Source organism: Bacillota bacterium, assembly GCA_040757205.1.
Taxonomy (GTDB): domain Bacteria; phylum Bacillota; class Desulfotomaculia; order Desulfotomaculales; family Desulforudaceae; genus Desulforudis.
On sequence record JBFLXL010000005.1, the window covers coordinates 57,672 to 114,185 of the forward strand.

The 56,514-nt window shown below is 62.2% G+C and carries 59 protein-coding genes, 1 other RNA gene and 2 pseudogenes (1 of these 62 cut by a window edge); 21 read left to right on the forward strand and 41 right to left on the reverse strand.

Annotated features, from left to right (window positions below):
* Positions 1-13: 13 nt before the first annotated feature.
* From AB1402_05600 to AB1402_05640, 9 genes are all read right to left on the reverse strand, one after another.
* On the reverse strand, positions 14-859 hold the full coding sequence (locus AB1402_05600; protein MEW6541071.1) for an FAD/NAD(P)-binding protein: 846 nt from the start codon (positions 857-859) through the stop codon (positions 14-16).
* Complete coding sequence (locus AB1402_05605) at positions 860-1,888, reverse strand: 4Fe-4S dicluster domain-containing protein (protein ID MEW6541072.1); 1,029 nt, start codon at positions 1,886-1,888, stop codon at positions 860-862. It abuts the gene before it with no gap.
* A gap of 116 nt (positions 1,889-2,004) precedes the next feature.
* A complete protein-coding gene (locus AB1402_05610; GenBank protein MEW6541073.1) occupies positions 2,005-3,024 on the reverse strand; it encodes a 4Fe-4S dicluster domain-containing protein in 1,020 nt (339 codons plus the stop codon).
* Complete coding sequence (locus AB1402_05615) at positions 3,021-3,455, reverse strand: hydrogenase iron-sulfur subunit (GenBank protein MEW6541074.1); 435 nt, start codon at positions 3,453-3,455, stop codon at positions 3,021-3,023. The genes AB1402_05610 and AB1402_05615 overlap by 4 nt, the downstream gene beginning before the upstream one ends.
* Positions 3,446-5,431: a CoB--CoM heterodisulfide reductase iron-sulfur subunit A family protein gene (locus AB1402_05620; GenBank protein MEW6541075.1), complete on the reverse strand. Its 1,986-nt coding sequence runs from the start codon at positions 5,429-5,431 to the stop codon at positions 3,446-3,448. The genes AB1402_05615 and AB1402_05620 overlap by 10 nt, the downstream gene beginning before the upstream one ends.
* A 25-nt stretch (positions 5,432-5,456) precedes the next feature.
* Entirely contained in the window at positions 5,457-6,302 is an 846-nt protein-coding gene (locus AB1402_05625; GenBank protein ID MEW6541076.1) for a CoB--CoM heterodisulfide reductase iron-sulfur subunit B family protein, read from the reverse strand.
* 73 nt (positions 6,303-6,375) lie between these two features.
* A complete protein-coding gene (locus tag AB1402_05630) occupies positions 6,376-6,975 on the reverse strand; it encodes a 4Fe-4S dicluster domain-containing protein (GenBank protein MEW6541077.1) in 600 nt (199 codons plus the stop codon).
* Between the two features lie 429 nt (positions 6,976-7,404).
* On the reverse strand, positions 7,405-10,170 hold the full coding sequence (locus AB1402_05635) for a helicase C-terminal domain-containing protein (GenBank protein MEW6541078.1): 2,766 nt from the start codon (positions 10,168-10,170) through the stop codon (positions 7,405-7,407).
* A gap of 39 nt (positions 10,171-10,209) precedes the next feature.
* Complete coding sequence (locus tag AB1402_05640; protein MEW6541079.1) at positions 10,210-10,557, reverse strand: LapA family protein; 348 nt, start codon at positions 10,555-10,557, stop codon at positions 10,210-10,212.
* A 133-nt stretch (positions 10,558-10,690) separates the two neighbouring features.
* Here AB1402_05640 and AB1402_05645 point away from each other — a divergent pair, with 133 nt between their 5' ends.
* Entirely contained in the window at positions 10,691-11,500 is an 810-nt protein-coding gene (locus AB1402_05645; protein ID MEW6541080.1) for a carbon-nitrogen hydrolase family protein, read from the forward strand.
* A gap of 272 nt (positions 11,501-11,772) precedes the next feature.
* Here AB1402_05645 and AB1402_05650 read toward each other — a convergent pair whose 3' ends face one another.
* The 7 genes from AB1402_05650 to mutS all read right to left on the reverse strand — a co-directional run bounded on the left by AB1402_05650 (position 11,773) and on the right by mutS (position 20,653).
* Positions 11,773-12,687, reverse strand: coding sequence for an FAD-dependent oxidoreductase (locus tag AB1402_05650; GenBank protein ID MEW6541081.1), 915 nt, complete (start codon positions 12,685-12,687; stop codon positions 11,773-11,775).
* A gap of 20 nt (positions 12,688-12,707) precedes the next feature.
* Entirely contained in the window at positions 12,708-13,952 is a 1,245-nt protein-coding gene (locus tag AB1402_05655) for a methionine gamma-lyase family protein (protein MEW6541082.1), read from the reverse strand.
* A gap of 154 nt (positions 13,953-14,106) precedes the next feature.
* Positions 14,107-14,358, reverse strand: a complete 252-nt coding sequence (gene hfq, locus AB1402_05660; protein ID MEW6541083.1) for an RNA chaperone Hfq — start codon at positions 14,356-14,358, stop codon at positions 14,107-14,109.
* Between the two features lie 25 nt (positions 14,359-14,383).
* Positions 14,384-15,343 carry a tRNA (adenosine(37)-N6)-dimethylallyltransferase MiaA gene (gene miaA, locus AB1402_05665; GenBank protein ID MEW6541084.1) on the reverse strand — a complete coding sequence of 320 codons (960 nt, stop codon included), beginning with the start codon at positions 15,341-15,343 and terminating at the stop codon, positions 14,384-14,386.
* On the reverse strand, positions 15,340-16,143 hold the full coding sequence (locus tag AB1402_05670) for a class I SAM-dependent methyltransferase (protein MEW6541085.1): 804 nt from the start codon (positions 16,141-16,143) through the stop codon (positions 15,340-15,342). Before AB1402_05670 ends, miaA begins: the two co-directional genes overlap by 4 nt.
* Positions 16,140-17,837, reverse strand: coding sequence for a DNA mismatch repair endonuclease MutL (gene mutL / locus AB1402_05675; GenBank protein MEW6541086.1), 1,698 nt, complete (start codon positions 17,835-17,837; stop codon positions 16,140-16,142). The genes AB1402_05670 and mutL overlap by 4 nt, the downstream gene beginning before the upstream one ends.
* 188 nt (positions 17,838-18,025) lie before the next feature.
* A complete protein-coding gene (mutS, locus tag AB1402_05680; protein ID MEW6541087.1) occupies positions 18,026-20,653 on the reverse strand; it encodes a DNA mismatch repair protein MutS in 2,628 nt (875 codons plus the stop codon).
* Positions 20,654-20,828: 175 nt separating this feature from the next.
* Here mutS and AB1402_05685 point away from each other — a divergent pair, with 175 nt between their 5' ends.
* The 4 genes from AB1402_05685 (at position 20,829) to AB1402_05700 (ending at position 24,115) form a co-directional block, all read left to right on the forward strand.
* A complete protein-coding gene (locus AB1402_05685; protein MEW6541088.1) occupies positions 20,829-21,479 on the forward strand; it encodes an accessory gene regulator B family protein in 651 nt (216 codons plus the stop codon).
* Positions 21,480-21,498: 19 nt separating this feature from the next.
* Positions 21,499-21,621 (forward strand): AgrD family cyclic lactone autoinducer peptide, encoded by a 123-nt coding sequence (locus AB1402_05690; protein ID MEW6541089.1) that lies wholly within the window; start codon positions 21,499-21,501, stop codon positions 21,619-21,621.
* Between the two features lie 80 nt (positions 21,622-21,701).
* The gene (locus AB1402_05695; protein MEW6541090.1) at positions 21,702-22,169 is read left to right on the forward strand and encodes a hypothetical protein; all 468 of its coding nucleotides are present in this window, start codon (positions 21,702-21,704) and stop codon (positions 22,167-22,169) included.
* The gene (locus AB1402_05700) at positions 22,169-24,115 is read left to right on the forward strand and encodes an ATP-binding protein (protein MEW6541091.1); all 1,947 of its coding nucleotides are present in this window, start codon (positions 22,169-22,171) and stop codon (positions 24,113-24,115) included. Before AB1402_05695 ends, AB1402_05700 begins: the two co-directional genes overlap by 1 nt.
* 272 nt (positions 24,116-24,387) lie before the next feature.
* Here AB1402_05700 and AB1402_05705 read toward each other — a convergent pair whose 3' ends face one another.
* From AB1402_05705 to miaB, 4 genes are all read right to left on the reverse strand, one after another.
* Positions 24,388-24,735: a YlbF family regulator gene (locus AB1402_05705; GenBank protein MEW6541092.1), complete on the reverse strand. Its 348-nt coding sequence runs from the start codon at positions 24,733-24,735 to the stop codon at positions 24,388-24,390.
* A 142-nt stretch (positions 24,736-24,877) separates the two neighbouring features.
* On the reverse strand, positions 24,878-26,323 hold the full coding sequence (gene gltA, locus AB1402_05710) for an NADPH-dependent glutamate synthase (protein MEW6541093.1): 1,446 nt from the start codon (positions 26,321-26,323) through the stop codon (positions 24,878-24,880).
* Positions 26,317-27,156: a sulfide/dihydroorotate dehydrogenase-like FAD/NAD-binding protein gene (locus tag AB1402_05715; GenBank protein ID MEW6541094.1), complete on the reverse strand. Its 840-nt coding sequence runs from the start codon at positions 27,154-27,156 to the stop codon at positions 26,317-26,319. Before AB1402_05715 ends, gltA begins: the two co-directional genes overlap by 7 nt.
* A 304-nt stretch (positions 27,157-27,460) precedes the next feature.
* On the reverse strand, positions 27,461-28,798 hold the full coding sequence (gene miaB / locus AB1402_05720; GenBank protein ID MEW6541095.1) for a tRNA (N6-isopentenyl adenosine(37)-C2)-methylthiotransferase MiaB: 1,338 nt from the start codon (positions 28,796-28,798) through the stop codon (positions 27,461-27,463).
* Between the two features lie 224 nt (positions 28,799-29,022).
* On the opposite strand from miaB, the gene AB1402_05725 reads away from it, so the two are divergent.
* On the forward strand, positions 29,023-29,187 hold the full coding sequence (locus AB1402_05725) for a hypothetical protein (GenBank protein MEW6541096.1): 165 nt from the start codon (positions 29,023-29,025) through the stop codon (positions 29,185-29,187).
* A 15-nt stretch (positions 29,188-29,202) separates the two neighbouring features.
* The gene (locus AB1402_05730) at positions 29,203-29,352 is read left to right on the forward strand and encodes a hypothetical protein (protein MEW6541097.1); all 150 of its coding nucleotides are present in this window, start codon (positions 29,203-29,205) and stop codon (positions 29,350-29,352) included.
* Positions 29,353-29,530: 178 nt separating this feature from the next.
* Here the strand turns inward: AB1402_05730 and AB1402_05735 are convergent, their stop codons facing one another.
* From AB1402_05735 to AB1402_05765, 7 genes are read right to left on the reverse strand one after another with little or no spacing between them, the layout of a single operon-like run.
* The gene (locus AB1402_05735) at positions 29,531-30,241 is read right to left on the reverse strand and encodes an ABC transporter ATP-binding protein (protein MEW6541098.1); all 711 of its coding nucleotides are present in this window, start codon (positions 30,239-30,241) and stop codon (positions 29,531-29,533) included.
* A 6-nt stretch (positions 30,242-30,247) separates the two neighbouring features.
* Positions 30,248-31,024 carry an ABC transporter permease subunit gene (locus AB1402_05740; GenBank protein ID MEW6541099.1) on the reverse strand — a complete coding sequence of 259 codons (777 nt, stop codon included), beginning with the start codon at positions 31,022-31,024 and terminating at the stop codon, positions 30,248-30,250.
* Positions 31,021-31,812, reverse strand: coding sequence for an ABC transporter permease subunit (locus AB1402_05745; protein MEW6541100.1), 792 nt, complete (start codon positions 31,810-31,812; stop codon positions 31,021-31,023). Before AB1402_05745 ends, AB1402_05740 begins: the two co-directional genes overlap by 4 nt.
* The gene (locus AB1402_05750; GenBank protein MEW6541101.1) at positions 31,784-33,139 is read right to left on the reverse strand and encodes an MqnA/MqnD/SBP family protein; all 1,356 of its coding nucleotides are present in this window, start codon (positions 33,137-33,139) and stop codon (positions 31,784-31,786) included. The genes AB1402_05745 and AB1402_05750 overlap by 29 nt, the downstream gene beginning before the upstream one ends.
* A gap of 6 nt (positions 33,140-33,145) precedes the next feature.
* Positions 33,146-34,045 (reverse strand): ABC transporter substrate-binding protein, encoded by a 900-nt coding sequence (locus AB1402_05755; GenBank protein ID MEW6541102.1) that lies wholly within the window; start codon positions 34,043-34,045, stop codon positions 33,146-33,148.
* A complete protein-coding gene (locus AB1402_05760; GenBank protein ID MEW6541103.1) occupies positions 34,023-34,829 on the reverse strand; it encodes an ATP-binding cassette domain-containing protein in 807 nt (268 codons plus the stop codon). The genes AB1402_05755 and AB1402_05760 overlap by 23 nt, the downstream gene beginning before the upstream one ends.
* A complete protein-coding gene (locus AB1402_05765) occupies positions 34,822-35,523 on the reverse strand; it encodes a GTP-binding protein (GenBank protein MEW6541104.1) in 702 nt (233 codons plus the stop codon). The genes AB1402_05760 and AB1402_05765 overlap by 8 nt, the downstream gene beginning before the upstream one ends.
* Positions 35,524-35,711: 188 nt before the next feature.
* On the opposite strand from AB1402_05765, the gene AB1402_05770 reads away from it, so the two are divergent.
* From AB1402_05770 to AB1402_05785, 4 genes are all read left to right on the forward strand, one after another.
* Entirely contained in the window at positions 35,712-36,392 is a 681-nt protein-coding gene (locus AB1402_05770; GenBank protein MEW6541105.1) for a Crp/Fnr family transcriptional regulator, read from the forward strand.
* Between the two features lie 165 nt (positions 36,393-36,557).
* Positions 36,558-36,827 carry a type I secretion C-terminal target domain-containing protein gene (locus tag AB1402_05775; protein ID MEW6541106.1) on the forward strand — a complete coding sequence of 90 codons (270 nt, stop codon included), beginning with the start codon at positions 36,558-36,560 and terminating at the stop codon, positions 36,825-36,827.
* A 42-nt stretch (positions 36,828-36,869) separates the two neighbouring features.
* On the forward strand, positions 36,870-37,184 hold the full coding sequence (locus AB1402_05780; GenBank protein ID MEW6541107.1) for a spore coat protein: 315 nt from the start codon (positions 36,870-36,872) through the stop codon (positions 37,182-37,184).
* Positions 37,185-37,341: 157 nt separating this feature from the next.
* Positions 37,342-38,652 (forward strand): TrkH family potassium uptake protein, encoded by a 1,311-nt coding sequence (locus tag AB1402_05785; GenBank protein MEW6541108.1) that lies wholly within the window; start codon positions 37,342-37,344, stop codon positions 38,650-38,652.
* Between the two features lie 20 nt (positions 38,653-38,672).
* On the opposite strand, the gene AB1402_05790 is transcribed toward AB1402_05785, so the two are convergent.
* The 5 genes from AB1402_05790 to AB1402_05810 form a co-directional block, all read right to left on the reverse strand.
* Positions 38,673-39,155, reverse strand: coding sequence for a GyrI-like domain-containing protein (locus tag AB1402_05790; GenBank protein MEW6541109.1), 483 nt, complete (start codon positions 39,153-39,155; stop codon positions 38,673-38,675).
* 212 nt (positions 39,156-39,367) lie between these two features.
* Positions 39,368-39,904, reverse strand: a complete 537-nt coding sequence (gene rbr, locus AB1402_05795) for a rubrerythrin (protein MEW6541110.1) — start codon at positions 39,902-39,904, stop codon at positions 39,368-39,370.
* Positions 39,905-40,018: 114 nt separating this feature from the next.
* The gene (locus tag AB1402_05800) at positions 40,019-40,237 is read right to left on the reverse strand and encodes a Uxx-star family glutaredoxin-like (seleno)protein (protein ID MEW6541111.1); all 219 of its coding nucleotides are present in this window, start codon (positions 40,235-40,237) and stop codon (positions 40,019-40,021) included.
* Between the two features lie 87 nt (positions 40,238-40,324).
* Positions 40,325-41,566 carry a stage II sporulation protein P gene (gene spoIIP, locus AB1402_05805; GenBank protein ID MEW6541112.1) on the reverse strand — a complete coding sequence of 414 codons (1,242 nt, stop codon included), beginning with the start codon at positions 41,564-41,566 and terminating at the stop codon, positions 40,325-40,327.
* 1 nt (position 41,567) lies between these two features.
* Complete coding sequence (locus tag AB1402_05810) at positions 41,568-42,200, reverse strand: DUF1614 domain-containing protein (GenBank protein MEW6541113.1); 633 nt, start codon at positions 42,198-42,200, stop codon at positions 41,568-41,570.
* A 390-nt stretch (positions 42,201-42,590) separates the two neighbouring features.
* Here AB1402_05810 and AB1402_05815 point away from each other — a divergent pair, with 390 nt between their 5' ends.
* Both AB1402_05815 and AB1402_05820 read left to right on the forward strand, forming a co-directional pair.
* Positions 42,591-42,941: a nucleotidyltransferase domain-containing protein gene (locus AB1402_05815; GenBank protein ID MEW6541114.1), complete on the forward strand. Its 351-nt coding sequence runs from the start codon at positions 42,591-42,593 to the stop codon at positions 42,939-42,941.
* Entirely contained in the window at positions 42,925-43,347 is a 423-nt protein-coding gene (locus AB1402_05820) for a HEPN domain-containing protein (protein MEW6541115.1), read from the forward strand. Before AB1402_05815 ends, AB1402_05820 begins: the two co-directional genes overlap by 17 nt.
* Positions 43,348-43,460: 113 nt before the next feature.
* Here the strand turns inward: AB1402_05820 and rlmD are convergent, their stop codons facing one another.
* The 3 genes and pseudogenes from rlmD to AB1402_05835 all read right to left on the reverse strand — a co-directional run bounded on the left by rlmD (position 43,461) and on the right by AB1402_05835 (position 45,485).
* Positions 43,461-44,858, reverse strand: coding sequence for a 23S rRNA (uracil(1939)-C(5))-methyltransferase RlmD (gene rlmD, locus AB1402_05825; protein MEW6541116.1), 1,398 nt, complete (start codon positions 44,856-44,858; stop codon positions 43,461-43,463).
* Between the two features lie 101 nt (positions 44,859-44,959).
* Positions 44,960-45,151 (reverse strand): annotated as a pseudogene (locus AB1402_05830) (ABC transporter permease).
* Between the two features lie 58 nt (positions 45,152-45,209).
* Positions 45,210-45,485, reverse strand: a pseudogene (locus AB1402_05835) (ATP-binding cassette domain-containing protein).
* Positions 45,486-45,740: 255 nt separating this feature from the next.
* On the opposite strand from AB1402_05835, the gene AB1402_05840 reads away from it, so the two are divergent.
* The 3 genes from AB1402_05840 (at position 45,741) to AB1402_05850 (ending at position 48,412) form a co-directional block, all read left to right on the forward strand.
* Positions 45,741-45,920: a hypothetical protein gene (locus tag AB1402_05840; GenBank protein ID MEW6541117.1), complete on the forward strand. Its 180-nt coding sequence runs from the start codon at positions 45,741-45,743 to the stop codon at positions 45,918-45,920.
* Between the two features lie 268 nt (positions 45,921-46,188).
* A complete protein-coding gene (locus AB1402_05845) occupies positions 46,189-47,718 on the forward strand; it encodes a PAS domain S-box protein (protein ID MEW6541118.1) in 1,530 nt (509 codons plus the stop codon).
* Between the two features lie 499 nt (positions 47,719-48,217).
* A complete protein-coding gene (locus AB1402_05850) occupies positions 48,218-48,412 on the forward strand; it encodes a hypothetical protein (GenBank protein ID MEW6541119.1) in 195 nt (64 codons plus the stop codon).
* Between the two features lie 184 nt (positions 48,413-48,596).
* Here the strand turns inward: AB1402_05850 and htpX are convergent, their stop codons facing one another.
* Positions 48,597-49,484: a protease HtpX gene (htpX, locus tag AB1402_05855; GenBank protein MEW6541120.1), complete on the reverse strand. Its 888-nt coding sequence runs from the start codon at positions 49,482-49,484 to the stop codon at positions 48,597-48,599.
* Positions 49,485-49,758: 274 nt separating this feature from the next.
* On the opposite strand from htpX, the gene AB1402_05860 reads away from it, so the two are divergent.
* On the forward strand, positions 49,759-50,430 hold the full coding sequence (locus tag AB1402_05860) for a YkgJ family cysteine cluster protein (protein ID MEW6541121.1): 672 nt from the start codon (positions 49,759-49,761) through the stop codon (positions 50,428-50,430).
* A complete protein-coding gene (locus tag AB1402_05865) occupies positions 50,427-51,065 on the forward strand; it encodes an HAD family hydrolase (GenBank protein MEW6541122.1) in 639 nt (212 codons plus the stop codon). Before AB1402_05860 ends, AB1402_05865 begins: the two co-directional genes overlap by 4 nt.
* 140 nt (positions 51,066-51,205) lie before the next feature.
* Here the strand turns inward: AB1402_05865 and AB1402_05870 are convergent, their stop codons facing one another.
* A complete protein-coding gene (locus tag AB1402_05870) occupies positions 51,206-51,373 on the reverse strand; it encodes a hypothetical protein (protein ID MEW6541123.1) in 168 nt (55 codons plus the stop codon).
* Between the two features lie 389 nt (positions 51,374-51,762).
* On the opposite strand from AB1402_05870, the gene AB1402_05875 reads away from it, so the two are divergent.
* Complete coding sequence (locus tag AB1402_05875) at positions 51,763-52,563, forward strand: aldo/keto reductase (GenBank protein MEW6541124.1); 801 nt, start codon at positions 51,763-51,765, stop codon at positions 52,561-52,563.
* 95 nt (positions 52,564-52,658) lie between these two features.
* Here the strand turns inward: AB1402_05875 and rnpB are convergent.
* From rnpB to AB1402_05890, 3 genes are all read right to left on the reverse strand, one after another.
* Positions 52,659-53,068, reverse strand: an RNA gene (rnpB, locus tag AB1402_05880) — RNase P RNA component class A.
* A gap of 79 nt (positions 53,069-53,147) precedes the next feature.
* Positions 53,148-53,936 (reverse strand): Nif3-like dinuclear metal center hexameric protein, encoded by a 789-nt coding sequence (locus tag AB1402_05885; protein MEW6541125.1) that lies wholly within the window; start codon positions 53,934-53,936, stop codon positions 53,148-53,150.
* Positions 53,927-54,634, reverse strand: coding sequence for a class I SAM-dependent methyltransferase (locus AB1402_05890; protein ID MEW6541126.1), 708 nt, complete (start codon positions 54,632-54,634; stop codon positions 53,927-53,929). The genes AB1402_05885 and AB1402_05890 overlap by 10 nt, the downstream gene beginning before the upstream one ends.
* A 293-nt stretch (positions 54,635-54,927) precedes the next feature.
* Here AB1402_05890 and AB1402_05895 point away from each other — a divergent pair, with 293 nt between their 5' ends.
* Both AB1402_05895 and AB1402_05900 read left to right on the forward strand, forming a co-directional pair.
* Positions 54,928-55,413 carry a rubredoxin-like domain-containing protein gene (locus tag AB1402_05895; protein ID MEW6541127.1) on the forward strand — a complete coding sequence of 162 codons (486 nt, stop codon included), beginning with the start codon at positions 54,928-54,930 and terminating at the stop codon, positions 55,411-55,413.
* Positions 55,414-55,461: 48 nt separating this feature from the next.
* Positions 55,462-56,130 (forward strand): hypothetical protein, encoded by a 669-nt coding sequence (locus tag AB1402_05900; GenBank protein MEW6541128.1) that lies wholly within the window; start codon positions 55,462-55,464, stop codon positions 56,128-56,130.
* Between the two features lie 102 nt (positions 56,131-56,232).
* Here the strand turns inward: AB1402_05900 and AB1402_05905 are convergent, their stop codons facing one another.
* Positions 56,233-56,514: the 3' portion of a hypothetical protein gene (locus tag AB1402_05905; protein MEW6541129.1), read on the reverse strand. It continues 54 nt past the right edge of the window; only the last 282 of its 336 coding nucleotides appear in the window; the start codon falls outside the window, past its right edge; the stop codon is at positions 56,233-56,235.

A 56,514-nucleotide genomic window follows, 5' to 3' on the forward strand; every position in this document is an offset into this window, starting at 1 on the left:
CACCGGTGTTGTTCTAGAACTCGGGCGGCAACTCGGCGATCTCGGCCATGCTGAACACCGGGCCGTCCAGGCACACGAACTTGGCGCCGATGTTGCAGCGGCCGCACTTGCCCACGCCGCACTTCATCCGCAGCTCGAGCGTCGAGTAAATCTGGTCGTCCGCAAAACCGAGCTTTTTCAGGGCCGCCAACACGAACCTGATCATCACCGGCGGGCCGCACAATACGGCGCACTTGTGCTCCGGGCGCGGGGCGACCTTTTCCAGGTAGGCCGGCACGAAGCCGACGTGCCCGGTCCACCGCGCCTCCGCCCGGTCGATGGTGCTGTACACCACCGTGTCGGGTTTCTTGTGCCAGCCGTCCAGCAACTGGGCTTTGAAGCAGAGGTCGTCGTACGACCGCGCTCCGTAGAGGATTTCCACCCGGCCGTACCGGGGTCGGTTTTCCGCCGCCAGGACGAAGTCGATCAGCGAGCGCAGGGGCGCCATTCCGATCCCGCCGCCCACGAACAGGAGGTCTTTGCCCTGGAACTTTTCGTACGGGAAGTGGTTCCCGTAGGGCCCGCGCACTCCGATCCGGCCCCCGGCCTCCATTTCGTGCAGCGCCCGGGTGAGCTTCCCCATCCGCTTGATGCTGAACTCCAGGGAGTCGCGCCGGGTGGGCGCCGAGCTGATCGAGAACATCGCCTCGCCTGCGCCGAACACGGAGAGCATGGCCAACTGTCCAGGCTCGTGGCGCCAGCCGGCCGCCGCCTGCGAGTTGTCCAGGGTGATCCGGAAGGTCTTCACGTCGCCTGTTTCCGGAATAATCTCCCGGATGGTGGCCCGGTAGGGCAAAAGCGGGTTGCGCTCGCCGCTCACCTATCCCACCTCCTTGATCTCGGCGATCACCCTGGTGATGTCGATGTTCACCGGGCAGGCGGCGATGCAGCGCCCGCAGCCGACGCACCCGGGCAGGCCGTAGCGGTCCAGGTGGTAGGAGAGCTTGTGCAGGAAGCGGTTGCGCACCCGCTCCATTTTCGAACCCCGCGGGTTGTGGCCGCTGGTGTGCAGGGTGAAGTCCCGGAACATGCAGGAGTCCCAGCAGCGCCAACGGGTGCCGGTCCGGTCGCCGCGGTCCTCGTCGACGATGTCGAAGCAGTGGCAGGTCGGGCAAAGGTAGGTGCAGATCCCGCAGCCCAGGCAGCGGTGGGCCGGTTTTCCCCAGTAGGAACTCTCAAAAAGCGCGTCCGCCTTCTCCTTCACGCCCGCCAGGTCCACCCGGCGGTTGAACCGGGCCTCCAGCTCGCGGCCCAGGGCGGCCTTCGCCCGCACCGCCTCTTCGGCGCCCTCGGGCGGGAAGAACTCAGCGCAGCGCCGGACCAACTGCTCCCCCTTCGGGGTCAGGACTTCGGCCAGGTAGGACTCACCAACCCGGGTGAGCATTAGGTCCGCTCCCTGCCCGTCCACCGGGGAACCGCCGTACGCCGCGCAGAAACACTCCGGCCGGACCGTGGTGCAGCCCAAGCCCACGACGGTGGTGTACTCGCGTTTGTCCCGGTAGTATACGTCCGCAAAGCGCCCGCCGAACACCGGGTCCAGGGCCGCGAAACCCCGCAGGTCGCAGGGGCGCACCCCGAAGAGCACGCTCGCCGTAATCCCGGGCGGCTCTTTCAGTTCCAGGCCGTCCGCCGCGTTGTAGCTGAAAAGCCGCTCGGTCTGGGGGAAAAAGTGCGCCTTCGGCGGGACCAGCGGCAGGCCGAAGTCCAGGCACACCTCCCGGCCCCCGTCCACCCGGCGGTAAAGGACCACGCCGTCCTCCTGCACGGGGGCCGTCAGGCGATATTTCTGCGCGATCCGGTCCAGGAGCGGGACCATCCGCCCGCCGGCCAGAACCCTGGCTGCAGTCAACAGTTTTACACCTCTTTGAGAAACCCTACCCTGAAAATCCCCTCTCCCTCTGGGAGAGGGCCGGGGTGAGGGGTATTTTCATCCTTCCGATGGTGCCGCTAGAGCGGCATGGGTGTCTATTTGAACTCGTCGGGGTCGGCCTCTTGATACCCGCTCAAAAGCGGCGTTTCTTCCGGGCTCACCCCGGCGGCGGCCGCGCCGAACAGTTCCTGCGCGTCCTTTTGCACCTTGCGGTACAACTCGCGCAGGGGGATGTTCACCGGACACACCCGGCCGCATTCATCGCAATCGACGCAGCGGCCGGCGACATGCATCATCCGGCCCAGGTGAAAAAAGCCGTTTTGACCGGGATCGGTCCGCTTGCTGACCCAGCACACCCCCTGCTGCCATCCCGGCACGGCCTGTTCAAAGGAACACTCCTTGCAGTTGCAGGCCGGGCAGACGTTGCGGCAGGCGTAGCAACGCAGGCACCGGGCGAACCGGCGCTCCCAGAACGCGCTTTTGGCCGCCGGCTCGAGCGACTCCAGCCGCTTCACCGCCGCGAAGCGGTCGCTATCGGGGAGCGCCGGCGACGGCACCACCGGTCCGATCAACTTGTCGGCCGTGAGCGGCACGTTGTGCGCGCACTCCAGGCACTTGGCCAGCAGGAAATCCCGCTTGGGAAACTCGAAGCTGCCCCGGCCGGCCTGTCTGCCGTGCCGGACACGGCACAGGCAGGTGGTCAAAAGGTACCCGTCGCCCCGGTCCTCCGCCGCCAGCAGCTCGGCGTCCGGCCCCACTTCCGCCAGCACCTTCGCGCGGTCGAGCATCCCGCCGCACGGCAGGCCCAGCGCCACCACCCGCTCCCGCGCAAACTGGCGGTCGGCCAGGATGCGGTTCAAGCCCCGGCTGTCGCAGCCCTTCACGAACACGGCCAGGCGGGTGCCGGCGTAACGGTGGTCCAACAGGTACTTCACCAGGCTGGGCACGCAAAACGGGTTCCAGGTCAGCCGCGCGGCCTGCCGGACACTGGAGGCGAAAAAGGGCATCATCCGGGCCGGGTCGGTGCCCGGCGCGTACCCGATCACGTACTTGACCCGTTCTTCCTTGATCAGTTGGGCGGCTACCCGCCGCACTTCGTCGGCGGTCTGCTTCACCGGTCATCCCTCATCTTCCGGTTCGGGCCCAGGGCGCGGATCTGTTCGGTCATCTCCCGCACCGTGTCCACCATCTTACCCCCCTCGGAACCCGAGATCCAGCGCAGCTGAAAACGGCCCGGCTCGAAACCGGCGTACTCCAGGAGCCGCTTGAACAACAGGAACCGCCGCCGGGCGTGGTAGTTGCCACTAACATAGTGGCAGTCGCCCGGGTGTCAGCCGGAAACCAGGACCCCGTCCGCGCCCCGCTGAAAGGCGCGCAGGACAAAGGCCGGGTCGACGCGGCTGGAGCACGGCACCCGCATGATCCTGACGTTCGGGGGATAAGTCATCCGGCTCACCCCGGCCAGGTCGGCCCCGGCGTAGCTGCACCAGTTGCAGAAAATCGCCAATATCTTCGGTTCCCATTCACGGGAAAGGTTTACAGACATAAGGCCTCCAACTCCGCCAGTATTTGCTCGTTGGTAAACCCGCGCACCTCGACGGCTCCGGCCCGGCAGGCCGCGTTGCAGGCCCCGCAACCCCGGCACAGCCCGGTGTTCACCTTGGCCACCACCCGTTCCCGGGGCGCATGGCCGCCGATCCGCTCGGTGATCACTCCCGCTTCCAGCGCCCGGTACGGGCAAACCGGCACGCACAACAGGCAGCCGGAACAAAGCGCCTCGTTCACCGCCGACACCATGGGGCTGGTGACCAGCTCCGGCCGGGACAGGAGCCCGGCCACCTTCGCCGCCGCGCCGCCGGCCTGGGCGACGGTGTCCGGAATGTCCCTGGGCGCCTGGCAGGCGCCGGCCAAAAACACCCCGCCGGTGTGGGTTTCCACCGGCCGGAGTTTCGGGTGCGCTTCCTGGAAAAAGCCGTCCCGGTCGGCACTGATGCCGAGCAGGCGCGCCACGGCCGCCGCCCCCGCGGCCGGTTCCACGGCCGTGGCCAGCACCACGAGGTCCGCGTCCACTTCCACCGGCCGTCCGAGCAACGTGTCCGCGCCCTTTACCACCAGCCGCCCGCCGTCCCGGTAGATTTTCGAGACCCGCCCGCGGATGTACACAGCCCCCTCCCGGACGGCCCGCTGGTAGAACTCCTCGTAGTCCTTGCCCGCCGTGCGGATGTCCATGTAAAACACGAACACCCGCGCCCCCGGCACCTTCTCCAGCATCTGGAGGGCGTGCTTGGCGGTGTACATGCAGCAGATCCGGGAGCAGTACGCCCGGCCCTTGGATTCGTCCCGCGACCCGACGCACTTCACGAAGACCACCGTTTGCGGCACGGCCCCGTCCGACGGGCGCCGGACCTTGCCCCCGGTGGGCCCGGCCGCGTTCACCAGCCGCTCGAACTGCAGGCCGGTAATCACGTCCGGGTACTTGCCGTAGCCGTATTCCCCGTACGCCCCGGCCCAGTCGAAGAGGCTGAAGCCGGTGGCGGCGACCACGGCCCCGACCTTTTCGACCGCCGTTCCCTCTTCCTGCTCGTAGTCCACCGCGCCGACCGGGCAGAGCTTTTGGCAGATCCGGCATTTGCCGGTCGTAAAATAACGGCAGTGTTCCCGGTCGATCACCGGCTTGTTGGGCACGGCCTGGGGGAAGGGAATGTAGATCGCCTTCCGGTCGCCCATGCCGGCGTCGAATTCGCTGGGCACCCGCGTCGGGCACTTCTCCCAGCAGATGCCGCAACCGGTGCACTTCTCGTGGTCCACGTAGCGGGCCTTTTGCCGGATGGCGGCCTCGAAATTGCCGATGAAGCCGGTAAGGCTCTCGACCTCGGCCCAGGTGTACAGCCGGATGTTCGGGTGGGAGGCCGCCGACACCATCTTCGGGGTGTTGATGCACGCCGAGCAATCCAGGGTGGGAAACGTCTTGTCCAGCTTGGCCATATTCCCGCCGAGCGTCGGTTCCCGCTCCACCAGGACCACCTCGTGCCCGGCGTCGGCCACGTCCAGGGCCGCCTGAAGCCCGGCGATCCCGCCGCCGATGACCAGGCAGCGCCCGGTGACCGGAATCCTGGATCCGAAGAGCGGCTGGAGGCGGTTCGCCTTGGCCGCGGCCCGCCGGACCAGACTCAGCGCCTTTACCTGGGCGCGCTCCGGCTCATGCCCGTGCACCCAGGTGCAGTGCTCGCGGATATTGGCCATCTCCACCAGGTAAGGGTTCAGCCCGGCGCGCGCCAGAACCTTGCGGAAGGTTTCCTCGTGCAGGCGCGGGGAGCAGGAGGCGACCACCACCCGGTTCAGGCGGTGCTCCCGCACGGCCTCGATGATTTTGTTCTGGCCCGGTTCGGAGCACATGTACTTTTCGTCCACGCTCATGACCACTCCCGGCAGCCGGGCGGCCTCGGCCGCCAGCCCGGGACAGTCCACGACCCCGCCGATGTTCGAACCGCACCAGCATACAAACACGCCTGTTCTAGCCATTGCCTACACTCCCACGGGTTGGGTTCTAAAACGCGAATTTTACGAAATGCTTGTCCAGGCCCAGTTCCCGGCCGGACAGCCCGAAGGCCGACCCCAGCAACTGGGTGAAGTAGAGCACCGGCAGGCCAAAGTCCGTGCCGAAAGCCCGGTTCACGTGTTCCTGACGGGCGTCGAGGTTGTTTTGGCAGAGGGGGCAGGCGCACACCAGGCAGTCCGCCCCGGCGCGCCGCGCCACCTCCAGGATGTCGCGGACCAGTTTAAGCGTCACCGGTTCGTTCGCCACCCCGTGGGCCGCCCCGCAGCACTCGGTCTTGTAGCCCCAGGGCAGCGACTCCGCTCCGGCCAGGCGGACCAGGTCGTCCATGGACCGCGGGTCTTCGGGGTCGTCAAATCCCGTGACGGCCGGCGGCCGGACGAGCAGGCAGCCGTAGTAGCAGGCCGCCTTCAGCCCGTCAAGGGGCCGCGTGACCTGTGCTTTCAGGTGCTCGGCATCGAGGCCCCCCAGCACCTCGAGCAGGGACCGTACACCCGTCCGCCCCGCATAGTCCCGGGCGGTGACCCGCGCCACCCGCTCCCGCAGTCCGGGATCCTCCCCCAGTTCCTTGCGCGCCACCGCCAGCCGCTGGTAGCAGGCGGCGCACGGCACGACGATGTCCCCGGCACCCTGCGCTTCGGCCAACGCCAGGTTGCGCGCCGCCAGGGACACGGCCAAGAGATGACTGGTGCTATGGGCCGAGGACGCCCCACAGCAGTTCCAGTCCGGAATTTCGGCCAGCCCGATCCCCAGCCGGGCGCACACCGCCCGGGCCGAAAGGTCAAACTCCCGGCCGGTGGCGTGCAGGGAGCAGCCCGCATAGTAAGCGTAGTTCATTGGCCGCTTGTCAATCGGCCCAAGCGGGCCAAGCCCCTTCGGGAGCAATCCGCATAGTAATAGTAAGCGTAGTTCATTGGCCGTCCTCCATGCGCTTGACTTCGGCGAAGATGCGGGCCACCTCCGTCGCCCCCCTGATCCGGGAGGGACGGAACTTGAGCCGTCCCCGGACCAGCAGGCCGCGGGCCAAATCACTGTCCTTGAACGGTTTTCCGGACCTCAAGTTATGCTGCAGGCCGATGCCCAGCTCGTGGGCCCGGCCGTGACGGCGCACCGAATCCAGGAAGATCCGGTTGAAAAGCGCGGTGCCGGCCCCTTTCCGGGTCCGCCCCTCGCGCCGGGCCATGATCCGCAAGGCGTCCATCAGCGCGGCCAGGTCGACGTTTTTCGGGCACCGGGTGCTGCACGTCGCACAGGTCGAACAAAGCCAGACCGCCTTGTTGTCCAGCGCCTCCTCCCGCAGTCCCAATTGAACCAGGCGGATTACCTGGTGGGGCATCAGGTCCATGGAAAAGGCAAGTGGACAACCGGCCGTGCACTTGCCACACTGGTAGCAATGCGTGAGCCGCTGCCCGCTTCGCTTCTCCACTTCTTCGACAAAATGGGCGCCGTCCGCCGCCGCCCGGGAAAGATTCAACACCAGCGCCGTTTCCTCCGCCTCTTTAGAAAGCAAAAAAAATAACAATCCGGTTTTCGATTACTTCTCCGGGAGGTGCTGAAACTCCTCTTAAAAAAATTCCGGGGCCGTTTTTTCAATCCCCCTTGCCCCGGCTACCGCCGACTGGTATAATGCAGTCAGAACCCATATGACCCGTGAGCAGGGTCGGGGGAGGCTCTCCGGTGGATGCGGGAGCGTTAAACCCCCCACACAGCGCAAATCCACCTTGTGCTGGCTCCGTGGTAAGGCTGGGGAACACGTGAAAGAGCCCCCAGCGGAAGAACTAATACCCCGCAGACCAAAGCGGGTTTTTTATTTTCGCCCGCTGCCGGCAAGTGAAAACTCCTACTTGATGATCTTCGACAGGATCGACTTCAGGAAACCCGGGAGACGAATGAAGTAAACGCGCAAGACCTTCCCCTCCTCCAGTCGTTATGGAGTATTCTATGGCTTTGGGGAGGCAAACGTGCCGTCAAAAAGAAACTCGGCCGCCGCTTCCAGCCCTGCCTCCAGGGACCCGTAAACCGGTACCGCCGGCAGGGACTCCAAGAATAGGGCGCCGTATCTTTTGCGCACCAACCGGTTGTCCAGAATGAACACCACGCCGCGGTCCGAGGTCGTGCGGATCAGGCGCCCGAAGCCTTGTTTAAGGCGGAGTACGGCTTGCGGCAAGCACAGGTCGTTGAAGTCACTCCGGCCCCGCCGGCGCACCTCCTCGCGCCGCGCCTGGAGCACCGGCCGGTTCGGCGGCTCAAACGGGAGCTTCACAATCACCAGGCAGGACAGCGCGTCCCCCGGAACGTCCACCCCTTCCCAAAAACTGGCGGCCCCAAAGAGCACCGCCTGGGGCGTGCTGCGGAAATGCTGCAGCAGGCGCGCCCGCCCCCCGTCGAGGCCGTGGCCCAACAGTTCCAAACCCTGCTGTTCCAGGACGGGTTTCAATCTTCTATATGCGGTGCGCAACGCTTTATGTGCGGTAAATAGTGCAAGCGTCCGCCCCTTGGTGATCCCGGCGATCCGGCCGAGAGCGGCGGTGACGGCGTCAAGGTAGGTCCCGTCCCCGTCTCCGGGGTCGGGCAGGTCGGTGACCACGTACAAAAGAGCCTGTTCGGCATAGGTGAAGGGGGAGCCGACGATCAGGCTTTCGCGGAGGTCACGCGGCACAGAAGAAAGGCCCACCCGCTCCTGGAAAAAAGCAAATGACCTTCGGACGGTCAGCGTGGCCGAAGTGAGAACGACCGGCTTGCCGGAGCGGAAGAGGCCGTCGTGAAGGAGCTCTCCCACGTGGACCGGCGCCGCGCGGAGCACGCCCCCCGCGGTGCGCCGCCCCCCGCCCTCCAGCCAGAAAACGTACCCGGGATCGGCGGCCGTACAAACAAAGTCCAGGTCGCCGGCCAGGCGCTTGCCGGCCGCCGACTCCAGGTCAAGCTCCAGCCGCAGTTCTTCCCGCACGGCGGGGACAGAGCCGCCGGACAGCCGTTCAATGGCCCGGGAGAGCCGCTGCAGGTAGGCCTCCAGGCTCCCGGCGAGTTCCAGGTGGCTTCCCGCCGTTTCCGGGCCCGACTGGAGGTCCCCCGGACCGAGGCGCACCACGGCGAAGTCATCGTCCGGGGCTTTTGTACGCAAAAGACGCGCGCCCAGCAGCGCAAAAAAATGCCGTGCCGCCGCCAGCAGCGCTTCCCCGTCGCGGAGAAACTCATCCCGGTTGTCGGGATAATGCCGGCCGATTTTGCCGGTCAGCCGGTTCAGTCCCTCCACCCACCTTTCGAATCCGGCCAGCGATAAGGTGGTCCCCAGTTGCTCGGTGGCCACGTCCTCAAGGTGGTGCGCCTCGTCCAGCACCAGGGCGCCGTATGTGGGCAGCAGCCGGTTTTCCATCCTCAGGTCGGAGAGCAGGAGCGAATGGTTGGTGATCACCAGGTGCGCCCGTTCGGCGGCCCGCCGGGCCCGCTGCAGAAAACAGGCATTGTTGAAGCCGCAGTGCGCATGCGCGCAGCCCCAGTCTCCGGCGGCCACACCGTCCCAGAACCCGCGCTCCCCGGGGCGCAGGCTGAGTTCCGCCCGGTCTCCGGTGCCGGTCAAGGTCAGCCACACCGCGATGCGGGCATACAAAAGACCCTCCTCGGGCTGAAAGCTCTGCCCATCTGCGGCCGCCCCCCAACGCCGCAGGCAAAGATAGTGCCCCCGGCCTTTCAGGAGCGCCGCCTTCAGCGGCGCTTCCAACGCCCGGCGGAGAACCGGCAGGTCTTTTTCCATCAGTTGGTCCTGAAGATTGATGGTGTGCGTCGATACCACCACCCGCCGGCGTGCGTCCAGGGCCCAGAGCGCGGCCGGGACCAGGTAAGCGAACGACTTGCCGGTGCCGGTGCCGGCTTCCACCGTGAGGACGGTCTCTTGCTCCAGGGCCCGTTCCACCGCCAGGGCGACCTGCATTTGGGGCTCCCGGTATTCGAAGCCGGCGAAGTGGCGGGCCAGTACACCGCCGGGACCCAAGACCGCCTCCACGGCCTGCGAGCCGAACTCTACTCCGGCTCCGCCCGCCGGATCCCGGGCGGGCCAATCGCTGACGCCTGCCGCTGTTGCCGCCGCCTGGATTCCGTGGTCCGGAAGGGTTTGGGCCCCCAAACGCACCACGGCGTCCACCAGGGGAAACCAGGGGGAACCCGGCGTTTGGGACAAGATGCGGTGCACAGTGGCCTGGGTGGTGAACTCGAGGCGGCAAAACCTTTCCAGAAGGGCCGCGAACAGCCCGGCCGCCGCCCGGGCGTCCCCGAGGGCGCGGTGGTCCGGCCGCTCGGGCAGGTCCAGGTGCGCACACAAAAATTCCAGGCGGTACGAGGGCAGTCCGGGCAGCACCAGCCGCGCCAGGTCCGCGGTGTCATACGCCCGCGCCGCCCGGTAACCGGCGTGACGGGCCAGGAAGGCCAGGTCGAAGTCCACGTGGTGCCCGGTCACCGGCCCGCTCCCGAGGAAGGCGGTCACCGCCGGGCGCACTTTTGCCCAATCCGGCGCGTCCGCCAGATCGGCGTCGTTCAGGCCGGTCAGGCTCTTGATCCGCGCCGGCAAAGGGCGCGACGGGCGCACCAGGGCGTGGAAAACCGCCCCGGATTTCCCGTCCTCGATGCGCACCATACCGACCTCCACAATCTCGTCCGTCTCAGGATCAAGGCCGGTGGTTTCCAAATCCAACACCACAAACGTGCGGGACACCGTTCACTCCCCTTGCTTTCGAGCTGGCGGCCCGCCCCTTTATTCCCGGCCGCGCATACCTCCGGACTCCGCCTCCGGGCGGGCCTCGCCGGTTGCTGCCGGCTGGTCCGGTTTTTCCGCCTTCGGTGTGCCTTTGGCACCCATTTCGTACCCGGCCAGTTTGGCCGTCAGCTCTTTGATCCGCCGGCCCATCCGGAACTGGCGCGCCATACCCAACACCAAAGCAATGAGGGCCCCCGCGAACACCGATCCGAGAACCACCAGGGAGAGGGAGATCTCCTTTACCCGCCAGAACAGGAACTCAATGGCCACCGGGTCCACGTTCTGCACCGCGAACACCGCCACCAGGAAGGCAAACAGCAATCCAAAAAACAAGAACATCTGCATTGTCCGCCCCTCTCCTTTCAAAAAAGCAGGACGCCAACAATTGCGCCAATGCCGCTGGAAACCCTATAATCTAAAAAACACCCGGAACGCAAAGATACTCAAATTCTACCACAACCGGGGGCGGAGGTGGGTCATGAGTGTGATAAAGGCCGGTATCTGCCAGATGCCGGTAACCATGAACAAGGAGCAAAACCTGGCCCGGGCCCGCGAGATGGCGTCCGAAGCCGCACGGGCCGGAGCCCGGGTGGTGGTGCTGCCCGAAATGTTCAATTGCCCCTACCGGCACGAGTTCTTCACCCGCTTCGCCGAAACATACCCGGACGGGGACACCTACCGGATGCTGGCGGGCACCGCCCGGGACTTGGGCGTGTACCTCATCGGCGGTTCAATTCCGGAAGCGGAAGAGGGACGCACGTACAACACCTGCTTCGTGTACGGCCCCGACGGGCGGATGCTGGGCCGCCAGCGCAAGCTGAACCTGTTCCGCATCGCGACGGAGGAACTGGTTTTTCGCGAATCGGACACCCTGTCCCCCGGAACGGGCCCGCCCGTGGTCTTTGTCACCCCCCTGGTCACCTTCGGCGTGGCCATCTGCTTCGACCTCCGGTTTCCGGAGCTGTTTTCGGACTTGGCGGCCCGCGGTGCGGAGCTGATTGTCGTCCCCGGCGCCTTCAACACCGTCACCGGCCCTCTGCACTGGGAACTGCTGTTGCGCTCCCGCGCCGTCGACAACCAGGTGTTTGTGGCGGGGGCCGGACCAGCCTGGACGAAAGACAGCCCGTACCCGTACCACGGCCACTCCTTGGTCGCGAGCCCCTGGGCCGAGGTGGTCGCCGCCGCCGATGAGCGGGAGAGGGTACTCCTGGCTGAAATAGACCTCGGCCGGGTCGCGGAGGTCCGAAAAAGACTGCCGCTATGCCGGAACGGAAAGTTTTCCATATAAAATTCTACATAAAATGTATGGTCAAAACCATTGCTGGTTATAATTCTACCGGACCCAGTAACAACCTAACTCCTCTCCCTTTCTGCTGTACCGCTTCGGTACAGCGTTTTTTATGCCCATCCAACGACCGTGGATTCGTCCCGCCGGGTTAAAGGCTGCACTTTATACCAGGCTTCTTAAGTCAGTGTCCCGGCCTTTAGCCTAATAACTAACAAGGCCCGGCAGGCCGGGCCTGAACATGCTGTTCTGGGACTCCCGATCCACAGAGGGCGTCAGGAAAGTGAGGTGATGTATTTTTCGGCCCAGATGGCCGCTATCGCTCCGTCACTCACCGCGGTGGCGATCTGCCGGAGCGGGGTGCGGCGCACGTCGCCGACCGCGTAGATCCCAGGCCGCGAGGTGCGCATGTGCCAGTCGGTGATGATAAACCGGCGGTCATCAAGGTCCACGAGCTTCTCAACCAGGTAGCTGTTCGGTTTGATGCCCACGTAGACGAACACCCCGTCCACCTTGAGATTCCACTTTTCACCGGTCTGGACGTTTTCCAGCACGATTCCGTCCACCGCCTTGTCCCCGCTGATGGCCAGCACCTTGGTCTGGGGGACCGTTTCAATTTTCGGGTTTTCTTCAATTCGCCGCTGCCCCACCCGCGAACGCTTGATGCTCTCCCGCGGATGCACCAGGTATACACGGGAGGCGAACCGGGACAGATAGTGCGCCTCCTCAACGGCGGCGTCCCCGCCCCCGACCACGGCCACCGGCTGGTCCCGGAAAAAGGCGCCGTCGCACACCGCGCAATAGGAGACACCGCGTCCCCGCAGGCGGTCCTCGCCCTCCGCCCCAAGGGGGCGCGGTCCGGTGCCGGTGGCGATGACCACCACCCGGGTGGAGACCTCCCCGTCACGGGTGCGCAGGCGGTAGAAGCCGTTGTCCGGCGCAATCTCGTGCACTTCGTTGAACTCTATGGTCAAGCCGACTTGAAGGGCGTGCTCTTCCATCCGCGCGATCAGGTCGGGGCCGCTGATACCGCCCGGAAACCCGGGGTAGTTGTCGACCTTCTCGGCGGAAAGCACACTGCCGCCCAGGGCGCTCCGCTCGTACAGCACCACGTCCAGGCCCGACCGCACGGCGTATATCCCGCAGGTCAGGCCCCCGGGGCCACCGCCGATAATGACCAGGTCTTTCATCAGATTGATCACCTCATAGACTAAAATGATGGTCCGCCGCCCGCCTCCAGTTCCCGGGCCGCGGCCAGCGCCCCGAGTTTTGCATATTCCCGGGAAAGACCCCCCTGCAGGTAGACCGCAAAAGGCGGGCGGAGCGGAGCGTCGGCGGTTAGTTCCAGCGACGCGCCCTGCACGAAGGTGCCGGCGGCCATCACCACCCCGTCCCGGTAGCCGGGCAGGGGCGCCGGTTCGGGCACGGCGTGGGCGTCCACCGGAGAAGCTTTCTGAATCCCCCGGCAAAAGGCAATCACCCGCTCGGCCGTCCCCAGGCGGACGGCCTGCACGATATCGGTGCGCCGGTCCGCAAAGCCGGGCCGGACCTCATAGCCGAGCCGCTCAAACAGGCGGGCGGCGAATACCGCCCCTTTCAGCGCCTCGGCCACGAAATGCGGGGCCAAATACAGGCCCTGGAACAAGAGCCGCAAGTCGCCCAGCGAGGCCCCCACCGCCCGGCCCAGCCCCGGAGCGGTGAGCCTGGCGGCCGCCAGTTCCACACACTCCGCCGAACCGGCCAGGTAGCCGCCGCTCGGCGCCAGCCCGCCGCCGGGGTTCTTGATCAGCGACCCGCATACCAGGTCCGCTCCCACCGCGCACGGTTCCCGCGCTTCGGTGAATTCCCCGTAGCAGTTGTCCACCACCACCCGGACCCGCGGAAACCGCAGTTTCACCGCGCCGATCAGCCGGGCCATCGTATCCAGGTTCAAGGGCGACCGCCACTCATATCCCCCGGACCGTTGCAGGAGCAGCACCCTGGCCCGCGGGCCGAGCGCCGCGACCAACGCCTCCAAATCGGGCTCCCCGTCCGCCTCAAAATCCAACCGGCGGTAACCGACGCCCATTTCCGCCAAGGACCCCGGAGCCTCCCGGACACCGATCACCCGCTCCAGGGTGTCGTACGGTTTGTTCACCGCCACCAGTTCGTCCCCGGGGCGCAAAAGCCCGAACAACCCGACCGCCAGCGCGTGGGTGCCGGATACGATCTGCAGCCGAACCAAGGCCGATTCGGCATCGAAAACCCGCGCAAAGACCTGCTCCAGCACTTCCCGGCCCACGTCGCCGTATCCATAGCCGGTGGTGCCCCGGAAGTGGACTTCGCTCACCCGGTGTTCATGAAAGGCGGCCAGCACCTTCCGGTGGTTAAAGGAAGCCGTCTTTTCAATTTCGCGGCAGACTTCCGCGATTTCCCGTTCGACCTCGTCGGCCAATACCAACAACCGGTCGTTCATCTGCTTCTGGGAGGCCGCTGCAAAACTGCGCCTGGCAAAAGAGAGGTGTGAAGTGAGAGGTTGGAAGTGGGATACTTGAAGGAATTCGCAAAACGAATTCCTTCGAAATTCTCACCTCGCACTTCACACCTCTCACTTCTCAACGAGGGGGCCCCTACGGTCCGACATTTCTCGGTTCGGGTGCCCCGCCGGTGTTCACCGGCCGGGATGGGCTTACCGTAGAAATCGCGTGTTTGTAAACCATCAACTGTTTGCCGTCGCTCTCCAGGATCACGGTGAAGTTGTCGAACCCCCGCACCGTGCCTTTGAGTTGAAAACCATTTACCAAGAAAATGGTGACCGGTATGTTCTCCTTACGCAACTGGTTCAGAAAAGCGTCCTGAAGGTTGATCTGCGTTTTGCTCATCAGGGTGCCTCCATGGTAGATTATCTTAGTTTATCGTTCGCCGGAACCGAGAGTACTCCTGCTCAATAGAGGCAACAATTTCTCGGGCCGCTCCCGCCGGGCCGCCGCATTCCTCCACGTCGAGCCAGCGGATCCGCTCGTCCCTCCGGAACCAGGTGAGCTGGCGCTTGGCGAACCGGCGGGTGTTCCGTTTCAGTATCCGGATTGCCTCCTCAAGGGTCAGTTCCCCGCGCAGATGGGCGGCGATCTCCTTGTACCCCAACCCTTTCATCGCCGTTAGTTCGGGACCGTAACCCTTTGCCAGCAGGGCCTCCACCTCCCGTACCAGCCCCGCCTGAACCATGGCGTCGACTCTCGCCTCGATCCTCCGGTAGAGCCGGGCCCGGTCCATGTTCAGCCCGAACATCACCGGAAGGTATTTGGGCGCCCCGCCCCGCCGGCCCGGATGGCGGCTGAAAGGGATCCCCGACTGGTAATACACCTCCAGGGCCCGGACGATCCGGCGCTGGTCGTTCGGATGCAGCCGCCGGGCGGTAACGGGGTCGACCACCGCCAAGTGGCGGTGCAGGCGCACAGTTCCGTAAAGCTCCGCCGTTTCCTGCAGCCGGTTTCTGAGCCCCCGGTCGGCCTGCACCCCAAACCGGTAGTCCTCGACCACCGACCGGATATAGAACCCCGTACCGCCGACCAGCAACGGGACCCGGTTCCGCCCCAGGATGTCGGCAATCCGCTCCCCGGCCAGTTGCTGGTACCGCACCACGTTGAACTCCTCATCCGGGTCCGCGACGTCGATCAGGTGGTGCGGCACACCGCGCCTCTCGGATGCGGACGGTTTGGCCGTGCCGATATCCATCCCCCGGTAAACCATCATCGAATCGGCCGAGACGATCTCCCCACCGCAAGCCAAGGCGACGTCGATACCGGCCTCGGTTTTTCCCGTAGCCGTGGGTCCGGCGATTATGACCAAGAGGAGCGGCCCGCTCACGGCTCATCCCCGTCCAGCGCGATGATCCCGTAGGCCACGGGCGAATAGCGGCCCCCGGTGATCTGGCGGAAGCCCAGACGCTCAAATTCGGGGCTGCCCGCCCGCTCCTTCAGCACCACCCTGCGGCGCGCGACGCGAACCGCCTCGTCGACCGACTCGGGGTCGAGTGGGCGCGTGTCGGCCAAGGGACGGAGCGATTCCATCGCGCTCGAAGCGTGACGGGGCCTCCGGAACATGGGATCGAAATAGACCACGTCGAAGCTTCGATCCTCAAGAAGCCGCAGGTACTCCCGGTGATCGGCGGTCACGACTTCCACCCGCCGCATCGCCCGGGCCAACGGACCGTCGTGCGGGCCATGCTCCAGACCGTGCCGCACCAGCAGGGCCACCACGGACACCGCTTCCAATCCCACCACGCTTCCCCCGTCGCCCACCACGTGCCCGGCGACCAGGGCGTCGGCTCCCAGGCCCAGCGTACAGTCCAGGACACTGTCTCCGGCCTTGAGCCCCATAGCCTGTATCATCTGGTCAGTTTTCCCAGCCTCTATTCTTCTTATGCGCACCTTGCCCAGCCCGGGGTGGAAGAAGAACTCCCTTCCCGCAAACACCAGTCCCACGCGCCGTCGGGACACCACCACCACCGCCTGCGCCCCGTGTTCCCCGCGCAGGGCCTCCAGGCTTTCACGGCTGCGGGGCACGTACGGCACACCCAACGTCCGGCTTATCTCTTCGGCATCCAGCCGCTCCGCATGACGCGGCCGGGCGGATGTGGTGACCAGGATGTTCACGGCGCCGCTCATTCGCGCCGAAACCGCCGCGCAAGTTCCGAAAAACCAAGCCTGATGAAGGTGGGACGGCCGTGCGGGCACGAGTAAGGTTCGGTACAGCGCCCAAGGTCCGCCAGCAGCGCGGCCGCCTCCGGGCCGGACGGCTTGTCCCCGCCGCGGACCGCCCGGTGGCAGGCCAGGACCGCCGCCACCACCCGGCGGAAAGCATCCGTGTCCACCGGCCGTTCCAGGGCCAGCCGGTCCAGAATGTCGTTGAGCAGGGCGGTTTCCACACCCGGCCGCAGGAAGGAAGGCACCGTCCGGATCACCCAGGCGCCTTCCCCGAACGGGTCGACCTCAAAACCGGCCGGCCGCAGGAAGGAGCCGTACTCTTCAAGGATTTGCGCCTCACGTTCCCGTATTTCCGCCGCCACCGGGACCACAAGCTGCCTCCCGGCGGACTGCTCCAGCGCGCGCAAGTACCGCTCGAACAGGACCCGCTCGTGCGCCGCGTGCTGATCCAAGACGTAAAGGCCGTCGGCCCCTCCGGCCAGGATGTAGGCGGGCGGCAGAAAGCCCAGGGGCTCCAGTTCCGGGAATTCCGGGTAGCCGGTGCTTTCCTCGCGCAGTTGGGCTTCCCTGCTCTGGAGCGTCATCTGCAACGGTATCCGGTACTCGGCCTCCATACCGGAAAAACCGGCGGAGGCCGGCGGTGCGCAACCGCTTCCCCGGACCGGCATTTCCGGACGCAGGGCCTCGCGCACCGCCCGCTGCACCAAAAGATACACGTCCCGGGGCCGACTGAAGCGGACTTCGTGCTTCGCCGGGTGAACGTTGATGTCCACCAGTTCGGGCGCGACCGACAGGTGCAACACCAATACCGCGTGCCGGCCCGCCGGCATCACGCCGTGCAGCGCCTCTTCGGCCGCCGTTCCCAGATAGGCGCTGCGGATGTACCGGCCGTTCACGAAGAACACCTGGTGCCGCCTGCTGCTCCGCGACACCCCGGAACGGCCCACGCAACCCCACACCCCGAGCCCCTGATCCGCAAGCCTTACCGGGACCATCTCCCGGGCCACCGCGGTCCCGAACACCGCGCCGACCGCGTCCAAAAGGTCGCCGGAACCGGAAGTCGCCAGCACCCGGCGGCCGTTCGCGGTCAGGCGGAAAGCAACGTCGGGCCGCGACAGGGCCAGGCGGTCCACCATCTCCGAAATCAGCGCTCCCTCGTGGGCGGCACTCCGGATGAATTTTCTGCGGCCCGGGGTATTGAAGAAAAGATCGCCGACGGTAACCACCGTGCCGGGAGCACCACCGAATACACCGGTGGAAAGCGACCGCCCGCCCTCAGTGGTCAGGACAGTTCCGGCGGGCAGTTCCGCCGGGCGGGTTTGAATCGTCAAGCGGGAAACGGCCGCGATGCTGGGCAGGGCCTCCCCCCGGAAACCCAAAGTCCGGACGGTCTCCAGGTCGGCCGCAGCGCGGATTTTGCTGGTGGCGTGCCGCTGGAGGGCCAGTTCGGCGTCGGCCGGTTCCATCCCGCACCCGTCGTCGGTGACCGTGATCCGCTCCAGGCCGCCGGCGGCGATGTCGATGTGCACCACGCGGGCCCCGGCATCAAGTGCGTTTTCCACCAATTCCTTGACCACCGCCGCCGGCCGCTCCACCACCTCGCCGGCGGCGATCCGGGAGACGGTCTCAACGTCCAAAACCCTAATCCGCGCCAAGCTCTTCACCTACCCTGTAAATAGCCCTCTCCCTCTGGGAGAGGGTAAGGGTGAGGGGTATTCGCGAATCCTTTCCGGCACGCCGCCATCCTCTCCCGCCCGGGAGGCTAAGGGGGACAGTCCCCTTCCGCCGCCGTTTCAGCCGTTCCCCTCGCTTCCCCGGCTCTCTTTTTGCATTCCGGCCGGGGCTAAGGGAGACTGTCCCCCTGGGGCCGCCGGCGCCTGTCCCCTTCCGCGCCCGTCCGCTCCCGCGCCAGTGCCCTTTGCCACTCGTCGAGCTTGCCGAGCGCTTCGAGCGGCGTCATATTCAATACGTCCAGGCGGCGCAGTTCACTCACCACCGGGTGTTCCTTCTGCCGGGGGAACAGTTCGAGTTGCGTCGTCGCGCTCCGTTTCCAGCGCTCGACCGCCTGGCCGTTCTCCAGCCGCTCCAGGACTTCCCGGGCCCGGGCGATTACCGCGGGCGGCAATCCGGCCAAGCGGGCCACCTGAATCCCGTAGCTGCGGTCAGCCTTCCCCGGGACCACCCGGTGCAGGAACACGATCTCGTCGCCATCCTCGGACACGGTCACGGTGTGGTTCATCACCCCCGAAAGCGCGTCCAGGGTGGTCAGTTCGTGGTAGTGTGTGGAAAACAGGGTCTTTGCTCCGACCCGCCGGTGCAGGTATTCAATCAGCGCCCGGGCCAGGCTCATGCCGTCGTAGGTGCTTGTCCCGCGCCCCACCTCGTCCATAACGATCAGGCTCGCCGGGGTGGCCTGCTCCAGGATCGTCCGGCACTCGTTCATTTCGACCATGAACGTGCTCTCCCCGCCCGCCAGGTTGTCGGCCGCCCCCACCCTGGTAAAAATCCGGTCCACCACCCCGATCTCGGCCGCCTCCGCCGGCACAAAGCTGCCCACCTGGGCCATCAAGACGATCAGGGCGACCTGGCGCATGTAGGTGCTCTTTCCGGCCATGTTCGGTCCGGTCAGGATCATGATCCGGCAGTCTCCATCCAGCAGGGCGTCGTTCGGCACGAACCGGCCGGGTCCCAGCACCCGCTCCACCACCGGGTGCCGCCCGCTCTTGATCCGGATCCGGTCCGTACCGTCCACCACCGGCGCGGTGTAGTTCTCCCTCACGGCCGCCTCGGCCAGGGAGGCAAGGGCGTCGACACCGGCCACCGCCCGCGCCGACCGCTGAATCCGGGCCAGTTCGGAGTGCACCCGGTTCCGGAGTTCCCCGAACAGGTGGTACTCCAACTCCACCAGCCGTTCCCGGGCCCCCAGGACCAGGCTTTCGTATTCCTTCAATTCGGGGGTGATGTAGCGCTCCGCATTCACCAGGGTCTGCCGCCGCCGGTAGTCTTCCGGAACCAGGTGCTGGTTCGCCCTGGTCACCTCGATGTAGTAACCGAATACCCGGTTGTAGCCCACCTTCAGGGACCGGATTCCGGTCCTCTCCCGCTCCTCGGCCTCCAGTCCGGCCAACCACGCGCGCGCCTGGGTGCTCGCCGCCCGCAGGCGGTCCACCTCCGGGTCGTAGCCCGGACGGATAAGCCCGCCCTCCCGCAGGGACAAGGGCGGGTCGTCGGCCAGCGCCCCTTTCAAGAGGTCCACGATCTCACCGGGCGGATCGATATCGGTCGCCAGGCGCCCCAGGAGTCCCGGTTCGTTTGGCAGCAGTTCCCGCACCCGGAATATCGCCTCCAGCGAGGACAAAAGCGAGAGCAGATCCCGGGCGTGGGCCGTGCCGTAGGCCACCCGCCCGGCCAGGCGCTCGGTGTCGTACACGCCTTTCAACTGTTCCCGCAGTGTTTCGCGCTTAATCCGGTCGGCGGTGAGTCTCCCGACCGCGTCCAGCCGTTCCCGGATTTCCTCCACCGCCAGCAGCGGCTGCTCCAGCCATTCGCGCAACCGCCTGCCGCCCATGGCCGTGACCGTATGGTCCAGCACTCCCAGCAGCGTGTGCCGGCGGCCGCCGTCCCGGCCCATGGTGAGTTCCAGATTGCGCCTGGTGGCGCCGTCCAGGAGCATGTGCCGTTCCGGCAGGGGCGCGCGCACGTGACGGAGGTGGGTGAGTTCGCGTTTCTGGGTCTCATTCAGGTATAGCAGCAGTACACCGGCCGCTTGCCTGGCGGCCGGGTGCCGCGCCCAAGAGGCGGACGCAACGGCCTCCGGCCCGAAGTGGGATTTCAATGCCCCGGCGGCCTCATCGCGGTAGGAATCCGGCGCGGCCGTAATCACGGCGGGCCGGTGGTCTCCGAATCGTTTGGGGACCTCGGCCGTATCAGGAGGAAGGCCCGCCAACAGCACCTCCCGCGGCGCCAACCGGGCCACTTCCTCCACCAGCCGCGGCCAAGCTGCGTCCCCGGTGTACGTGGCCACAATAAAGTCGCCGGTGCTCACATCGGCGGCCGCCAGTCCCCAGCCGTGGCCCGCATACCCCAGGGCCGCCAGATAGTTGTTGCCCCGTTCGTCCAGCAGTTGTTTTTCAATCACCGTACCCGGGGTGACCACGCGGGTCACCTCCCGGCGCACCACACCCCGGGCCGCCTGGGCCTCCTCGACCTGTTCGCAGATCGCCACCCGGTACCCCCTGGCCACCAGTTTCCCCAGGTAGTTGTCCACCGCCTGCACGGGTATGCCGCACATGGGCACCCGCCCCAGTTCCCCGGCGTCCCTCCCGGTGAGGGCGACTTCCAACACGGGCGCGGCCTTCTCGGCGTCCTCGAAAAACATCTCGAAGAAATCACCCATTTGGAAAAACAGGATCGCATCCGGATACCGGTCTTTGACCTCCCGGTACTGCCGCATCATGGGAGTGAGGGCCACCAGCCATACCTCCACCGGGCCAAACTACTGGGGTCATTATAACATGACGGTTGGCGCCTAGTTTTTTGTCAACCCAAGCAGGACTTTTAATTGACCAAGACGAATGGACAAAACTGGCTAGTTAAATTGTTCCTTGTTCCCCATTATTCGACACTACCCGAGGGGTTGGGATTCATTGCAGAGCGCCGAGAGACTGGCCGGATACCTCGCCCGCGAGCTTTCCCTTGACGCCCGCCAGGCCGACCGCCTGCGGTTCGGCGCCGAAACCGTCTTTTCCACCGTGCTGGGCACGGCGGCTATCGCGGTCTTGGGGTACCTGCTGGGCAGCTTGGCGGAGTCCTTGACCGCCGCCGCGGCTTGCGCCGCGGTACGCAGTTTCGCCGGGGGCGCCCACTGCTCCACGCCCTGGCGTTGCGCCCTCACCTCGGGCGCGGCCTTCGCCGGTCTCGGTCAAGCGGCTGTTGTGCTCCCGCCGCACCTGAACGGGACCGAACCCCTGGCCGTCATCCTTTGCGGCGCAGCCAGCGCCCTTATGGTCTTCAGACTGGCGCCGGTGGACAACCCGGTGAAGCCGATCGCGGACCCCGATCGCCGCGGCCGGCTGAGGAAACGCGCCCTGCAGTCCGTGTTTCTCGTCACGGCCCTTTTGCTGATCCTCGTTCAGTTGACCGCGGCCCCCGGGCTCTTCCTGGCCGGCGGATTCGGCCTCGTCTGGTCGGGCCTGATCCTGACCGGCCCGCTCCACCGCCTGATGGCCCTGGCGGACAGAGTTATGGGCTTCTTTGGCCGCCTGCTAGGGCGGACTCCGGTATCCCCAGCCGGTTAAGATTAGGAGGTGATTAATGATGGGCCGTCTTAAACTGCCGCTGCTGTTGGCGCTCACGACCTTGCTCTCGCTGTTCAGCCTGGTGGGTTCCGCTTCCGCCTGCGGCTGGCTGCATTACCAGCCGCGCCCGCCGTTGGAGTAAGAGACATCGCCTTTGGAGCCCGGGGAGGCCTACCGCCTCCCCGGCACTCCCGGGCCACAATAACTCGAGGAGGCGGTTTCGTGCCGATTCACCCCACCGTGGCTATCCTGCAGGGGCTTCCGGAATCCGTGGTATTTGTAGGCCTGGTTTTTGGCCTGCTCGGCGCCGGGTTTCATCCGGGCCGGACGGCCTTTTTGGGCGTGCTCCTGCTGTTTCTAAGTTTTACTGTGCGGGCCATGGGCGCCCCTTTCCCGGCCCACGCCCTGTTTAATATGATCGTGATGTCGGTGGTAATCAGCCTTTGGAGCGGGTTGGCGCTGCAGCGGGTGATCTTCGCCTGGGCGGCGGCGCTGACGTTGCTGATTGCGGCCGAGGTCTCTTCCACACTACTGATCCAGCACCTGGCCTGGATGACCGTGGATGAACTGGCGGCCCGCCCGATCCTCTGGGCACTCGCCGGCTGGCCTCAGATTATCGTGCTGGCAATTGCGGCGGTCTGGGCGTACCGGCACGGCGGGCTCAAACCTTTCAAAGGAGCCGCCGGCTGATGGCGTCGCCCCGGGCCGGTGAACATAACGAGCCTCCGGCATCACTCCGTGAGCTTTTCTCCACCGCCGTCCTAACGTCCACCCTGGTCAAGGCCCTGGCCCTGGCGATGTTGTGCTCCCTGCTCTGGGATTTGCCGTGGACCAGCCCTCTGAGTTGGGCCGGCTTGGCCCTTCTGGTCCTGCTGTTCGGCGCCGCCGCCTACGGCCTGGAAGCAAAACTCCTGCGAGTCGCGCCCCGGTCGGTGCCGGCCGACCTGGCCTACGCGGTCTTCTCCCTGGCTCTGGTGTTCATCGTCCTGCTTTTGGCCCGGCAGTATTTCAGCCACCTGAACGCCCTGCTTTTCTTCCCGGTGGTGATTTCCGCCCTGCTCCTGGGCCGGCGGGGTCTGGTCACGGCCTTCGCCGGCGTTTTCTTGATTCTGCTGCTCGACCTCCTCTATCAGGTTCAAACCACCTCTTGGTACCTGGCCGACAACATTCTGACCGCTGCGGTGATGCTCTTCGTGGCCTGGCTGGTGGGCGAAGCCACCGAGTTGAACCGGCGCACCACATGGTCGCTTTCCGAACACTCCCACCTGCTTCAGACCGTCCTCGACGCCCTGCCGGCCGGAATACTCACCCAGGATCACGAGGGACGGGTTATTTCCGCGAACCGTTATCTCCGGCGGCTGGTCGGCGCCGGTGCGACCCCTGGAGAAACCGGTACGGGCGGCGGGCCGGCGGACAACCGGCTGGAGGCGATCCGAGAGTTGGCCGCCGACCCCGAGTCCCCGGTGCAGACCGGCGAAATCGTCGGCCCCGACGGCGCAGCGGTGCCGGTTAAGGTCAGCCGCCACCCGGTGGCGCTCTATGACCGCCATGTACAGGTGATTCTGGTCCAGGACCTTTCGGACCGGGAGAAGCTCCGCGAACTGGATCTGATGCTCCGCCGCGTCCTTGAGGACTGGGAAGTGGGCGTGGTTTTTCTGGACGGTGACAACCGGGTGCGGGTCCACAACGAGGCAGCACGGAAATACCTGAGGCTTGGCCCGGACATTGACGGCAGCGATGGAAACGATATTCTCCAACGCGTGCAGGAATCCGTTACGGCCGCCGGTGGCCGCCCTGAGGGGACCCGTACACCGGAAGCGGCATTCGACGGCCGGTACCTGCTGGTGAACCGGACCACGTGGCCCAAATCACCGGACGGACGGCCCTGGACCGTAATCACCGTTCACGACCTCACCGAACGGAGAAAGGCCGAACTCGAACTCCAGCGGGCCCGCAGCCTGTCGTCTCTTGGTCAGGTGGCGGCTGGAGTAGCCCACGAACTGCGCAACCCGCTCGCGTCGATCAAAGGCTTCGCCCAGCTGGCCGGCGAGCAGGAAGATGTGGGCAGAATCAAGCAACACTTGGACATTATTCGGCGTGAGGCCGGCCACATGCAAGAAATCCTGGACCGGTTCCTGCTCATGTCCCGGCCGTCGCGGCCGGCCCGCCGGGTGGTGGACCTTCGGGAGACAGTCATAACGGTGTGGGAACTTCTTTACAGCGACAGCCTTCGTCGCCGGATCCGGCTGGAAAAAGAACTGCCGCCGGACGTGCTGATCGCCGAGGTCGACCCCCAGTTAATCCGCCAGGTGCTGCTGAACCTGGTGACCAACGCTCTCGAGGCCACCCCGGCCGGGGGAACCGTCCGGCTGACGGCCGGGGCGTCAGCCGGGGAGGTCCATCTGACGGTGAGCGATACCGGAAGCGGTATCCCGCCGCAGCTCCTGGACGATATCTTCACGCCCTTCTTCACCACCAAGGACGACGGCACCGGCTTGGGGCTTTCTATCTGCAACGAGATGGTAAAGAACCACGGCGGCACCCTGAAAGTGGAGTCCTCGGAGGCCGGTTCCTCTTTCCGCGTAATCCTGCCCCTCATCCGACCCGAGCAAGCCGGATCAGCAGTCCTAAGCTAAAAAAGGGGACAGTCCCCCTTTTTCCCTTTTGACTTTCAAATTGGCCCTAGGTGCGGAAGGGGACGTGGGTGCGACAGCACGGCAGAGAACCGTCCCTTGTCGCAGGAAAAAGGAGGACAGTCCCCCTTTTTGACCGGCAGAGAACCGTCCCTTGTCGCAAAAGTAAAGGGGTCGGGAATATCTCTCCCGACCGCCTCTTGAATCAAAACGATTTCTGGTTTTGCAACACTCTACTAGGATGTCGGCCCACACCCGGTGGGCCCGCATGTCGCTCACCCGCTCGGGGTGCAGGTGTTTCCGGTGATGGCCTGCTGCAAAATCCGGTTGACGTCATTGATCATCTGGTGAAATTGGCGCTGTGCCTCCATAAATTCCTTGATCTTCGGGTTTTCGGTCATCCGCTGATGTAGGTTCACCAGCTCGTCCTGTTCTTCGCCCGTGAGCTTCCGGCCCGTCGAGCGCGCCTCAGCCATCACGCGCTGCTTCACCTGGAACTCCTGGATCATGCCGGCGGCCGCCTGATCGGCGTGCACACTCGCTTCCGTTTCCCGCATCTTGTGCAGTTCCGTGGACTGGGAAATCTCGTGGCCGAGTTCCATCGCTTTTAGGATTACCGACACTACTGTCACCTCCTCAAAACCTCTGCGGCTTGCAAGACAAAACGACGAGACCTTGCACTACGCAGGAGGCCTCGGTGATTTCCTTGCTGATTATTGACCTATTATAACGGAAGCCGGGAAAAAAATGCAACCCCCCCGACCCCTATCCCGACCAGGGGTCGGTCTCGCCCCGGAGGTAGGCGTCGATGGTCCGCGCCGCGGTCCGCCCGGCGCCCATGGCCAGGATGACCGTGGCCGCCCCCGTCACCACGTCCCCGCCGGCGAACACCCCGCGGCGGGTGGTCGCCCCGGTCGCCGGGTCGGCAACGATCGTCCCCTTCCGGCTGGTGTCCAGCCCCGCGGTGGTCGCCTGGATCAACGGGTTGGGCCGCTGCCCGATGGCGATGACCACCGTGTCCACGTCCAGCATAAACTCGGACCCCGCCACCGTTTCCGGCCGGCGGCGCCCGGAGGCGTCCGGTTCGCCCAGCTCGCAGCACAAACACTCCAGCCGGCTCAGCCATCCGGTCTCACCGGCCTCGTACCGTACCGGCACGCTCAGGAACTGGAACCGCACCCCTTCCTCCGCCGCGTGGTGCCGCTCTTCCAGACGGGCCGGCATTTGGGCCTCGGTGCGCCGGTAAACAATCCGCACGTCTTCGGCACCCAGGCGCAGCGCCGTGCGCGCCGCGTCCATGGCCACATTGCCGCCGCCCAGCACCACCACCCGCCGCCCGATCAATACCGGGGTGTCGTATTCGGGGAACTGGTAGGCGTGCATCAGGTTCACCCTGGTCAAGAAGCCGCTCGCCGACTTGATGCCGGGCATGTTTTCGCCCGGCAGGTCCGGGAACAGCGGGGAACCGGCACCCGTGCCGATGTACACGGCCTCGAACCCCTCGTCGAAAAGCTCGTCGATGGTGACTGTCCGGCCCACCACCACGTTGCACTCGATCCGCACGCCCATGCGCCGCAAGACGTCGATTTCGGCCTGCACCACCCGCTTCGGCAGGCGGAACTCCGGAATCCCGTAGGTCAACACGCCCCCGGGTTTATGCAGGGATTCAAAAATGGTCGCCGTGTGGCCCCGCCGGGCCAGGTCGGCCGCGCAAGTCAGCCCGCCCGGGCCCGAACCGACCACCGCCACCCGTTTCCCTGTTGGGGGCGCCACCAGGGGCGCTTCCCTGTCCCGCGCCAATTCGAAATCCCCCACGAACCTCTCCAGGCGGCCGATGGCCACCGGGTCATGTTTCTTGCCCATGGTGCAGAACTTCTCGCACTGGTTCTCCTGGGGACAGACCCGGCCGCAGACGGCCGGCAACAGGTTTTGCTCCTGGACTCTGGCGGCCGCCTCTTCGAACCGGCCGTCCCGGATCAGCCCGATGAAGGCCGGGATGTCCACATCGACCGGGCAGCCCTGCCGGCACCCCGCCTCTTTGCACTGGATGCAGCGCCGGGCCTCGGCCATCGCCTCTTCGGGGGTGTACCCCAGCGCGACCTCCGCAAAATCCCGTATTCTCTCCTGCGGATCACGGCAGGCCATCGGCACCCGCCGCGGGATGATCTTCTTCTTCTTACCGGCCCGCCCGTCGTCTCCCCCGCCTAGCATCGTCCGCCACACTCCGCCTCGTACCTGGCCAGCGCCTCCTGCTCCTGAGCGCGGTAGCGCTGCAACCGCTGGGCCAGTTCTGCAAAATCGACTTGGTGCCCGTCGAACTCCGGCCCCTCGACGCACACAAACCGGGTCTCCCCGCCCACCGTAACGCGGCAGGCGCCGCACATCCCGATGCCGTCGACCATAATCGGGTTTAAGCTGACGATGGTCTTCAGGCCGAACTCCCTGGTCACGCCGCACACCGCCCGCATCATGGGGAGCGGCCCCACGGCCACCACCCGGTCGGGCGGGTATTCACGCCCGGCCACCTCCCGGAGTACGTCGGTGACAAAGCCCTTGCGCACGTAGGAACCGTCGTCGGTGGTGATCAGGAGTTCGTCCGCCGCCTCCCGCAGCCGGTCTTCCCAAAACAGAAGTTCCCTGGTCCGCGCCCCCACCACCGCGACCACCTCGTTCCCGGCCTGCTTCAGCGCCCGGCAGATCGGGTAGATGCAGGCCACGCCCACGCCGCCGCCGACGCAGGCCACGCGGCCGAACTTTTCAATCTCGGTCGGGTTCCCCAGCGGCCCGACGAAATCCAGGATGCCCGCACCTTCCTCCAGGCTTCCCAGCATCCGGGTGGTCTTGCCGACCTCCATAAAAACGACCGTAACAGACCCCCGCTCCGGGTCGCAGTCCGCTACGGTAAGTGGAATCCTCTCCCCCTTCTCGTACACGCGCAGCATCACAAACTGTCCGGCCCGGGCCTTTCTCGCCACCCGCGGCGCCTCGATTTCGAGGAGCTTCACGGACGCAGAAAAGACCTCTTTTCTCAAGATCCTGTACAAACGCTCCCTACCCCCTCGGCATACTCCCCCGGCATACTCCCCCGGGCAAACCCGCCCGCCGGATGCCCCCGGCCCCACCCAACACCCGGCAGATCCGCCGGGGAATCCCCCGGTCCTGTCACACAACCGGTTCCTTTCAAAACTTGTAGGAAAAGCCACCGGCGGGCTGTCCCCACCTCATGCACCTTGTACGGTGATCATCTCGTTCTATCTTAGTAATTTTACCATAACCCACCCGCACTGTGAACCGACTGGTTGACCGGTATATAATATTTTGTGTGTGACCCACGGTCCGTTCTTGCGCTCAGTCCGCCACCGCCACCCGGCCCGCCAGGTAGGTGAGGTGCCCGTCCTCGACCCGCACCCGGACCAAACGCCCGGCTAAACCGGGCTCCCCGGGGAACGCCACCGTCTTGTTGGTGCGGGTACGCCCGGATAAGAGGTCCGGTCTCGTGGCGCTCGGCCCCTCGACCAGCACCTCCAGGACTTTTCCCTCCTCGGCCCGGTTCCGGGCCAGACCGATGTTTTTTTGCACCCGGATCAATTCCTGGATACGCCCCGACTTGACGTCTTCCGGCACCTGGTCCGGCCACCCGGCGGCCGGGGTGCCCAGCCGCGGGTTGTACACGAAGGTGAAGGCCTGGTCATACCCCACCCGCCGCACCAAGTCCAGCGTATCCGCGAAATCCTCGTCCGTTTCCCCCGGGAATCCCACCATCAGGTCGGTGGTCAGCGAAACGTCCGGAATAGCCGCCCGGATCCTGGACGCCAGGTCCAGGTAGTCTTCCCGGGTATAGCCCCGGTTCATCCGCCGCAAGATCCGGTTCGACCCGGCCTGGGCCGGCAGGTGGATGTGCTCGCACACCTTCTCCGCCCCGGCGATGACTTCGATCAACCCGTCCGTGAAGTCCCGCGGGTGGGAAGTGGTGAACCGGATGCGCCAAAGGCCCTCCACCGCGTCCAGGCGCGCCAGGAGGGCCGCGAAGTCCACCCCTTCGTCCAGGTCCCGGCCGTAAGAGTTCACGTTCTGTCCGAGCAGGGTCACCTCGCGGTAGCCCGCCGCGGCCAGGGCGCGGACCTCGTCCACTACGGCCTCGGGCCGGCGGCTGCACTCCCGGCCCCGGACATAGGGCACGATGCAGTAGGTGCAAAAGTTGTTGCACCCGTGGATGACCGGCACCCAGGCCCGCAGGCCGCTCTTGCGGCGGACCGGCAGCCCCTCCGGCACGGCGCCGTCCGGCGGCCGCACGCCCCGAACCGGACGCCGCCCCGCCCGGACTTCCTCGATCAAGCCCGGCAGTTCGTGGCGGTTTTGGGTGCCCAGCACCAGGTCCACCACCGGAAAACGCCGGACGATCTCCTCGCCCATTCCCTCCTGCTGCGGCAAGCACCCCGAAACGGCCACGATCAGTGCGGGCTTGGCCCGCTTGTACCGGTTCAGGCTGCCCAGAAGCCCCCAGACCCGGTTTTCCGCGCTCCCGCGCACACAGCAGGTATTGATCAGCACCAGGTCGGCCTCCCCGAGGGACTCCGCGGGCTCATACCCCATCCCCTCGAGCAGGCCGGCCATCAGTTCGGAGTCAAACTCATTCATCTGGCAGCCGAAAGTCACCTGGTACACGAGTTCCGGTTTGCCTTCCAAACAGCAACCCCCCGCCTTCTATTCTACCCTGATTCCTGGTCCAAGACATCCGCCGCTTATATATGTCTTCACCGAAAAGAACATCTCTCCCTCTCTTTGAACCGGAAACTGCCGGCGGTCATGCGGCCCTGATCAACGCCTTTCACCGTATAGACCGCGGCTTCTGAACAGATACTAATCGTGAACATCTGTGCCGGACACGTCCGGTCAAGGAGTGAAGACTTGTGTGGCCGAGCAGGGAAGACCGGGATGACGAACACGTGGTGGCCCGCACCAAGACCGGTGGCGCCGTCCCGAGCACGCCCGTGCATGAACCTGACGGCGCGGCGGAAGCGGCCGACGGCCTGATTGAAGGCCTCATCAACGACCCCACCCTTGAAAACCGTTAGAGGAGGAAGAAGACCTTGACCGCCAAGAGGAAGGAAAAACGCAAGAAACAAGACGGGAAGAAAGCTCCGGTAGGCACGAACCAGCCGGTCGGCGCTGATATCGCTCCGGATTGCGTTGCTCAAGACCTGACCGGCTACCGGGTACCCTTCAACAAAAAGAAATAGCGCACCCCAGCCGCTGCCGGTTCCAGTTACTGGCAGCTCTTTCTTTCCCGCTTCAAACCGGAGAGGAATTCACCTCCCCGGTGACGAAGACCCATAGGCAAGGTGGGGGGTGTCAAGCCAAGCATCGCCCGCAAAATGATCATAACCATTGGGTTTTGATTTACCGCCTTCAGCTTTTTCAACCCTTGGCCGTTAGTATTGCCGTCAGTTTCGCGGCTTGCTCCTGGATATAGAGTTGGTCCCTTTTCCCCCTGGGACGGTCAAGGTCTATCCTAGCCATGATTCTGCCCGGCTCTCCGGCCAGAATGATCGCTGTATCGGCAAGCAGCACCGCATCCTGCGGCTCATGGGTAACATAGATCATGGCGGCTGGGTGCCATGCCAGCAATTCCAACAGCATCTGCTGCAAAGAGCCTTTAAGTCCCAGGTCCAATCCTGTGAACGGCTCGTCCAACAGAAGCAGGTCTGGTTCGAGGATAAAGGCCCTGGCTATCGCCACCCTTTGCCGCATCCCGCCGCTTAGCTGGGCTGGGTAATAATGCTCAAAACCCTGCAATCCCAGCCTCTTGAGCATTGCCGCAGCTCTTTCTGCCTGTTCTTTGCCTGTCAGCCCTTTATTGTTTTTGAGCACAAGGGTTATATTAGCCAGGGCTGTCCGCCACGGGAGCAACCTGGGTTCTTGGAAAATAAAGCCGATTTTTTGCCGGTCAGACCGTACTTCCCCGGCATCAGGTTTAATGGTGCCGGCGGCGATGCGCAGGATTGTAGTCTTGCCAATCCCCGAAGGGCCCAGGATGGCTAAAATCCGGTTGTCCTCCAAGTGGAAGGAAATAGCCTCCAAAATGGTGCGATTGCCAAAGGACTTGGTGACTTTTTCAAATTCCAGCATTGCGGGTTACCTCCCAGCCTGCCACGTTAACAGGTGTTTTCTTGCCAGATGGAGCAGGCCTCCTTCAATAATTAAAACAGCGGTAGCCATCACCAGCATCCAGGCAAAGATCGCCCCTGTCGCCATATGTACCCTGGCTATACTCAAGGCCTGTCCAATCCCTGTATTCAGGCCCACAATGATCTCGGCCATGATCATTAGCCGCACAGTCAGGCCTGCAGCCAGCAGGATATTTGGCAAAACCGCGAATATTACCGCAGGCAGGTATCCCTCCCGCAACTGCACTGCCTTTGATACTTTAAAAGCCCCCAGCATCTCCAACAGATCCCTATCCACCGATCTCACAGCAGTCACTGTTCCGCCATAAAGCAAGGGAAACCCTAGGGCTACCGCTATCGCCACCGTTTGCACGCTGCCGCCGCCGAACAAAAATATCACCAGCAAGGTCAAAGCCACCGGAGGGATGGCAATCAGGATATCTTTTACTGGTTTTATGAGCTGTTCCAGCCATGGGTTGAACCCGGCCAGCATTCCCACAGCTATGCCGGTAATTGCCAACAATCCCAGGGCGATCAGCACCCGGTAAAAAGTATGATATAAATCAGCTATTGCATTAGGCGAGGTAAACAAGCCAATCGTTACCGTCAGGGTCTCGCCTGGCGAGGGCACAAAAACCGGGCTGTAGACCAGGGACATCACTTGCCATGCCACCGCTAAGGCTAAAACGCCAAGGGCCATCCAAAAATAAGATACCATCGTCTTTGCTTTCAATAGCTTAATCATTCGCCCAAACCCGCCGCTTTTGTTTTGCCCGGCAGTCTCCATAGCCGCAAATATCTGGCAACAGGCTTTACTAATGCCAATTCTACACTGGCGACCACCAGCAGGCAGACCGTCACCCAGGCAAAAAGCTCCGCTGTGTCCAGGCTAAATCGCGTCAGGGCCATGGCATAGCCTACCCCGTCGTTGCTCCCTAGGAGTTCAGCCATAATTGTCTTGCGAAAGGCAGTGCCGGCGGCAAAAGCAAAGCCGGCTAAAATCGCGGTGGCCAGAGCCGGCAGGTAAACGCTCCACCACAGATGACACTTTGAAATCCGGTAGACTGCAGCCATCTCTAAGAGTTGCTCATCTATTAACCCCACCCCTTCTACAACACTGATATACATGATGGGAAAGGTAAAGAGAGCGGTGATGAAGATGGCCACCTCAGACCCTACCCCGAACCACACCATTGCCAGCATCACTACTACCACGGATGGAAAGCTAAGCAATGCTCCGATCAAGGGTTTAAGCAGGTAATAAAGGGGCTTGCTGAAACCGGCGGCGGCGCCGGCAAAAAAACCCAGCGCCGCGCCGATGGCAAATCCAGTCAAAGACCTGTGCAAAGAGACACCAAGATGTTGCCATAATTTTCCTGTTTCCGCCAGGTAGGCCAGGCTGCTAACGATCGCATTGAGGTGGGGCAAGGCCCCGGCGGCAACCCTTACGGCTAAAATCTCCCACACCAGCAAGATAATTATTATTCCCGCCAAGTAGAGAGGTTTATTTAGGTTGCCAATAGAAGCCTGCATCCGGCAATTTCCCTCCGATAATATCGGGTGCCAATTCCTGCAGCTTGCTGAAGTAAAACTCCAGCTCCCGCCTGACATCTATGGCCGGGACCGCTCTTAACTCAGAAAACCTGAGGGCGCTTGCAGCCGCCGGGGCTCTTAAGCCCTCAATCCCCTTTTCGGCCAGGGCTCCCATCTCGTCCGGGTTTAATACAGCCCAGGCAGCCGCCTGGCTATAGGCCGCGCTGAAAGCCCGGATCAGGTCATCCCGGCCTGCAATTGCAGGCAACGCTACGATGCCGGCCTGGGGCATCCGGTCGGCAGTCCCTGTCACCTCTCCCCAAACTTTCCGCAAAGGAATCAGTCTTTCCAGGGTCCTTCCCTCCTGGCGGGCCTTGAGCAGGGCCGAAGTCGCAGCAGGCTCCGACAACACGGCAAACCTGGCCCTGCCCGTTGCCAATAGGCCTGCCGCTTCCATTGCAGAAGGGACATACTCGATTTGTAGGTCCCTGGCAATATCCAGACCCTTCCCAGCGGCCAAGAAGCGAAAAATAAGATCGGGGGTATCTCCTCTGGAAGGAATGATGAGCCTCTGCCCTTTAAGATCTTCCAAGGATTTGACCGGTGCCCCTCTCTCTCCGACGATATAGAGGTTGCCCCAAACAGAAACATTGACCAGCTTGAGTTTGATCCCGCTGTTATAGAGATTAGCCGCCACATATGTAGGCATGGCCGCAAAGTGCATCTCCCCGGTTAGGGCCTGGGCCCGCAGCATATCCACCGTGCGGGCGATATGCACTTGGGTCTGGCTGGTGATACTGCTCAGGGCATCGGTATCCTGCAGGCGAAAGAAGGGGAAAGTTAACGGAGCTATCGGCCCGAGTACATTTAACCGGTCCAGCTTGCTGATCAGGGAAACCCTCCTGGCACTGCCGTCCCAAGTTACCCCGTATCCCAGGGACTCGCTGATAAACCGCAAGGGGACCAAAGTGCGCCCTCCTGCTGTGACCACCGGGGAATCAAGGGCTACTTGCCGGCCATTATGGATGGCCTTGTCCGCGCCGACGGATAGGACAATCCTGTTGCCGCCTTTATCGACTGTTACGGTTCGCCGGGCTGCATTCCAGTCCACATTAGCCCCGGAAATACCGGCAATCGCTTTTAGCGGCACCATGACCCTCCCCCTGACTATTTGCGGGGCCACATCAGATATCACCGGTCTCCCGTCTATTCTAACGGTGACATCCCTGCCGGCAGCCATAGCAGTTTCGCTTGCTGCGGCTGCCAGCAATACCGCCAAGAAAAGTACCAATACCTTTAGTAACCGGTTACGAACCATAGAATCCATCTCCCTTCAGATTTGAGTTCTGTCTATGCCAGCTTTGGCAAGATCGAAAAACCAGTCCCACCCCTTCCATAATAAACGGCAATCGTTCAAAACGGCTTCCGGCAGCAATGGCAGCCCTGCGATCACAGGGAGATAGCCTTGTCTGAGAAAAAAATCCTGCACCGGAACTGATCGCAGGTATTGCCCCAATTCCAACAACGTCTCATCCGCCCCCTGTCTCCAGGCCATAATATTTGGAAGGCAAAATGCCCCTTCAGCGGGCCAGATCATGGCTACGTTTTTATGCCGGGCATACCTGGCAAAAGAAACCTTGTTGATGCCCAAAGGATATTGGCCTTCGTCCACAGCATTTTTCACATCTACCGGTGAGCCCTTGAAAACAATATTTGCCAAGAAAGCCTGGAAGCGGCCTGAAAAGAGATGTTGCATCAAGGCCAAAATCGCCCTGCTGGCAGGAAGATGCCGTTCAGGGAACAGTATCCTGCCGTGCCATCTTGCATCCAGCAGATCCTCCCATTTTTGCGGCACCTGTGCCCCTGTGAGCAGCTGCCGGTTATAGATCATAACCAGGGGGATCAGAAAAATGGGATGAAAATAACCTTCCGGATCAGCAAAGCCCTTGGAGAGCAATTCTTCACGCAATGGAAACCGCCCCGGATATGGAGAAAATATCTCCCGCGCCCCTTCTCTGCCGAAGACGGCAAGGTCATTGCCGTAAGTAATAATCATGTCCTCCATCTGACTGGCTGTTAAGGGCAACAGGCCATTTTCCCGCTGGTAACAGGTTGCGGATTTAACCTCGATTGAAGTATCGTGTTTTGCCCCAATCTCTCGGGCAGCAGCTTTCACCATTTCGGCTAAAGAAAGATTTATATTTAAGGGATTATGCAAAAACACGCTGGCCATATAGATATGTCGCCTCCTTGATCATTTCTTGATTGAGCTCTCCGCCTTGGCGAATTCTTTCCCGCAGTTCACATAACATAGTATCTATTTGCAGCAACCGGTTGAGCAGCACCTTTTCATTGGAGCTGGCAGTCAATAGCCTGGTCATCCCGCCATTTTTCATCACCACCCTTTTGTCAGCCAAGAGCGCCAACATCGGATCATGGGTGACCACTAACACTACCTTCCCCTGCCCGGCCAGCAGCCTTAAGGCCTCCAGGCGGTTGATGCCCGCATTCTCTATTTCATCGACCAACACAATGGGGGCATTGCTCAAAAGCGCGACATCGGCCACCATCAATGCCCGAGACTGACCCCCACTCAGTGACGTCAGGCTGTCGTCCATCTTTAAGGGCTCCCCCGTTAACTGATTAGCACAGTCAACCACCTCTTGCGCAATTTTTTCAGCGTTTCCGATGTGCCGGCTTTGGGCATGCAAAAGCAGGAAATCCCTCACAGACATATCAATGACGAAATTCATGTTCTGGGAAATCTCGGCCACCAGCCTGCGCAAGGTTGTTTGTGCGGCAAATACTGTCGGCAACAGGTCGTTAATCAGGATTTGCCGGCGCGAGGGCGTATCTCCATCCGCCCAGTACTCGATGTCCGAAATCAGCTGGCTTTTCCCGGAACCAGTAGGCCCAACCACTGCCACAATCTCGCCGGGATGAATCTCTACCATTAGGATGGGCTCAATTTCACCGCTTTTGTTAAGCCCTCCCATGACTGCTATTTTTTTAATCATTACTGGCCCTCCTAAAATCAATTTTCTTCACATTCCCCATTTGGTAACGGCTGCCGATCACCGTCTCGCCGTTACAATAGGAACAAACCGCAGAAGGCATGGGATAACGCAGCTGCCTTCCTTCGACTCCTTCTACCGGCGGGCTGGCCAGCACATATTTTTTTAAACGCAGGGTTCCCTGTCCTGTCAAGCCGTTGATCTCGATCACATCGGCGGCAGGGTTAACCATTTCAATTCTTCTGCGGAACACCTCTCGTTCGGCCTGGGAAACAATATCACCTTTGGTCACTACAACCACATCGGCAGTTGTTAAAATAGGCCCCACTTTTTTGGGGGTGTCAATTCCGCTTAAATTATCCACCACACAGATCGAAAGACAATCCCTGATGCCCGGAGCACAGCGGTGGCACAGACCCGCTGTTTCCAGAATCAATATTTCGGCCAGCTGCTCCTTGCCCCAGGCATAAATCTCCTCCAGATTAGACACGTAGAAATGATCGGGGCAAATATAATCACTTAACCCTACCGTCACCGGAACGCCCAGGCGGCGGTAAGCCTTGTGGTCAGACGTTTCCAGGCAGTCAATCTTGCAAACCGCTACCCGGCTCCCGTCTGTCAGGATATGCCGTAAGGTATGCAGCATCACCGATGTTTTTCCCGCTGCCGGAGTGCCGGCCACTATTACCAACCTCAAGACAATACCTCCTTATTTTTACAATCCGCGAACCGCTGTATCTATCCAGGACGTTATGTTTGCCTGGGTTGACTATGTTAATCATCTCTAATTATGATTGGATTATATAGTTGATCCTCACAGAGAAAAAGTACCCTTGATTACACTTTTACCTTTTCCGGCAAGAAATTCTTCAAGGGGGTGGGGCTGTGGACAGTACGATCCGGCTGCTCAATAGTTGCAGCCTGTTTAGCCACTTGTCGGTTGATGAGTTGGAAAGCCTTTTAAAAGATGTTGCCTCCAGTGTAAAATGCTACAAAAAAAATGAGGTGATCTTCTCACCTCTATATCCCGCAGACACCTTAGGTGTTATCCTGAAAGGAAGCATTGACGCACAGAAGATTTTTGTCTCTGGAAAAGTGATCACAGTAAGCAAAAGATTCCCCTGCGATCTGATTGCCGATGCTTCCATCTTTGCCAACACCAATTACTATCCCTCTACTGTTACAGCCTGCGAAAACAGCCACATCTGGCTGATAAATAAAACCAACCTGTTGAAATTGTTCGCTAAAGATAACAGGATAATGGCTAAATTTTTAGAATCTGTGTCCAATAGGGCCTTAGCGCTAACTAGCATGATCGAAATTTTATCCATGAAGTCTATCTCCGCTAAAATAGCATATTTTCTAACCATGGAGCAGAAAAAACAAAAGAGCAGCACCATTGTGTTGAGATTTACAAAAACATCCTGGGCGGAACAGATGGATGTATCAAGACCTGCCCTATCTAGGGAGATTAAGAAGATGCAACATAAGGGAATTATCTCTTGCCATAAAAGGATTATTGAAATCCACAGCCTGGAAAAACTGGCGGACCTCTTCTCCCGTTAAATCCGGAAGGGTCAAGTCTCATTCAGTCAGATAATCAACCACCCTGACCAACTGGTGCAGCCCGGCCCTCCGTTTCTATAAAACGCATAATCCGTATAATTCAGGATTTCATTAGCATAATAAGACCAGTATTCCAAGCGCCAGCGGCAAGGAGGTGACAAAACCGTGGACTTTCAGATGAGCCAGATCGAAAAGCTGAACATCACCGAACTCTTGCGGCACGAAACCCTGTGCGCCAAGAAGCTGTCCACCTACATGAACCAGGTCCAGGACCCTCAGATCCGTTCGGTGCTAAGCCAGTACCACGATCTCTGCCGGCAGCACACAAACATGCTCAATAGCTTCATGCAACAGGCCGGAATGCAGCAACAAGCCGGAATGCAGCAGCCCGGAATGTACCACGCCGGTATGCCGGGCGGCGGACACATGGCTTAGGACCCAAAACCGATCCTAACCAAAATCGAGGAGGGATGAAGCATGCACCACCAACTGACCGACCGTGACATCGTGACCGACTGCCTCGAAGGCACCAAGCACGCGTCCAGCACTTTTCACCGGACCATCATCGAGGCGTCCAACGATAACATCCGGAACGCCTGCTTCCGGATGCACAACGACCTCCTGATGATGAACAAAACGCTGTTCGACCTGATGCACCAGCGGGGATGGTATCAGGTTGAACCGGCAACCGGCATGGGGATGAGGACTCAGGTTGGGCAGCAGACTCCGCACTACGCCGCCTACCGGCCGGAGATGCAGCAGTTTCAGGGACCAAACCCCGGCGGTTTCTAGTCCCGCCAAGCACGCAAACTTCGCAGCCGGCCGGCTGCGAAGTTTTATTTGTGCGCAGGGAAAAAGCCGCAATGGGTAGAATTGGTGCAACATGGCTAATGGGGACAAGTTTCGGACAGGGGCCGCCGGGACCGGTCCCGGCGGCGGCAGGGCGGGATTGTTCACTCCGCAACGGATTCTTTTGCTGGGCTTCGGCCTGCTGATCGCTATCGGCACTTTCCTGCTCAGTCTGCCGGCAGCGGTGAACCCCGGCGGCGACAACAGTTTTCTCACGGCCCTCTTCACCGCCACCTCGGCGACCTGCGTGGTCGGCCTGGCGGTGGTCGACACGGGCACCAACTGGTCGCCCTTCGGCCAGGCGGTGATCCTCGGCCTGATTCAGGTCGGCGGCTTGGGCTTTATCACCGTGGCCACCTTGATTCTTATCCTGGTGGGCCGCAAAATCAACCTCCGCCAACGCCTGTTGATCCAGGAATCGCTCAATCAATTCCGGGTCGGGGGTGTGGTGCGCCTGGTGATCCAGGTGATCACCATTACCCTCGCTTTTCAGGCCGTAGCGGCTGCCGTTCTGGCCGTCCGGCTTGTTCCGGATTTCGGTTGGGGTCCGGGAGTCTGGATGAGTGTTTTTCACTCCGTTGCGGCGTTCAATAACGCCGGTTTTGATCTCTTCGGCGGCTTCAGGAGTCTCACGGCCTACACCGAGGACGTGATCATAAACCTGGGGGTGGGTGTTCCGGTGATTATCGGCGGCCTGGGTTTCGTGGTGATCGTGGAAGTCATCCAGAAGCGGTCTTTCCGGAAGCTTTCCCTGCACAGCGCGATAGTGCTCACCACCTCTTTTTTCCTGCTGGTCCTCGGTTTCTTGGTCATCCTGGCCATTGAAAACACCCGCGCCTTTGTCGACCTCTCCGCCCCGGGGAAAGTCCTCGCCTCCTTCTTCCAATCACTAACCACCCGAACGGCCGGGTTTAACACCGTGGACATCGGTGCCCTCCACCCGGCAACCCAGTTTTTTATGATCGGGCTCATGTTTATCGGCGGGGGGTCGAACTCGGTTGCCGGCGGCATTAAAGTCACCGCCTTCGCGTTGCTGCTGCTGGCCACCTGGAACCTGTCCCGGGGACGGGGTTCCGTACGCATATGGGGACGGGAAATCCCCCAAATCCTGTTTCAAAAAGCGGTCGCGCTGGCCATCATCCAGTTTGCCGTGCTCTTCCTGGCCACCCTGGTCCTTTCCATCACCGAACGGGCCGACTTTCTGACAATTCTGTTCGAAGTCACCTCCGCCCTGTCTCTGGTGGGTCTTTCCATGGGCCTTACCCCGGATTTGTCTCCGGCAGGCAAACTGGTCCTTACAGTATGTATGTACATTGGCCGGGTGGGCCCCTTGACCCTGGTCTTTGCCCTGGTCAAGCCCCACAGGGAACCCCGCTTGAAGTATCCCGACGAGCAAATCCTCATCGGTTGATCCCCCTAAACGAAAAAGAACTACTCCTTCTCGCGCTTCTCGACCGTCAGCCGGAGTTCCCCCTCCAGTTCATGCGGCGGCGTGGTCACCGGGTCCTTCAGGAAGACCTGTTCCGGAGCAGCGGTCATCCGGTAGCCGCTGGAGGCCATAAACCGGATCAACCCGTGCAGAGCTTCGCCCAGCGTGTCCAGGTCACCCTGGTGGGCGGCGATCACCTGACGGTCCGGCAGGTCTTTAAGTCCCGGCGTGGTGTCGGTCTCCGGCACGGACAGCGGTCCGTCCAGCTTGAGCGGCACCTGGACCTCCCACAGGAGTTCCGCGGGCGGCATGTAGGGGTTGTTCTTGAATACCCCCACGGGGGGGCCCGCCGCCGTGTGGCCGTTCTCCCGGATCCACAGGTTCAAGTCCCGTACCACTTCCGGAATCAGGCTGTAAGGACCCCTGCCGGACTTGTAGGCTACGGTGCAGGCCGGGATTCTCTTCAACGTCACGGTCTCGGGCAAGCGGATAATCCTCCTCCGAAAATAGAATCTTGGATGATATTTTCATTCCCGGCGGCCTCTTTGAACTCCCAGCGGAAACTAGTATTGTTCACAGAGCACCTCACAGTGACACGGTTTACCCCCTGTAGTTCCATACGCACGTTCGAAACTCGTATCCCGGCATCCGGCGGCGGTGGGGTTCATTCTCCCGTAGTTCCATACGCACGTCGGAACTAGTATTGTTCACAGAGCACCTCGTAGTGACTGCGGGGGTGCGCGCAGGCGGGGCAGGTCTCCGGCGCCGCCTCGCCTTCGAGGATATAGCCGCAGTTCCGGCATTTCCAGCGGACCGGTTCCTCCCGGGAAAAAGCTTTCCCGTCGCGGATGTTCTGCAGCAGAGCGCGGTACCGGTTTTCGTGGTACTGTTCAGACCGGGCGATACTGTCCAGAACGGCGGCGATTTCGGCAAAGCCCTCTTCACGGGCCACCGCGGCAAATTCCTTGTACATGCTGGTCCACTCGTAGTTTTCACCGTCGATGGCCGCTTGCAGGTTGCCCTGTGTATCCTGGATGCCCTGCAGAAATTTGAACAGCCTCTTGGCGTGCTCCTTTTCGTGTTCGGCGGTCTCCAGAAAAGCGCCGGCCACCTGCTCGAAACCTTCCTTCTTCGCCACCGAAGCCCAGTACGTATACTTGTTGCGGGCCATGGACTCCCCGGCGAAAGCCGCCTTGAGGTTCGCCTCCGTCTGGGTTCCTTTCAGGTCTTTCATCTGGGTCCACTCCTTTCGCCTCTATTTTAACCCATAGTGTACCAGATTTACCGGCGCAATTTAAGTCAGAGCAGCGACTCGGGGCCGGCGCACCGCCGGCACGACCTAGATCGCTCAGCCCTTGCCGGTCCGGTCACCGACCTGGACCACCTGCCCGTCGCGCACCACCACGGGCACCCGGTTCACCCGGTAGGTTCCCTTGACCAGCTTCTTGGCCTCCGGGTCGAGACTGACGTTGATCTCTTCGAACTCCAGGCCCTGCTCGCGGTACTCGCGCATCAGGCTCGCGCAGTAAGGACACCCGGTCCTGGTGTAGACAATGATCTTGTTCAAATCCCCAACCTCCATAAATAGACCTGCTGGTCAGGATTTCAACCCATAACCTTCACCAGCTACTTCCCTTAATCCTGCCCGTAAATTCTATCTGCTGCGCCGGCGTTCAAATTGATTTTTGATCCGCCCGCCCCACACGGCAACCTGCGCCCGGAGCCGCCCCTTCAAACGTTCGGCGGCCTCCGGGTAGTTGAGCCAGTAGAACCCGCCCCCCGCCGCGCCCACCACCAGCAGCACCAGCAAGATATTCCGCCAAACCGGGGTCTGGTTCCGCTGCTGCACTGGGGCCCGGTCCGGCCGGCCCGGCTCCGGTCCGTAGAGGTACAGCTGAAAACCTTCAGCGAACAGCGCAATCCCCTCTTTGGCCGCCCGCCGGGTGTTTTCGTGCGCTCCCACCTCCAGCAGCAATTTCAAGGGGTGCAGGTCCTGGTTGTAGTTCCCGTTGGCGTAAAACACGCCCCGGACCAGGCCCGGGTAGACGGTATCGATATAGTTCTTCAAGTCCAGGGCGAAACTGCGGTTCACCGCAAAATGAGGGTTTTGGCGCCCGACTACGAACATCACCTGGGCCACCCATTGGCCTTCCACTTTCTCCGCATAAGTGTGCCAGGGCGCCGCGTCCCGGTGGATGTCAAAGACGGCGTCCGGCTCCCGGGCCAGAAGTTGCGCGGCCGTATTCCGGGAACGGCGATAGGCGCCACGGTCGTGGGGCAGGTGGATGGTCTCGTCGTGGATCACCTCTACGCCTCTTTTTTCAAGGGTCTCTTGAAAAACCATCCCCACCGCGTGGATGTCCCCCCGGCCGTTTACATTCGCCCGCCCGCGCGTCGGCACGTAGGACTCGCCGTTGTGGGTGTGATACACGGCAACGAGGCGGTTCGGCCGGGCTTGAACCGGCACCAAGCCGGAAGCGGAACCATAGCGGTGCTGTTCGGCTTCCTCGGGCTGAGTCACTTGGGCTGGCACCAGGCCGGAAGCGGGACTCCCGCCGGCGTTGGCGGCTTGAAAAAGGTTCCGGACTTCTGTGGACTCGGTATGGACGTAACGGGCGTGACCCACCCGGTTCTCGACCAGCACCACCTCGTACAGCCGGTTGTCGCGGGCCAGGTACTGGTCCCCGGCTTGAATGTGCCGTCCGGTCTCCATAATTACACGGCCTTCTTCGTCCACCATCCGGTAGTACAAACCCTCGGCGATTTCCCGGTCCGCCAGCTCGTCAAATACGTCCGTCAGACCGCCGGGCGCGGCGGCGGCAGCCTGACTGGCGAAGGGAATGGTCAGGGCCGCCAGGAACACCACCAGTGTCAAGCTGAAGAGCAACCGGGTCATACTACACACGGGCCGGACCTCCCCCCAGACGCTCCCGGATCTCGCCGATCAATTCGGCCAGGAGTACGGCAAACACCCCGGCCACCACCGCCGCCCCGAACACCCCGCCGCCGCCCAACACCACGGGACCCGTGGGGGCGCCCAGAAGTGCGCTCCGGGCCCATAAGCCGGTATCCAGCAGGGAGAGGCCAAGCACGCCGCCGATGAAAGCCGCCCGGCGCGAGCGGCCCAAAAGGTAGGCTGTAAGCCCGGCGACGAGCGGCGGTACGTACAGAGGATCAATGTCCATGCGGCCGGCCCCCGGCTGGGCCGGGAGCACCGTTTCCAGGCCCCAGACCACCAGGGCGGCGGCCAAGGCGGCCAACAGGCCGCGAGCCTTCTCCAGACCGGTGTCGGCGGTGGCCAGGAGGTAGACGCTCACCCCCAGGGGAACGAGAGCACCCCCGATATTGAAGGCGAACCCCCGGCCCAGGGCGATGTCGGGCAAGAATCCGCCCACCAGCATCAGGCCCAAAACAGCGAGGGCCTGCCGTTTGGTCAGGCGCATCCGGTCCAGCACCCGGTGCAGCAGTCCCAGGAACACCAGGGCCAGGAGCAGCAATAACAAGATCACCGCGGGGGATTGGAACAGCAAGGCGGCCGCACCCTTTCCGGGTCGATTTCAAACTATTCAAGTAGCTTGCACCCGGAGGCGGGGGCGTATGCGAGGGGCCGGATGCGGCCGGCGTGAGTGACCGGGAGCACCAAGGCCTCCTTGGCAAAGTTCAACATTTTGTTGCAAGAATAATTATACGCCTGTGTCCGGGTAAAATAATGTTGCACACTACTACTCCGAAAATACAGAGTAGCGGTTTAGGTGATTTTCATCCTAAAGTGGTACCGCGTGCGGAGTGGCTGTCTAACATGGCTCTAAGGCCGTAAAAGCAATTAAAACACCTCTCCGAAAAGGGCCACCTTTGTTCTTTGCCATGCTCTGGTATACTTTCCCTGCCCTACGTTGTATAATATTCCTGAGGTGGGAGATATGAGAAAAGTTCTGGAGAAGCGCAAGGAGCGGAATATCAAGCTTCTCCGCAGTGAACTCGGTCGTATCCAGCGGGAACTAATGGAGCTTGGAGCGGAAAGGATTGTCCACTTCGGTTCTTCCGCACGCGGCGCGGTGGGTTTAAACAGCGACCTGGATCTGGTTGTAGTGATGAACAGCAAGTATGATTTCCCGACCAGGGTTAGCGACATATATAGAAAAATTAAGCCGCTTATTGCCGTCGATTTACTAGTATATACTCCCGGTGAATTTGCGGAGATGAAAGAAAACAGTCCCTTTTTGAAAGCCGTTTTGCGGGAGGGGAAAGTGCTTTATGAGGCGGAGTGCTAAAGAGGAAGGCCTGCGCTGGTTGGAGCAGGCGGAGGCTGATTTGTGGGGTGCGCAGGTATTGCTTGAGAATCGGGTGTTCCATTTGGCATGCTTCATCGCCCAGCAGGCAGCGGAAAAAGCGGTGAAGGCATTTCTTTATGCCCAAGGGGAAGAGATGGTGACCGGGCATTCAGTCACCGCGCTGACAACCTGGGCGGAGGAATACGACTCCGGTTTTGCGGAACTCAGAGATGAAATTGCCATTCTGGACGGCTACTATATCCCTACACGTTATCCCAACGGACTTCCCGACAGCATTCCCGCCAAGGTGTATACCGGAAAAGCCGCGCAAGAAGCTGTAGCTCTTGCGCGTAAAGCCGCACAGTTCGTCAGGCAACGCCTGGATTTGCAGACAACGACTTCATGAAGCAGAATCTATCTGCCTGAGGAAATCTACACCGTAATTCGGACTTGATTTCCTCGCCCACGGGAACATATCCCAGTTCTCCCACAAACATGCGGGCCTAGCGCAGCCAGGCTTTACGGGCTGTGTCTTCTTTTGAGCAAGACCACGCACTCCACGTGGCTGGTCTGGGGAAACATGTCCACGGGTTGAACCTTCACCACATCGAAGCCAAGCTCGGCCAGGCGCCCCAGGTCCCGGGCCAGGGTGGCCGGAGCGCAAGACACATACACCACCCGCCGGGGCCGCAACCGGCCAAGAGCGTCAAGCACCGCGGGTCCGCACCCCCGGCGCGGCGGGTCCAGAACGGCCACGTCCACCCGCCGGTCCTGGGCCGCCCATTGGGGGAGCAGGTCCTCCACCGCCCCCTGTTCGAACCGTACGTTCTCTATGCCGTTGCGGACCGCGTTCTCCCGGGCGTCGGCCACCGCCGCCGGCAAGGCTTCGAACCCGACCACGGCCTTGGCCCGTGAGGCCAGGAGGAGAGCGATGGTGCCCATGCCGCTGTACGCGTCCACCACGGTCTCCTCCCCGGTCAATCCGGCAAACAGGCGCGCGATTTCGTATGTTTTCTCGGCTTGCTCCGGGTTCACCTGGAAGAACGAGGCGGGACCGATTTGAAATACCAGCCCGCCCAGATGTTCGGTAATCGCGGGCTTACCGGCCCGGACCAGGTTTTCGGGTCCGAGTAGTTCCCGGCTTTCCAGGGTGTTTACGTTGCGGATCACCGAGACCACCCCGGGCTCTTCCGCAGTGAGCCGCTCGGTGAACTCCCGCTCCCCCGGCCAGGGTTGCCGGCCGGTCACCAGCACCAACATGATCTCCACGGTGGCCGCGGCCCGGCGCAGCAACAGGTGGCGCAGGTACCCCCGGTGAATTTCCCAATCGTACAGGGGCACGCGCAGGGTTTCCAGCAGCGCGGCGGCGCGGGCCGCCACCCGCAGCAGGTCGGGCTGCACCAGCAGGCAGCCGGAACCACCGTTCGCGTCAATGAAGCAGATGACCCGGTGCGAACCGCGGGCCAAAAAGCCCAGGGCCAGGCGCCCCGATTCCCGGCTGACGTGAAAGTGCGCCTTGTTCCGGTAGTGCCGGGGCTCGTCCATGCCCAGAGTGTTGGCCACCGGCGCCTCTCCCAGACCCCCGAGCCGGGTCAGGGCGTCCCGCACCTGCACGGTTTTCCACCGCAGTTGCTCGGGGTAGCTCATATGAAGCAGGTGGCAGCCCCCACAGTCGCCAAAAAGGCCGCACTCCGGCTCGACCCGGGCTCTCGACCCTTCGAGCACCTCCACCAGCCGCCCGCGGGCAAATGTCCGGCCCAACGCGGTGATCTCCGCCCGCACCCGTTCCCCCGGAACCGCCAGGGGCACAAAGACGGCCAGCCCCCGCCACCGGCCGACCCCCTCGCCCACGTGGCTCAAGCCCGTAATATCAATATCGGCGTGATCGCCGACATTCAGCCCTTCAACAGTACTCACCGGTTCCATACCCCCACGGCTCGGGCACTTATCGTCTTGGTCTAGTGGTCCCACATTTAGGCCAAGGCCATCCGCACCACCATCCGCACCACCCGGGTAGGTCAGCCCGCCCGGCTGCGGAGCAGCTCCGGCTTCAGCGCCCCGTCACCGGTGAACATCCGCCGGTAGGACACTCCCACCAGGATCAGGCATCCGATGGCCACCGCAGCCGCGATCATCAGCATGACCACGATCTGGTACCGCACCGCCTCCTGCGGATCGACGCCGCCCAGGATCTGCCCGGTCATCATTCCGGACCGCGGCCAGTTGAAACGGACGCCGGAGGTTGTCCAGAACCGTACCCTCAAAGAGCGCCGGCTGCTGGGCCACATAGCAGACCGCGGTGCGCCACTCCGTGGGCGCAAAGGTAAGCCATTGGCGGCCTCCCAGCCGGACGTCGCCCCCGGTCCCCGGCTGCAGGCGGGCCAGGACGCGGAGCAGGGTGCTTTTGCCCCCTCCCGAGGGGCCGCGCACCAGCATTACCCCTCCCCGGTGGACCGCCCCGGAACAGACCGCGGTCCTGGCCCCGGCCCTGGCCCCGGCCCCCACGCTGAACGACAACCCGGTGAACTCAAACCAGAAAGACATCTTTCCCCTCTTTCCCCTCCCGGACACAAGAGCCGGATTGGAGACTATCCGTTCCTTAGAATATAATCTAAAACCCCAAGATGTTGCGGTGAGGAGCTGTCAAAATTGAAGACTATCCGTTCCTTGAATATAATCCGCGGACCGTGAAGGCGTCAACGCCGGCTCGTGATCCGCTAACCGGACGTATTTTGGCGGTACATTGGCATATTTTTCTCCTCCCGCGGACATCCTAGAGGCCAAAGGAGGTGTTCTTGGATGGCAGAATCGATCCGGGGCAGTCTCACCAGTTGGATCGTTATCGGCCTCGGCGTCATTGTGGCCGCCGTGGGGTGGCTCTTTGTCGCCGGCATCTGGGGGGCTGGATTGGTTGGATTTGGGTTGGCCAGCATTGTGCTCGGCATCATAGACCTCTTCAGATCGACGGCAAAAACCTGAACACGAACCACTTCGTTGGCGGGCCGGTCTCAAAAACAGACCGGCCCTCTGCAATTTTAAACTGCCTGACATTTTATTACAGTTTGCGAACAAGGATTATTGTATTCTTTGCAGAACTTTTCCATTCATTATGAGCAATCAGCCTGAAGGTGGAAGACCGTCAAAAACGAGAGTATCGGCCGATGACAACGCGAAACGGTGTGTTGGGGCGGCCTGGTTCAAGCCTGACCCGCAAGCATTATCCCTACTTGACAGCGTTCTTGAAGATTTGGTCTACTACGACCTGGAACTCAAGGTGCTCTGGGCCAACCAAAATGCCGCTGCTTCGGCCGGCCTGGCCCCGGAAGAACTGGTCGGTCGTTACTGCTATGAAGTATGGCACCGCCGTAGCGAAGAATGCCCGGACTGCCCGGTTCGCAGCGCACTCCAAACCGGCGGGATACAGGAGGCCCAAACCACTGCGCCGGATGGGCAAAACTGGTTCATTCGGGCCTATCCGTTTAAGGATGAACAGGGTGTCATCCGGGGCGCCTTAAAATACGCAGTGAACATTACGCACCGAAAGCGGGCTGAAAAAGAGTTCCAGAACCACCAGGTCCGGCTTGAGGAACTGGTGCAGGCACACACCGCCGAACTAGCCGCGGTCAATGAGCAACTACAAGCGGTCAATGAGCAACTGCAAAAGGAAATCGCCGGCCGGCGCCGGATGGAAGAGGCGCTTCGCTCGTCCGAACAACTGTTCTACAAGATCTTTCATTCAAGTCCCGACGTCATGTTCATTGTTGACTCCGAAGGCCGTTACCTTGATGTGAACGAAAACTGGTCGCGCCTCACCGGCAAGCGCCGGGAAGAGGCCATCGGGTCCAGAGCCGCGGAACCACTCCTTGTGTTCAGCCCGTTTATACTGGCGCGCGTGGCCGGAGAAGTTTCTGCGCACCGGACCTTGCACAACCTCGAGATCCGCTATCAGGCGGACTCCGGTGACACGCATGTGGGACTTTTGTCCCTGGAATTGCTGGACCTAAACGGCCGGCCGTGTTTCCTGGTTTCCCTGAGAGACGTTACCGCCGGGAAGCAATTGGAACACGAAATGGCGCGGCTGGACCGGCTGAACGTCATTGGTGAAATGGCGGCCGGCATAGTCCACGAAATCAGAAACCCGCTGACGGCGGTACGGGGATTCCTGCAGATGTTCAGGGAGCGGAAGGAGTGGTCCGGTTACGTCAAGCACCTCGACCTGATGACCGCCGAACTCGACCGGGCCGGCGCCATCGTCACCGGATTTCTGTCCCTGGCGAAGAACAGGCCGCTGAACCAAAAACCCCAGAACCTCAATACCATCATCTTGTCCCTGCTACCGCTCATCCAGGCCGACGCCTTGACCGTGGACAAGCAGGTACAGGTCCAGCTCACCGAGGTGCCGGACTTGCTACTGGACGGGAACGAAATCCGCCAACTCATTTTGAACCTGGCCCGCAACGGGCTGGAAGCAATGAAGGCTCCGGGGATACTGACGCTCGGCACGTCTTTGGACGGCGGCGAAGTGGTCCTGGCCGTCCGGGACCAGGGCACCGGCATCGAACCCGGACTCATCGACAAGATCACCCGGCCCTTCGTGACCAACAAGGAACAGGGTACCGGACTGGGACTGGCCGTGTGTGAAAGCATCGCCGCCCAGCATAACGCCCGGATGACTTTTGAAACGGGCCCCGCCGGAACCACCTTTTTCGTTCGCTTTCAGCCGCCCGCCGATATCTCCCCGAAAAACGCCCCTCCCGGGACCAAATTCCCCTCCTGACCGCATTTCGAATTCCGGCCTGCCAACAGCCAGCAATAGAAACCGCTTTTTGGCGAACCTATGGACAACCCCGATGCAAACGCGGCCAACTTGGGAGCTAATCTCCCATGTGCAGCCATCCGGAGTGATTTTCGGTCATTATTTGACAATCATTCGTAATATCTACTCCTAGTTTTTCTAGCTCCAGCTTTTGTTTGCTTGCTCGCAAGCGTATAATATATTAACTGATTCGGGCACATGTTCTAAAGTTATGGATTAGAAAGCTAGCGGCAGTACGTGAAACAAATCGTTAGTGCATTGTGGTTTGGATTTTGGCATTCAGGGCGATTTCGCCCCAAATCAATTGTTTATATCCGGTACTGGTGAACTGATGCGCGCGGACTAAGTAGGACGCTGGATGTCTTGGAGGTGATGGTAGAACTCGGACTTGGAGGTATCATGGCTTCACTACACTGGGTCGACAATCGTGCATAGTTCGGCGAGAGGAGGGATTTATGATATGTTTGAGCCTTTTTGGGCCTGGACAGCGGACCTCGCGGTCAACAAGCCCATTTCGTTCGGGCTGGTGGTTTGCGTCACCATGGCCGGATTGGGTTTGGCCTGTGCCATGATCGCGGATCTCCTGTTTATGCTTCTCCGTATCGACCTCGGGAAGTACGCCAAGGAATACGAAGAAGGCGGCGGCTTGCACTAACCGGAGAATCACCAATTGGGCCGGATCGTTAACCCCGAGCACCTCAGGGTTTTTCTTGGGGTAGACCGGTGGACAAGTCTGGGACTCAGACGTTGCCCGAAAATAAACCTCCTTGCCCGGGATAGAATAATGGGCCAAGGAGGTTTCTCACTTGAACAAGACGCGGATCACCCTGCGCGCGCGACTACATCTGCTGCAGGCGGCGGATCCGGTCGTCCAGGTCGGGATGGCTGGAGAACAGCTGGGCCAGGGAGCTCTTCGGCTTCCCCCCGCTGATCTTCATGGTCTGCAGCACCTGCTGCTCTGTGTCCACCAACTCCACGTTCTTTTTCAACGCAGTGAGGGCCCGGATCATCTTCTCCTTGCCGGCCAGCTTTGCCCCGCCGCCGTCGGCGCGGTACTCCCGGTGCCGGGAGAAGGCCAGCACGGCGATGCTGCCCAGGATCGAGAACAGGATCTGGAAGACGATGATGGCCACGATATGGACGATGTGGGCAACCTCGCTCCGCACCGTACTGGCGATGGCGTGGGCGATGATCCGGGACAGGAACACCACAAAGGTGTTGATCACACCCTGGACCAAGGCCATGGTGACCATGTCGCCGTTGGCGACGTGGGCCACCTCGTGCGCGATGACCCCTTCCACCGCGTCCTGGTCCATCCGCCCCAGCAGGCCCGTCGAAACGGCCACCAAGGCTTTGTTCCTGGTGGGACCGGTGGCAAAAGCGTTCACTTCCGGCGACTGGTAAATCCCCACTTCGGGCATCACCTTCAGGCCGGCCCGGCGGGACATCTCGTGCACCATTTCCACCAACCGGCGTTCCTGGCCCGTGAGGTTACCCCGGGGTTCCAGCACGTGCACCCCCATCATCTGCTTCGCCATCCACCGGGAGAGCGCCAAAGAGATAAAGGCGCCGGAAAAGCCGACAACCGCGGCAAACACCAGCAGGCTGGCGTAGTTGATGCCCTGCCCTTCCACGTAGCGGTTCACACCGAGCACACTGGTGACAATCATGATTGTGGTCAGCACCAGTAAGTTAACCAGCAGGAATAATCCGATGCGCTTCATCACAACACCTCCTTTCCCCTGCCTGTTTGTCTGTCATTTGTTATTATGACCGATAACCGGTTCCCGTTCAAGTCCGCAAAAGCGGATTTTCAGGCGGGAACCCGGCTGAAATCGGCCGGCCTTCAGGGTTGCGCACCCCGGCCCGGATGTTTCTATGGTAGAATCCTTGTAGGGAACAATAACGGCGGACAAAGGGTGAAGCCTGTGAGCCTGTATCGAGGATTTCCAGTATCACTGACATTCGGGTTCTTGGCCGGTAGGAGGTGGCCCGGGAAAGATGCCCGGTTTTCCCAGAGACAGCTGCATACGTTGCGGCACGTGCTGTCTGAAGGGCGGGCCCACTCTCCATCATGAGGACAAAAAGCTCCTTCTGAATGGACATGCCGGGTACGAGCACCTGGTCACCATCCGGAAGGGCGAGGCGGTGTTCGACCCCGTCCTGGGCGCCCCGCGGCCGACCGGACACGAACTCGTCAAGGTGCGCGGCAAGGGAAACGGGTGGTCCTGCTGCCTTTTTGACGAAAGGAGTTCCGCCTGTAGGGTCTATGAGCACCGGTTCCTGGAATGCCGTCTGTTGAAATGTTGGGACCCCGCCGATTTGGTGGCCGTGATCGGCGTGCACACCATCGTGCGCACCGACGTCATCAATCCCGGGGACCCGGTCCGGCAGGTCATCATGGCGCACGAAAAGGAATGCCCTCCCGATGAAGTGCGAGTATTGATCGACGGCCTCTCCCGCGGGGAAGACCGGACCAAGACCCTCGCCGCCCTCACCCGGCTGGCCCGCAGAGATTTGGCCGTCCGCCGATACGCCAGAACCGAAATGGGACTCCGGGCGGAGCATGAATACTTCATCTTCGGCCGCCCCCTGTCCAGGATTCTGGCCTCCCATGGCATTATGATCCACAAAAGAACCGCGGGAAATCCGCCGGGGAAGGACAGGTCTTGACCTTGAGAGCCGTGCTTTTTGACCTTGACGGAACGTTGATCGATTCGATCCCCTTGATCCGCTGGACCTTCGAACGGGTTTTCGAGGACTTCGGCCTGGCTTGGGAGGATGGTGCAGTAATGCACACCATCGGACTCCCCCTGCGGGAAATCGCCGCCCGCTGCGCGCCGGACCGGGCGGATGAATTCATGAAACGGTATGTGGCCTTCCAGAAGACGAGGTTCAGGGAGTTGACCAGAGCGTTTCCGGGGGCGCTGGAAACGCTGGAAACCCTGAAGTCGGCCGGCTACCGCACCGGCGTCGTGACCTCCAAGCGCCGCGACCCCGCCCGGGCGAGTTTAGCCCTTACCCGGCTTGACCGGCACATTGAGGCGGTTGTGTCCGCGGATGACGTGACGAGACCGAAGCCCGACCCGGAACCGGTGTTCAAGGCCCTCGCCCTTTTGGACACGCCGCCCCGGAACGCGGTTTATATCGGCGACAGTTGGTACGACATCGTTGCCGGCAAAGAGGCCGGCGTAGTCACCACCGGCGCGACGTGGGGCGTGGCGGGCCGGGACCGGTTGGCCGAACACGCCCCCGACATCATTGTGGACTCCTGGGCTGAGTTCCTGGCGGCGCTTCCGGTCTTTTGAGGAAGAACGCCGGTGTCTGCGGCCGGCCGCTTCGCCGCTGCGGCGCCGATTTGCATCACAACGATTGACCCGCCGTCTTTACGGCGATATGATTGTTCCAGCAAGATTAAAAAAGAACGGGGCTTACCCCGCTCTGCCAGTTATGATTCCTCTTGACTCAGAGCGCTGTTGATCCCGATTCCAAGAGCCAACAGCCCGACAAGAAACGTCATTACCGTCACAATTCCCATGAAACTGTAGGTGCTAAACACGCCGAACATAAAAAAGGACACGACCATCAGAACAATGCCGATCCCCAATGGAACCATAACCGAACCCCTCCTCGAGCCGAAACACAAACTCGGGCGCCCCGTTTGCGTCGGCCTCTTTTAGCCAATATAAACAATCCAAGCCCTTGTGTCAATACCCCTGCCTTGTACGTCCAGCCCAGTGGAAGGGTGAGCTTACCTCAGGCTGATCCTTTATAATTACAAGAAAAGAATCGGCCCGGGGGTGGCGTCGTTTAATGAATCCAATGAATAGGCGCAAATTCATACAATTAGGGTTGACGGTGGCGGCCACCGCAGGTTTGACGGGATGCAAGGTTTTCCCGGAGCCCTACAAACCAGGCGAAGTGGAAGAACTTCCTCCCGCGGATGAAAAGAAAGAGGCGCTGCCAGACCCGCTCATTCCCCGGCGGCAACTCGGGCGGACAAGCTTGTATACCAGCATATTCGGTCTCGGTGGTGCCTTCGCCATCGCCCGGGGCCGGCAGAATGAGGCCGCCGCTATCATTAACCGGGCACTCGATCTCGGTGTAAACTATATCGATACGGCTCCCACCTACGGCAACAGCGAGAGCAATATCGGCCAGGTGATGCGGTACCGGCGGAACGAAGCATACCTGGCCGGCAAAACGCTGGACCGAACCCGCGACGGGACCATGCAACTGTTTGAGCAGAGCCTAAAAAGGCTGCAAACCGATTACCTGGACCTGTATCAGCTTCACGCGGTACATTCCCATCAAGACTTAAGGCGGCTATTCGGCGCGCAGGGAGCCATCAAGGCCATGGAGGAGCTGAAAGAAGGCGGGGTCGCAAAATTCACCGGGATAACCAGCCACAAGAATTGTGCCGTCCTCTTGCAGGCCCTGGAAGAGTATGATTTTGACTGTGTGCTTGTTGCCTTGAATGCCGGCGATGTGCATGATGATTCCTTTGCCGAAAATGTCCTCCCACTTGCCCGACGGAAAGACATGGGTGTGGTCGCCATGAAGGTGGCGGCCTACGGACGAATTTTCCGGGAGGGGGGAGGCGTCTCCATGGAACAGGCCTTGGGGTATGTGCTGACCTACCCGGTGAGCACGGCTATCGTTGGAGTTTCCACCCTGGAGGAATTGGAGGAAAACGTCCGTATCGCCCGCACTTTCCGGCCGTTTTCAATAGAGCGGATGAAACAGATGGAAGAACTGACCGAGCCGTACCAGCGGGAAATAAACTTTTTCAAACACCAGTGGTAGGAAAGCGCCCACCGGATAATCCACGCCTTTTAGTGCCTGGCGCCTGTCTCCTTCGCAAAGCGAAACCCGCCAGCCCTTGAAACTGGCGGGTTTTTGTGGCGAGTAAACCTGTAAGCCGAGTTCTGTCGTGGATGATCATCTATCTGGGACGCCGGTCGCCCGGACGCCTCTAGCGACCTAACCCGGGGACGGAGCGGGCCGCTCCATCGTCCCCCTATTTGGTCTTGCTCCAGGTGGGGTTTACCTAGCCGGCCAGTCGCCTGACCGCTGGTGCGCTCTTACCGCACCGTTCCACCCTTACCGTACCGGCCGCCGGTCTCAGGAAGTCCGTCTCGGCGTTTGCCGATTCCAAACCTCCGGCGACCGGCTCCGACGCACGGCGGTACACATTTCTGTGGCACTTTCCTTGGGGTCGCCCCCACTGGGAATTACCCAGCACCCTGCCCTGCGGAGCTCGGACTTTCCTCGAATACCAAGCGGTACCCGCGATCATCTGGTTTACTCGCCAAAGACATGATACCATTCGGAGCGTCAAAAATCAAGAAAAACAGCGGTTTTCAGCCCGGCCGGCCGTGGCCGTTGTTCTAAAGGTTTCCGAACGGATCCTGGTGGGTTCGGGCGACGGCGAAACGCACGTCGGCGCCGGCGGCCCGGCAGCGCCCGGCCAGGTGGTCCCGCAGGGGCTCCAGGATGATCCGTTCGCTGGGATAATGGCCCGGATCGACGAAGTTCATACCGGCGGCCAGGATGTCCCGCGCGGTGTGATATTTTAGATCGCCGGTCACGAACACATCGGCGCCGGCGAAGGCCGCCTTGCCCCACAGGTCGCCGCCCGAACCACCGCAAAGGGCGACTTTGGATACCATCCGGTCCCGCGGGCCGCCCACCCGGACGGACGGGACGCCGAGCACCGCTTTCACCCGCCCGGCGAAAACGTCGAAGGGCAGCGCTTCCGGCAGGCGCCCGACCCGCCCCAGCCCACCCTCCTCGTCCAGCACCCGGAAGCCGGTCAACCCCAACCGCTCGGCCAGCACCGCGTTCACCCCCTGCTCGGCGGCGTCCAGGCTGGTGTGGGCGGCGTACACGCCGATCCCGGCGCGGATCAGCCGGGCGAGGAGCGCCCCGCCGGGCAGGTCCAGGCGCACGCTGCGCACCGGCCTGAAGATCAGGGGGTGGTGGGCGACGATCAGCCCGGCCCCCAGCGCCACCGCCTCGTCCACGACCCGGTCGTCCGCGTCCAGGGCCAGGAGAACGGCCTCCACCGGACTTTCGGGGTCCCCCACCTGCCAGCCGGTGTTGTCCCCCTCCAGCGCCAGGGCGCGCGGGGCCATTTCCTCCACGAAGGTGACAATCGTTTGGCACTTTAAAGGCATTTCTCCAACGCCTCCAGTTGTTCCAGCCGGGCTCCGGCGGCGGCCCGGCGCTGGTCCAGTTCTTCGCGGCCGCTTTTCTCCAGCCCGTCCAGCATCTTTTCGTAGCGCGCCCTGATCACGGCCAAATAGCGCGGCAAGAACGGGTGCTTACGCGCTACCAGGTCGGGACCGACCTCCAGCAGGAGATCGTCCACCGGCTCGGAACGCCCTTTTTCGGCCCAGATCACCGGGTAGAGCCGCCCGGCGTCCGGGACGAGGGTCTCGGCCGCAATCCGGAAGCCGTTTTCGATCAGCCAGCGGCGGGCCGGGGTCACCGGCTCTTGGGGCTGCAGCACCAGAGTCTCGACCGTTCCCAATACCTCCGGGGACGCGCCCAGGATGGCGGCGATATTCCGCCCGCCCATCCCGGCGAGCACCACCACCTCGGCCTCTCCGGGGGCGACCGGCGCCAGCCCGTCCCCGGCCCGGACGTCGATAAACTCGCCCAGGTCACTTGCGGCCACCGCCTGCCGGGCAGCGTCCAGGGGACCGGGCGCCTTCTCCACCGCGATCACCCGCGGCGCCACCCCCCAGCCCACCAGGTAGACGGGCAGCAGGGCATGGTCGGTACCGATGTCGGCCACCGTCTTCCCGGGCGGAATATAATCGGCGACGGCCTGGAGCCGCGCCGGCAGCTCGATCATCATCCGTGCGGCCACCTGCTTCCAACCTCCCGCGGTTTTAGAGTACCCGGCAAATTATACTCGGCGGCCCATAACCTGTCAACCAGGGGAAAATGCACGCCGGACTGACGCGTAAAAAATAGCCGCAACTCGGGGGAAATTATCTCGCACCAGCCCCTGGAAACCTTGATATGGCTCTCGTTATAAAGGCCATGCGTCAGTCCTGAAAATTCGTGCTGGGCTGACGCTCCGTTCGCACCTTCCTCGGACAAACGGCAAGCGGTCTGATAGAATGAGTATGCACAGGGGAGGGAGCCGACTTGCAGTACATGCAGTGTCTGGTCTGTGGTTATATTGTCCCGGGTGAGTCGCCTCCGATGCGCTGCCCCTTGTGCGGGGCCGCGGAGGACAAGTTCCGGGGGTTGACGCTCCGCACCGGGGATAACCAAGTCATGGCGAACGTGGACTGGCTGGACCACTTGAATAACGGCGTCCTGTACCTGGCCTACGCGCTCCGGGCCGAGGAGGAGGGCTACCCCGAGATTGCCGCCGCGCTGTACCGAATAGGCCGGGACAAGGCCCGGCACGCCGCTGAATGGCTGAACCGGCGGCAACCGCCGGGTGGCAGCGCCGACAATCTCCGCCTGCTTCTGCGGCACGAGGAGGCAACCGCCGCAAACCTGTCCGGGCTCGCCGGGGCCGCGCGCAAGGCCGGGGATACCGAGACCGCCCTCTTCCTGGAACGCGTCGCCGCCGCGGAGCGCCGCCACGGGAACGTGCTCCGAAACTTGCGCCAACGACTTTTTGGGGAATAGATCCGAGGCCATAAGAGTCATAAACTCACAAGGAGGCCAAATGCTCCGGTGGAGACCGTGAAGGAGTTCTTTCAATACGTACTGGGCGTGCTCGGTGACGCGTACTTCCACCGCCACCTGGCGGCCACCTTTTTCGGAGTGCTGGCCGGCTTTCTGCTCTCTCTGTCCGTGCAACGGCGGCACGAGCGCAAGTCCAACCGGCACACCCGGGATATGTATCTCCTGGCGCTGAACGTCGAGCTCACCCACAACACCGACCTGCTCCGGGAACTCGCCGCTTTGAACGCGGGTCTGAGCAGGGACGCCGCCCCCTACGAACCCGCCGCCCTGCGCACGTTCTACTCGCTGCTGGAAGGGGTTGCGGGGCGCCTGCGCTTCAATGTGTTCAACGGGATAATGGCCAACGGCATGCTCGGTTTCCTGGAAGGCCGGGCGGTGCACTCCATTCTGGAGACCTACCGGCGGCTGGACCGCCTGGTCTTGGAGATCAAGAGCAGCCAAGCCTGGCTGCCCCTAGCGCCGGGAGAAACGGCGGAACTGTGGCTGGAGCGAAAGATGGGCATCGTGCAGTACCTGGGCACAGTCACCGCAGAAGCCCTGGAGCAGGCGGAATCCACCAGGGAAGAACTTCTGCGTCTGCTGCCCAAAAAGACCACGGCGGGCCGCGGACCCAAGCTCAACCCCGGAGCGCCGCATACGGAAATCAGCGCTGACTAGTCAGCTTCCCGGAGCAAGTGTCCTGCCCACCGGCAGTGGAAAACCCCGCCTGTGCGGACGGGATTGACCTTTTTCCCCTTGCCCGCCGCGCCGCCCGGCGGCCTACCGGGGAGAAGGCCGGCCGCCGGAACTCTTCTCGGCCCTGGGGTCCGAGAGCACCGCGTAGCCGCCAAAAGCCGCCAGGGAGACGATGATGGCGTTAATGAAGGCCAGGAAAATGTTCGCGGCGATTTCCCCAACCGAACCGGCCAGAAGACCCTGCTGCCAGAACATCAGCAGCACCAGCACGAGCGCCCACCCGAAGGTGTAGGCCCGGACGGCCTCGTCGGCGTACCGCCGTTTGACCAGGCTCTTGGTGAACTGGACGATCAGGGCCAGGACGAT

Bases quoted from the DNA above. Each gene is read 5' to 3' on its own strand.
- AB1402_05620 (MEW6541075.1), bottom strand. From the start codon at position 5,431: ATGGCTAGAACAGGCGTGTTTGTATGCTGGTGCGGTTCGAACATCGGC.
- AB1402_05625 (MEW6541076.1), bottom strand. From the start codon at position 6,302: ATGAACTACGCTTACTATGCGGGCTGCTCCCTGCACGCCACCGGCCGG.
- AB1402_05640 (MEW6541079.1), bottom strand. From the start codon at position 10,557: ATGCAGATGTTCTTGTTTTTTGGATTGCTGTTTGCCTTCCTGGTGGCG.
- AB1402_05645 (MEW6541080.1), top strand. From the start codon at position 10,691: ATGAGTGTGATAAAGGCCGGTATCTGCCAGATGCCGGTAACCATGAAC.
- AB1402_05650 (MEW6541081.1), bottom strand. From the start codon at position 12,687: ATGAAAGACCTGGTCATTATCGGCGGTGGCCCCGGGGGCCTGACCTGC.
- AB1402_05655 (MEW6541082.1), bottom strand. From the start codon at position 13,952: ATGAACGACCGGTTGTTGGTATTGGCCGACGAGGTCGAACGGGAAATC.
- hfq (MEW6541083.1), bottom strand. From the start codon at position 14,358: ATGAGCAAAACGCAGATCAACCTTCAGGACGCTTTTCTGAACCAGTTG.
- AB1402_05670 (MEW6541085.1), bottom strand. From the start codon at position 16,143: ATGAGCGGCGCCGTGAACATCCTGGTCACCACATCCGCCCGGCCGCGT.
- AB1402_05690 (MEW6541089.1), top strand. From the start codon at position 21,499: ATGGGCCGTCTTAAACTGCCGCTGCTGTTGGCGCTCACGACCTTGCTC.
- AB1402_05700 (MEW6541091.1), top strand. From the start codon at position 22,169: ATGGCGTCGCCCCGGGCCGGTGAACATAACGAGCCTCCGGCATCACTC.
- gltA (MEW6541093.1), bottom strand. From the start codon at position 26,323: ATGCTAGGCGGGGGAGACGACGGGCGGGCCGGTAAGAAGAAGAAGATC.
- AB1402_05735 (MEW6541098.1), bottom strand. From the start codon at position 30,241: ATGCTGGAATTTGAAAAAGTCACCAAGTCCTTTGGCAATCGCACCATT.
- AB1402_05740 (MEW6541099.1), bottom strand. From the start codon at position 31,024: ATGATTAAGCTATTGAAAGCAAAGACGATGGTATCTTATTTTTGGATG.
- AB1402_05745 (MEW6541100.1), bottom strand. From the start codon at position 31,812: ATGCAGGCTTCTATTGGCAACCTAAATAAACCTCTCTACTTGGCGGGA.
- AB1402_05750 (MEW6541101.1), bottom strand. From the start codon at position 33,139: ATGGATTCTATGGTTCGTAACCGGTTACTAAAGGTATTGGTACTTTTC.
- AB1402_05755 (MEW6541102.1), bottom strand. From the start codon at position 34,045: ATGGCCAGCGTGTTTTTGCATAATCCCTTAAATATAAATCTTTCTTTA.
- AB1402_05760 (MEW6541103.1), bottom strand. From the start codon at position 34,829: ATGATTAAAAAAATAGCAGTCATGGGAGGGCTTAACAAAAGCGGTGAA.
- AB1402_05780 (MEW6541107.1), top strand. From the start codon at position 36,870: ATGCACCACCAACTGACCGACCGTGACATCGTGACCGACTGCCTCGAA.
- rbr (MEW6541110.1), bottom strand. From the start codon at position 39,904: ATGAAAGACCTGAAAGGAACCCAGACGGAGGCGAACCTCAAGGCGGCT.
- spoIIP (MEW6541112.1), bottom strand. From the start codon at position 41,566: ATGACCCGGTTGCTCTTCAGCTTGACACTGGTGGTGTTCCTGGCGGCC.
- AB1402_05815 (MEW6541114.1), top strand. From the start codon at position 42,591: ATGAGAAAAGTTCTGGAGAAGCGCAAGGAGCGGAATATCAAGCTTCTC.
- AB1402_05820 (MEW6541115.1), top strand. From the start codon at position 42,925: ATGAGGCGGAGTGCTAAAGAGGAAGGCCTGCGCTGGTTGGAGCAGGCG.
- AB1402_05840 (MEW6541117.1), top strand. From the start codon at position 45,741: ATGGCAGAATCGATCCGGGGCAGTCTCACCAGTTGGATCGTTATCGGC.
- AB1402_05850 (MEW6541119.1), top strand. From the start codon at position 48,218: ATGTTTGAGCCTTTTTGGGCCTGGACAGCGGACCTCGCGGTCAACAAG.
- AB1402_05860 (MEW6541121.1), top strand. From the start codon at position 49,759: ATGCCCGGTTTTCCCAGAGACAGCTGCATACGTTGCGGCACGTGCTGT.
- AB1402_05870 (MEW6541123.1), bottom strand. From the start codon at position 51,373: ATGGTTCCATTGGGGATCGGCATTGTTCTGATGGTCGTGTCCTTTTTT.
- AB1402_05885 (MEW6541125.1), bottom strand. From the start codon at position 53,936: ATGCCTTTAAAGTGCCAAACGATTGTCACCTTCGTGGAGGAAATGGCC.
- AB1402_05895 (MEW6541127.1), top strand. From the start codon at position 54,928: ATGCAGTGTCTGGTCTGTGGTTATATTGTCCCGGGTGAGTCGCCTCCG.